Source organism: Martelella radicis (assembly GCF_014196625.1).
Lineage (GTDB): Bacteria > Pseudomonadota > Alphaproteobacteria > Rhizobiales > Rhizobiaceae > Martelella > Martelella radicis.
Genome location: NZ_JACIDZ010000015.1, coordinates 52989 through 108368, shown reverse-complemented (window position 1 = coordinate 108368; position 55380 = coordinate 52989). Strand labels below are relative to the sequence as shown.

Annotated in this window: 61 protein-coding genes, 1 tRNA gene and 2 pseudogenes (2 of these 64 running past the window's edge); 29 read left to right on the top strand and 35 right to left on the bottom strand. The window is 59.8% G+C overall.

Annotated elements, in window-relative coordinates:
- A protein-coding gene (locus GGR30_RS19390) for an endonuclease/exonuclease/phosphatase family protein (RefSeq protein WP_183489953.1) crosses the window boundary here: on the bottom strand, window positions 1-687 show its 5' portion. Its footprint begins 603 nt before the window's first position; only the first 687 of its 1290 coding nucleotides appear in the window; the start codon lies at window positions 685-687; its stop codon lies off the left edge, out of view.
- A 319-nt stretch (window positions 688-1006) separates the two neighbouring features.
- On the opposite strand from GGR30_RS19390, the gene GGR30_RS19385 reads away from it, so the two are divergent.
- Both GGR30_RS19385 and GGR30_RS19380 read left to right on the top strand, forming a co-directional pair.
- On the top strand, window positions 1007-1528 hold the full coding sequence (locus tag GGR30_RS19385) for a peptidoglycan-binding domain-containing protein (protein ID WP_183489950.1): 522 nt from the start codon (window positions 1007-1009) through the stop codon (window positions 1526-1528).
- Window positions 1529-1546: 18 nt separating this feature from the next.
- Window positions 1547-2707: a DUF2235 domain-containing protein gene (locus GGR30_RS19380; RefSeq protein WP_183489946.1), complete on the top strand. Its 1161-nt coding sequence runs from the start codon at window positions 1547-1549 to the stop codon at window positions 2705-2707.
- A gap of 673 nt (window positions 2708-3380) precedes the next feature.
- Here the strand turns inward: GGR30_RS19380 and GGR30_RS19375 are convergent.
- The 3 genes from GGR30_RS19375 to GGR30_RS19365 form a co-directional block, all read right to left on the bottom strand.
- The gene (locus GGR30_RS19375) at window positions 3381-3899 is read right to left on the bottom strand and encodes a hypothetical protein (RefSeq protein ID WP_183489944.1); all 519 of its coding nucleotides are present in this window, start codon (window positions 3897-3899) and stop codon (window positions 3381-3383) included.
- Window positions 3900-4044: 145 nt separating this feature from the next.
- Window positions 4045-4191 carry a hypothetical protein gene (locus GGR30_RS19370; protein WP_183489941.1) on the bottom strand — a complete coding sequence of 49 codons (147 nt, stop codon included), beginning with the start codon at window positions 4189-4191 and terminating at the stop codon, window positions 4045-4047.
- Window positions 4188-4787, bottom strand: coding sequence for a recombinase family protein (locus GGR30_RS19365; RefSeq protein ID WP_183489939.1), 600 nt, complete (start codon window positions 4785-4787; stop codon window positions 4188-4190). The genes GGR30_RS19370 and GGR30_RS19365 overlap by 4 nt, the downstream gene beginning before the upstream one ends.
- Before the next feature lie 162 nt (window positions 4788-4949).
- Here GGR30_RS19365 and GGR30_RS19360 point away from each other — a divergent pair, with 162 nt between their 5' ends.
- Window positions 4950-5297 carry a hypothetical protein gene (locus tag GGR30_RS19360; protein ID WP_183489936.1) on the top strand — a complete coding sequence of 116 codons (348 nt, stop codon included), beginning with the start codon at window positions 4950-4952 and terminating at the stop codon, window positions 5295-5297.
- On the opposite strand, the gene GGR30_RS19355 is transcribed toward GGR30_RS19360, so the two are convergent.
- Complete coding sequence (locus GGR30_RS19355) at window positions 5298-6068, bottom strand: hypothetical protein (protein WP_183489932.1); 771 nt, start codon at window positions 6066-6068, stop codon at window positions 5298-5300.
- 168 nt (window positions 6069-6236) lie between these two features.
- Here GGR30_RS19355 and GGR30_RS19350 point away from each other — a divergent pair, with 168 nt between their 5' ends.
- Window positions 6237-6536, top strand: a complete 300-nt coding sequence (locus GGR30_RS19350) for a hypothetical protein (RefSeq protein ID WP_183489929.1) — start codon at window positions 6237-6239, stop codon at window positions 6534-6536.
- On the opposite strand, the gene GGR30_RS19345 is transcribed toward GGR30_RS19350, so the two are convergent.
- Window positions 6533-7492, bottom strand: coding sequence for a hypothetical protein (locus GGR30_RS19345; RefSeq protein ID WP_183489926.1), 960 nt, complete (start codon window positions 7490-7492; stop codon window positions 6533-6535). The genes GGR30_RS19350 and GGR30_RS19345 overlap by 4 nt on opposite strands.
- Before the next feature lie 191 nt (window positions 7493-7683).
- Between GGR30_RS19345 and GGR30_RS19340 the strand changes: the two genes are divergently transcribed.
- The 9 genes and pseudogenes from GGR30_RS19340 to GGR30_RS23455 all read left to right on the top strand — a co-directional run.
- Complete coding sequence (locus GGR30_RS19340; protein ID WP_183489923.1) at window positions 7684-7989, top strand: hypothetical protein; 306 nt, start codon at window positions 7684-7686, stop codon at window positions 7987-7989.
- Window positions 7990-8003: 14 nt separating this feature from the next.
- Window positions 8004-8168 carry a hypothetical protein gene (locus GGR30_RS19335; RefSeq protein WP_183489920.1) on the top strand — a complete coding sequence of 55 codons (165 nt, stop codon included), beginning with the start codon at window positions 8004-8006 and terminating at the stop codon, window positions 8166-8168.
- 24 nt (window positions 8169-8192) lie between these two features.
- Window positions 8193-8453 carry a hypothetical protein gene (locus GGR30_RS19330; RefSeq protein WP_183489917.1) on the top strand — a complete coding sequence of 87 codons (261 nt, stop codon included), beginning with the start codon at window positions 8193-8195 and terminating at the stop codon, window positions 8451-8453.
- Between the two features lie 67 nt (window positions 8454-8520).
- Window positions 8521-10149, top strand: coding sequence for a type IV secretory system conjugative DNA transfer family protein (locus GGR30_RS19325; protein ID WP_183489914.1), 1629 nt, complete (start codon window positions 8521-8523; stop codon window positions 10147-10149).
- A 31-nt stretch (window positions 10150-10180) separates the two neighbouring features.
- Complete coding sequence (locus GGR30_RS19320) at window positions 10181-10501, top strand: hypothetical protein (RefSeq protein ID WP_183489911.1); 321 nt, start codon at window positions 10181-10183, stop codon at window positions 10499-10501.
- Window positions 10498-10866, top strand: coding sequence for a hypothetical protein (locus GGR30_RS19315; RefSeq protein WP_183489908.1), 369 nt, complete (start codon window positions 10498-10500; stop codon window positions 10864-10866). Before GGR30_RS19320 ends, GGR30_RS19315 begins: the two co-directional genes overlap by 4 nt.
- A 187-nt stretch (window positions 10867-11053) precedes the next feature.
- On the top strand, window positions 11054-11395 hold the full coding sequence (locus tag GGR30_RS19310; protein ID WP_183489905.1) for a hypothetical protein: 342 nt from the start codon (window positions 11054-11056) through the stop codon (window positions 11393-11395).
- Between the two features lie 128 nt (window positions 11396-11523).
- A complete protein-coding gene (locus GGR30_RS19305; protein WP_183489902.1) occupies window positions 11524-11832 on the top strand; it encodes a hypothetical protein in 309 nt (102 codons plus the stop codon).
- Between the two features lie 18 nt (window positions 11833-11850).
- A pseudogene (locus tag GGR30_RS23455) lies at window positions 11851-12843 on the top strand (recombinase family protein); the annotation flags it as partial.
- Window positions 12844-13381: 538 nt separating this feature from the next.
- On the opposite strand, the gene GGR30_RS19295 reads toward GGR30_RS23455, so the two are convergent.
- Window positions 13382-13458 (bottom strand) — tRNA-Arg (locus GGR30_RS19295).
- A 255-nt stretch (window positions 13459-13713) separates the two neighbouring features.
- Complete coding sequence (locus GGR30_RS19290; RefSeq protein ID WP_183489900.1) at window positions 13714-15204, bottom strand: sensor histidine kinase; 1491 nt, start codon at window positions 15202-15204, stop codon at window positions 13714-13716.
- 255 nt (window positions 15205-15459) lie between these two features.
- Here GGR30_RS19290 and rpmH point away from each other — a divergent pair, with 255 nt between their 5' ends.
- The 4 genes from rpmH (at window position 15460) to yihA (ending at window position 18755) form a co-directional block, all read left to right on the top strand.
- Window positions 15460-15600 carry a 50S ribosomal protein L34 gene (gene rpmH, locus GGR30_RS19285; RefSeq protein ID WP_106311648.1) on the top strand — a complete coding sequence of 47 codons (141 nt, stop codon included), beginning with the start codon at window positions 15460-15462 and terminating at the stop codon, window positions 15598-15600.
- Window positions 15601-15616: 16 nt separating this feature from the next.
- Window positions 15617-16012, top strand: coding sequence for a ribonuclease P protein component (rnpA, locus tag GGR30_RS19280; RefSeq protein ID WP_183489897.1), 396 nt, complete (start codon window positions 15617-15619; stop codon window positions 16010-16012).
- A gap of 1 nt (window position 16013) precedes the next feature.
- On the top strand, window positions 16014-17825 hold the full coding sequence (gene yidC, locus GGR30_RS19275; RefSeq protein ID WP_183489894.1) for a membrane protein insertase YidC: 1812 nt from the start codon (window positions 16014-16016) through the stop codon (window positions 17823-17825).
- Between the two features lie 279 nt (window positions 17826-18104).
- Window positions 18105-18755 (top strand): ribosome biogenesis GTP-binding protein YihA/YsxC, encoded by a 651-nt coding sequence (yihA, locus tag GGR30_RS19270; RefSeq protein ID WP_183489891.1) that lies wholly within the window; start codon window positions 18105-18107, stop codon window positions 18753-18755.
- Between the two features lie 214 nt (window positions 18756-18969).
- On the opposite strand, the gene GGR30_RS19265 is transcribed toward yihA, so the two are convergent.
- From GGR30_RS19265 to GGR30_RS19255, 3 genes are all read right to left on the bottom strand, one after another.
- Window positions 18970-19527, bottom strand: coding sequence for a fasciclin domain-containing protein (locus tag GGR30_RS19265; RefSeq protein ID WP_183489888.1), 558 nt, complete (start codon window positions 19525-19527; stop codon window positions 18970-18972).
- Window positions 19528-19659: 132 nt separating this feature from the next.
- Window positions 19660-20373 carry an anti-sigma factor gene (locus tag GGR30_RS19260; protein WP_183489885.1) on the bottom strand — a complete coding sequence of 238 codons (714 nt, stop codon included), beginning with the start codon at window positions 20371-20373 and terminating at the stop codon, window positions 19660-19662.
- Entirely contained in the window at window positions 20370-20909 is a 540-nt protein-coding gene (locus tag GGR30_RS19255) for a sigma-70 family RNA polymerase sigma factor (RefSeq protein ID WP_183489882.1), read from the bottom strand. The genes GGR30_RS19260 and GGR30_RS19255 overlap by 4 nt, the downstream gene beginning before the upstream one ends.
- A gap of 152 nt (window positions 20910-21061) precedes the next feature.
- Between GGR30_RS19255 and argB the strand changes: the two genes are divergently transcribed.
- Window positions 21062-21949 carry an acetylglutamate kinase gene (gene argB, locus GGR30_RS19250; protein ID WP_138750203.1) on the top strand — a complete coding sequence of 296 codons (888 nt, stop codon included), beginning with the start codon at window positions 21062-21064 and terminating at the stop codon, window positions 21947-21949.
- Window positions 21950-21995: 46 nt separating this feature from the next.
- Here argB and GGR30_RS19245 read toward each other — a convergent pair whose 3' ends face one another.
- Both GGR30_RS19245 and GGR30_RS19240 read right to left on the bottom strand, forming a co-directional pair.
- Window positions 21996-23495 carry an MFS transporter gene (locus GGR30_RS19245; RefSeq protein ID WP_246414035.1) on the bottom strand — a complete coding sequence of 500 codons (1500 nt, stop codon included), beginning with the start codon at window positions 23493-23495 and terminating at the stop codon, window positions 21996-21998.
- An 81-nt stretch (window positions 23496-23576) separates the two neighbouring features.
- On the bottom strand, window positions 23577-25055 hold the full coding sequence (locus GGR30_RS19240) for an MFS transporter (RefSeq protein WP_183489880.1): 1479 nt from the start codon (window positions 25053-25055) through the stop codon (window positions 23577-23579).
- 289 nt (window positions 25056-25344) lie between these two features.
- On the opposite strand from GGR30_RS19240, the gene GGR30_RS19235 reads away from it, so the two are divergent.
- Window positions 25345-26520, top strand: coding sequence for a hypothetical protein (locus GGR30_RS19235; protein WP_183489877.1), 1176 nt, complete (start codon window positions 25345-25347; stop codon window positions 26518-26520).
- Here the strand turns inward: GGR30_RS19235 and GGR30_RS19230 are convergent.
- Window positions 26517-27431 (bottom strand): EamA family transporter, encoded by a 915-nt coding sequence (locus tag GGR30_RS19230; protein ID WP_183489874.1) that lies wholly within the window; start codon window positions 27429-27431, stop codon window positions 26517-26519. The two genes, GGR30_RS19235 and GGR30_RS19230, sit on opposite strands and share 4 nt — an antisense overlap.
- A gap of 275 nt (window positions 27432-27706) precedes the next feature.
- Between GGR30_RS19230 and GGR30_RS19225 the strand changes: the two genes are divergently transcribed.
- The 6 genes from GGR30_RS19225 (at window position 27707) to GGR30_RS19200 (ending at window position 32624) form a co-directional block, all read left to right on the top strand.
- Window positions 27707-28438: a pyrimidine 5'-nucleotidase gene (locus tag GGR30_RS19225; RefSeq protein WP_183489871.1), complete on the top strand. Its 732-nt coding sequence runs from the start codon at window positions 27707-27709 to the stop codon at window positions 28436-28438.
- An 89-nt stretch (window positions 28439-28527) separates the two neighbouring features.
- Window positions 28528-29154, top strand: a complete 627-nt coding sequence (locus tag GGR30_RS19220; protein WP_183489868.1) for an EF-hand domain-containing protein — start codon at window positions 28528-28530, stop codon at window positions 29152-29154.
- A gap of 223 nt (window positions 29155-29377) precedes the next feature.
- Entirely contained in the window at window positions 29378-30229 is an 852-nt protein-coding gene (gene dapD / locus GGR30_RS19215) for a 2,3,4,5-tetrahydropyridine-2,6-dicarboxylate N-succinyltransferase (protein WP_183489864.1), read from the top strand.
- A gap of 92 nt (window positions 30230-30321) precedes the next feature.
- Complete coding sequence (dapE, locus tag GGR30_RS19210; RefSeq protein ID WP_183489862.1) at window positions 30322-31518, top strand: succinyl-diaminopimelate desuccinylase; 1197 nt, start codon at window positions 30322-30324, stop codon at window positions 31516-31518.
- On the top strand, window positions 31502-32086 hold the full coding sequence (locus GGR30_RS19205; protein ID WP_183489847.1) for a hypothetical protein: 585 nt from the start codon (window positions 31502-31504) through the stop codon (window positions 32084-32086). Before dapE ends, GGR30_RS19205 begins: the two co-directional genes overlap by 17 nt.
- A gap of 70 nt (window positions 32087-32156) precedes the next feature.
- Window positions 32157-32624 (top strand): hypothetical protein, encoded by a 468-nt coding sequence (locus tag GGR30_RS19200; protein ID WP_183489844.1) that lies wholly within the window; start codon window positions 32157-32159, stop codon window positions 32622-32624.
- An 85-nt stretch (window positions 32625-32709) separates the two neighbouring features.
- On the opposite strand, the gene arsH is transcribed toward GGR30_RS19200, so the two are convergent.
- The 5 genes from arsH to def form a co-directional block, all read right to left on the bottom strand.
- Entirely contained in the window at window positions 32710-33435 is a 726-nt protein-coding gene (arsH, locus tag GGR30_RS19195) for an arsenical resistance protein ArsH (protein ID WP_246414034.1), read from the bottom strand.
- Window positions 33432-33851, bottom strand: a complete 420-nt coding sequence (gene arsC / locus GGR30_RS19190) for an arsenate reductase (glutaredoxin) (RefSeq protein ID WP_183489841.1) — start codon at window positions 33849-33851, stop codon at window positions 33432-33434. Before arsC ends, arsH begins: the two co-directional genes overlap by 4 nt.
- Before the next feature lie 75 nt (window positions 33852-33926).
- A complete protein-coding gene (truA, locus tag GGR30_RS19185; protein WP_183489838.1) occupies window positions 33927-34673 on the bottom strand; it encodes a tRNA pseudouridine(38-40) synthase TruA in 747 nt (248 codons plus the stop codon).
- Window positions 34673-35611, bottom strand: a complete 939-nt coding sequence (fmt, locus tag GGR30_RS19180) for a methionyl-tRNA formyltransferase (protein WP_183489835.1) — start codon at window positions 35609-35611, stop codon at window positions 34673-34675. The genes truA and fmt overlap by 1 nt, the downstream gene beginning before the upstream one ends.
- A 35-nt stretch (window positions 35612-35646) precedes the next feature.
- Window positions 35647-36189: a peptide deformylase gene (gene def, locus GGR30_RS19175; RefSeq protein ID WP_210288114.1), complete on the bottom strand. Its 543-nt coding sequence runs from the start codon at window positions 36187-36189 to the stop codon at window positions 35647-35649.
- Window positions 36190-36345: 156 nt separating this feature from the next.
- On the opposite strand from def, the gene GGR30_RS19170 reads away from it, so the two are divergent.
- On the top strand, window positions 36346-37542 hold the full coding sequence (locus tag GGR30_RS19170) for a DNA recombination protein RmuC (protein WP_183489832.1): 1197 nt from the start codon (window positions 36346-36348) through the stop codon (window positions 37540-37542).
- Window positions 37543-37634: 92 nt separating this feature from the next.
- A complete protein-coding gene (locus GGR30_RS19165; protein WP_183489828.1) occupies window positions 37635-38534 on the top strand; it encodes a ribokinase in 900 nt (299 codons plus the stop codon).
- Between the two features lie 280 nt (window positions 38535-38814).
- Here the strand turns inward: GGR30_RS19165 and GGR30_RS19160 are convergent, their stop codons facing one another.
- Window positions 38815-39756, bottom strand: a complete 942-nt coding sequence (locus GGR30_RS19160) for a nucleoside hydrolase (RefSeq protein ID WP_183489825.1) — start codon at window positions 39754-39756, stop codon at window positions 38815-38817.
- Here GGR30_RS19160 and GGR30_RS23450 point away from each other — a divergent pair.
- Both GGR30_RS23450 and GGR30_RS19150 read left to right on the top strand, forming a co-directional pair.
- A complete protein-coding gene (locus GGR30_RS23450) occupies window positions 39734-40393 on the top strand; it encodes an Hsp20 family protein (protein WP_246414033.1) in 660 nt (219 codons plus the stop codon). The two genes, GGR30_RS19160 and GGR30_RS23450, sit on opposite strands and share 23 nt — an antisense overlap.
- An 88-nt stretch (window positions 40394-40481) precedes the next feature.
- A complete protein-coding gene (locus GGR30_RS19150; protein WP_183489822.1) occupies window positions 40482-40739 on the top strand; it encodes a BQ00720 family protein in 258 nt (85 codons plus the stop codon).
- Window positions 40740-40750: 11 nt separating this feature from the next.
- Here GGR30_RS19150 and trmB read toward each other — a convergent pair whose 3' ends face one another.
- The 15 genes and pseudogenes from trmB to murJ all read right to left on the bottom strand — a co-directional run.
- Window positions 40751-41449, bottom strand: a complete 699-nt coding sequence (trmB, locus tag GGR30_RS19145; RefSeq protein ID WP_183489819.1) for a class I SAM-dependent methyltransferase — start codon at window positions 41447-41449, stop codon at window positions 40751-40753.
- Window positions 41450-41458: 9 nt separating this feature from the next.
- Window positions 41459-42697: a methionine adenosyltransferase gene (gene metK, locus GGR30_RS19140; RefSeq protein ID WP_183489816.1), complete on the bottom strand. Its 1239-nt coding sequence runs from the start codon at window positions 42695-42697 to the stop codon at window positions 41459-41461.
- Between the two features lie 176 nt (window positions 42698-42873).
- Window positions 42874-43287, bottom strand: coding sequence for a helix-turn-helix domain-containing protein (locus tag GGR30_RS19135; RefSeq protein WP_183489813.1), 414 nt, complete (start codon window positions 43285-43287; stop codon window positions 42874-42876).
- Window positions 43288-43536: 249 nt separating this feature from the next.
- Window positions 43537-45006, bottom strand: a complete 1470-nt coding sequence (gene lnt, locus GGR30_RS19130) for an apolipoprotein N-acyltransferase (RefSeq protein ID WP_183489810.1) — start codon at window positions 45004-45006, stop codon at window positions 43537-43539.
- 131 nt (window positions 45007-45137) lie between these two features.
- A complete protein-coding gene (locus GGR30_RS19125; protein WP_425488368.1) occupies window positions 45138-46223 on the bottom strand; it encodes a hemolysin family protein in 1086 nt (361 codons plus the stop codon).
- Window positions 46224-46371: 148 nt separating this feature from the next.
- Window positions 46372-46878, bottom strand: coding sequence for an rRNA maturation RNase YbeY (gene ybeY / locus GGR30_RS19120; protein ID WP_183489805.1), 507 nt, complete (start codon window positions 46876-46878; stop codon window positions 46372-46374).
- A gap of 2 nt (window positions 46879-46880) precedes the next feature.
- On the bottom strand, window positions 46881-47912 hold the full coding sequence (locus tag GGR30_RS19115) for a PhoH family protein (protein ID WP_183490028.1): 1032 nt from the start codon (window positions 47910-47912) through the stop codon (window positions 46881-46883).
- A gap of 263 nt (window positions 47913-48175) precedes the next feature.
- The gene (gene miaB, locus GGR30_RS19110) at window positions 48176-49558 is read right to left on the bottom strand and encodes a tRNA (N6-isopentenyl adenosine(37)-C2)-methylthiotransferase MiaB (protein WP_183489786.1); all 1383 of its coding nucleotides are present in this window, start codon (window positions 49556-49558) and stop codon (window positions 48176-48178) included.
- Between the two features lie 77 nt (window positions 49559-49635).
- Entirely contained in the window at window positions 49636-50421 is a 786-nt protein-coding gene (gene olsA, locus GGR30_RS19105) for a lyso-ornithine lipid O-acyltransferase (protein ID WP_183489783.1), read from the bottom strand.
- A gap of 38 nt (window positions 50422-50459) precedes the next feature.
- Window positions 50460-50951, bottom strand: coding sequence for a GNAT family N-acetyltransferase (locus tag GGR30_RS19100; RefSeq protein ID WP_183489780.1), 492 nt, complete (start codon window positions 50949-50951; stop codon window positions 50460-50462).
- A 124-nt stretch (window positions 50952-51075) separates the two neighbouring features.
- Window positions 51076-51624: pseudogene (gene tsaB / locus GGR30_RS19095) on the bottom strand (tRNA (adenosine(37)-N6)-threonylcarbamoyltransferase complex dimerization subunit type 1 TsaB); the annotation flags it as partial.
- 33 nt (window positions 51625-51657) lie between these two features.
- Complete coding sequence (locus tag GGR30_RS19090; protein WP_183489775.1) at window positions 51658-52221, bottom strand: NifU family protein; 564 nt, start codon at window positions 52219-52221, stop codon at window positions 51658-51660.
- 74 nt (window positions 52222-52295) lie between these two features.
- On the bottom strand, window positions 52296-52787 hold the full coding sequence (locus GGR30_RS19085; protein WP_183489772.1) for a universal stress protein: 492 nt from the start codon (window positions 52785-52787) through the stop codon (window positions 52296-52298).
- Window positions 52788-52933: 146 nt separating this feature from the next.
- Window positions 52934-53995: a tryptophan--tRNA ligase gene (trpS, locus tag GGR30_RS19080; protein ID WP_183489769.1), complete on the bottom strand. Its 1062-nt coding sequence runs from the start codon at window positions 53993-53995 to the stop codon at window positions 52934-52936.
- 96 nt (window positions 53996-54091) lie between these two features.
- Window positions 54092-55380: the 3' portion of a murein biosynthesis integral membrane protein MurJ gene (gene murJ / locus GGR30_RS19075; RefSeq protein WP_183489766.1), read on the bottom strand. The gene runs 280 nt beyond the window's last position; the window shows 1289 of its 1569 coding nt (coding positions 281-1569); its start codon lies beyond the right edge, outside the window; it ends in the stop codon at window positions 54092-54094.

Sequence of the window (55380 nt, the reverse complement as noted above, 5' to 3'; positions counted from 1 at the left end):
CTCAGCATTATAGAGAAACCCGACATGCTGGACGTGTTCTCCCCCACATTCTTGGAGATCAATCCGCCAGTCGCCACCGAGAAAGGCTTCGAGGCCATCTGTGACTGCCGCCCATGCGACATCGGCTTCGCGTGTTGCGGTTATTTCTTGGAGGGCAAGGATATCGGGTTGGATGTAAGCGAGCGCGCAAGATAGCCAAGCGAGATCGGTTTCCTTACCGGGACGCCTAGGGTCCCCAACTGGAAACCAACGAATGTTCCATGTAGCAATACGCAGATTTTGGTCCAGGTTTCCATTCAATCGCTCTCCACTCCATACGGCCTCTTCGCATTTTCCCGGACTTTCAAAGACGTCAGTGATAGCTTCAACCTCGCCCGGCATTGCTTTCGGCTTGCCCATGCTCGACCGGGCGGGTTCTATATATTTCTTAATAATCCAGGCGAGCGGCCCGTCATCAATCTGGACTCTGAGCCATCGACCACCGTGAGCTGTTTCCTTTATCTCCCCTTCTGCTCCATCTATGCCGCGCCCAAACATGCTAGAGCGGGACTCGCTGTGAAGTGGCACGCCGAGAGGACTGGTCGGGTGCAAAACGACTCGGTTGCCCACCGTGAGTTCTTGCGCTGAAGCAAGTAGTGGGAAGAGAATAATGACCGCCCAGAGTGCCGCTACGAGGTACCGTCTCATGAAACTTCTCCGCTTGAAAATGTGAGTGGCAAGCGCCCCACAGTTTTGTGAGAGTCTAAGAAAATCCGAATTGTTCATCGGTTCTGGATACTATAATTTTTCGACACAAAACAAATTACCGTTGGATGAGCATAGAGTCGATATCATTTTTATGAAAATTATCCTCTTGAAAGAAGGCTAATTTTCCTACAGCATGATTTTACAACGGATTTTAATAATATGGCAGCTCTGCTGAGGAACTAGAATTTTTCATTTTGTTTTTGTGACGGCTACGTTGCGAAAGCATTGACAGGATGTTTTCTGGCCAAGGAGAGTAGCGATGCAATACCGAGAAAACAGCATTGGTAAGTTTACCGGGCGAAACGGCTACTTTCTTCACGTAGTTCCAGTTGCGTTCGTCGCATTTTTCGTGGCTTTTCCGGTATGTGCACAGACGAATTCGGAAGTCCGTGATCGCATGATACAGCAATCCATTGCGTCATATTCTGGAAGTTGTCCCTGTCCGTTCAATCGTGCAAGCAATGGCAGTCGTTGCGGTGGCCGCAGTGCATATTCGAGGCCGGGCGGCAGTGCCCCTTATTGCTTTCACGGCGATATTTCTGACGAGGCAGTCGAACGCTACCGGCAAACATACGGCTTGAATAATGGCAGTATTGCGATTGCTCCGGATGAAATCCGCAAGTTGCAGCAAGCGCTGAACGCCGCTGGGTATAAAGCGGGAGCGGAGGACGGGCTTATGGGGCCGCAAACGCGTCGAGCGCTGATGCAATGGCAAAGAGATGGGCAACCGCCGCTCGGGCATACTGGGCTTGACGACACCATTGAGCGTTTGCTGAACTAGACGAATTGGGGGGTATGAATGAAGCGTATCGTCATATGTTGCGATGGAACATGGAACCGCCTTTCGGCGCCACAGCTGACAAATGTGGTCAAGTTCTCGGAACTGGTCGCCCCGCGTGATGCGGAAGGCACGCTGCAAATTGTCTACTATGATGAGGGTGTGGGCACCGGCCACGCGACAGCGCGATGGCTCGACACTATCTTGGGGGGCATGTTTGGCATTGGTCTTATGGCTAATGTAATGGAGGCGTATCGCTTCCTAGTTTTCAACTATGAACTCGGTGATGAGATATACATTCTGGGCTTTTCCCGTGGAGCCTATACGGCCCGTTCGCTTGGCGGTATGATCCGCAACTGCGGCATTATCAGACGCCAGAGTGCCCACAAGATCGCCGATGCGGAGAAGCTCTATCGCAGCCGTGATCCCGATGCCCATCCTGATCGGTGGCAAAGTCTAGAATTCCGAGAAAAGTATGCACCACAAATGTATCTTAATGACGAGGAATTCGTTTGGCGCAAGAAGCGCAGCCCGCAGATCACGCGCGAAACCTGCCAAAAATTGAAGATACGTTTCATTGGCGTTTGGGATACGGTCGGGGCGCTTGGCGTTCCCAATCATTTGTGGATCGCGAAATGGTTCAATGGGGATAAACAGTTTCACGACCCGCGTCTCAGTAGCACTGTTGAGCGGGCAGCCCACGCCGTCGCAATCGACGAACGGCGCAAAACTTTTCCGCCTCGCCTGTGGTCAAATATCGATGACCTCAACGGCACCGAAGGGGAAAGTTTCTATCAGCAAGTCTGGTTTCCGGGTGATCATGGCAGCGTAGGGGGGGGAGGAGAACGAACCGGTCTTTCCGACAATGCGCTTGCCTGGATGGCGGACCAATCGAAACGCGCCGGCTTGGCTTTCCTCGAAGCACCGTTGTCGGCTATCCGGTCCGGGGCCGACTATCGTACGGCGCTCAAGAATACTGACAGGGTGGGCTTTTTCGGCCGCATCTTTCAAATTCTGCCAAAGGCGGATCGCACAGGGCCAGACCGGATCGTCTGGCTTTCCAATTTTGCAAAGCAGCGTGTATTGGAAAGCCCAGAAAACCTGCCCGAGAAACGAGACTACAGACCCGGCGCGCTCAGACCATTAATCGAATTCATCATGCGCGAGAACAGTGATGTATGATGCAGCGAGCTATATCGAGCGGAGCAGGAACGTCCTGCGGATCGGTGATCGGAAGACCATACGTGGGCTTCAAGGATACGAAAGCTTTTGATTCTCCTGAGGGGATCGACAGGCGCAGGGATAGCGAAGTATCATTGCGAATGATTGGTCGACGATATGTTTTTTCTGTTCTGGAATGAGTTCGATATACTGCAAGAGAAATACCTTGAAAGTGAATGGGGAGCACGCAGCATCTCAATTCTGCGGTAACGCACTCAGTTCATAATAGGAATTGACGCGACTGGACTCGAAGGGCAGGCAGGCCCCGGACAATCCCATGCTTGCAACCAGACAGAGCTATCTGCATTACCATATACCGAGCCTACATTGCCTCCGTTCGAGCTAACGCATGAAGCCAAGACCAAACAAAGCAATGTTAGGAATACGTGCCGCATAGTCTCCCTCTCCTTTTTGCGCCTGGTGAAGCCCTGCTCACGTTGGAAAAAACAACCTCACAGAGAGGGACAGGCAAAATCGCCGATTAGTGCCACCAGAAGTGTAAAGCAAGTCGATGCATAAAACTGGTTGCGGACAATCAACAGGCAGTCTCACCACTCCCTCGCAGCCTTTCCAATCTCTAGCCTAGGTCCTCTTAAATGCCGACAAAGAGCAACAAACACGGTCAAACTTCGTGTCAACTTCGTCTCCTTAGCTCCGTTGTCAGGACATGTATCATCCTCCCGAATTCGAGATCGAGAGCATCGTTGTCAGGAAGCTCGTCTAGGCGTTTATGGGATATACCATCATCCCACCTGCGGAATTTTCTTATATAGTCGGACGCATGATCGGAAACGTAGATCTCGGCTATGCAGAGCGCATCCGAAAGATCCATGCGGCATTTATTTCTATCCTCTATGAATCCTTTTTTCCTGTCCAAGGGGTCGCCTTCCAAGGGTTCGCCACTTTCCAGTTCGAATTTTGAAATAATAATCAAGCGCTTCCAGCTTACAATGTAACGGTTCGCACAACGGCTTACTTCTTCCAGTATTTCTAGACGGCGCAGCTCCCTTGCTCTGTTCCGCGAGAAATTCTCCTGCCATCGCGGGAAAAGCACCGAGGCGAACAAACCGCCAACGACTATGGCGATGAGTGGAGGAATCCACTCCTTCAAAATAATATACGAAACAGAGTGTTCTGTCAGATTATCAAACACAATTTGATCAGAAATCTCCTGAAAAACTCACAGAATTGAATATACATAAATAAAAATAGAGATACAACTCATTGATTTTTGAAATTTTGGCTGGTCTCGACGGATCTGAACGGGCTAGAAACTGTGTTTAGACCTTTTCTGAGCTTCAGCTTTCTTTCCAGGAAAAAAACAACGTATCCGCGATGGGTTCCAACGTTTCTCGCACGGCCTTGACACGTTGCTCGATCTCGCCCAGTTCCGCCATGATATCGATGAGGCAATCGATCATGATTTCGTGCTCTCTGTCTCTCATAACGTCAACTCCAACCTTCTGAAGCTGCGCCGCATGGTTTGGACGGAGACATTAGCGTGGCGGGCAACGTCTGCCAGCGTAACGCCGTCATCATTGATGGCGCGGTGGGCGACGCGAATGTCGCTGTCGGCAAGGATCGGCTTTCGCCCCAGATGCACACCGCGCTTCTTGGCGGCGGCCATTTTCTCACGGGTGCGGCGGGAAATGATGGCACGCTCGTATTCGGCATTGTTCACGCTGTCGATAAACCACTTGCGGCCCTCCGGCGTGCGCGTGTCGATGCGCTGATAGATGGATTCGAAGGCGATGCCTTCCCGGTGCAGTGCATCGAGAAACTGAATGCCTTCCAGCGTCGAGCGGAAGGCCCGATCAATTGATGGGACTACGAATGTATCGCCGGGCTTCAGATCGGCGCGAGCGCGTTGAAGGCCGGGACGATGGGCGGCAACGGCGGAGATGGCTTCGTCCATGAAGACAGGATCACAGCCTGCCGCTTCGAGCATATCCTGATACTGGAACAGTGTTTGTTTATCGGTGGAAACGCGGGCATAGCCAATCCGCCGCCCGCCTGAAACGTCATTGGAATTCAAAATCATAAGGGAGCCTCCCGTCTGCCATAAGGGATCGGTTGTGATCCTGCGGCATTGGCCAGCTCCCTGATTTTCCGTGTTCTTAAAATAGCCCGGAAACGCGCTGTTCTCAAGTTATACATATTATTTACCTCCTCAAAATATCGTATAGTTCAGAAACGATCCCTTATGATCGCCATAAAGGGTGCCGTATTGACAGTAATATTTAGTGTTTCTTCCGTTTTATCCACACCGGCATTGGCAGGTCAGAACGTGCGCACCAAAGAATTTCTGTCCTTTGGTGACGAGGCAAAGGCGCAATTCATCGGCTCGACGATCTGGACTGCGAGTGTCATCGCAACCCAGATCGAGCAAAGCATGGCTGATTGTATTGCCGACTGGTACACCGACGATCCCGCAACCGTGAAACAGCGCAATGCGGAAATCCTGAACATCATGGCCGATTATCCCGACAGCTATCCCACAGGGATCGTCGTCGCGGTCATTCAGAAACAGTGCGGTAAGTTCGGCGGTTGATCAGAGCGATGGAACGAGATTGGCGGTTTTCACAACCGCCAGTTCGTGATCCGCCTGTATCCCGGGGCTGTTATCGGAAACCAGTGAATCCAGCCTCCTGTCCATCGTCTCGATGTCATCGGTGATGGACTTCATCTCAGCGCGGAGATTGTCGATTTCGTCTTTCTTGAGCGGATGATCACGGTCGTCCAGATCATTCCCGATCTCGCCAAGTCGCAGGCTCATGGCGCGACCTTCATGGGATAGAGCTTCCAGCCGTTCGAGACGTTGCTTTTGATCCTGATAGGTCTCAAGGCTTGGCCGTCCGGTCCAGTCGAACCCTTCGGCAATGGCGTCGTCAACGCGGTCTCCATCTGCTGACCACGCTTCGCCATGGCGGTTCATAAAGGCCTTTTCACCATTGGGGAGCGTGATCGCTTTATCAAGGGTACCGTCAATTTCGCGCTGCATATGGATGATGGCATCATCGATGCGGGCCTGGAAGGCTTGTGCCCGGTTCTGCGCCTCGCGGTTTTCCTTCACGGCGGCGTTGTAGACAAAGGCATAGGCTGGATCGAGCAAGGCCAGTTCAAGTGCTGAAAGACGTTTTCCGTTTTTGCCGTCAGACGCCTCGCCGCGCGCCAGGGCCCTTGCTTTAGGGCTTAGGAACCGCGCAATCCTGCCGACATCATCGCCATTGCGCTCATTGTTGAGATCGTTCAGATCGGCAAGGCGGCGCTTTTCCGCTGCCGCATCTTCAATCTCCCGAAACCCGCTATCTGCCTCGTCCATCTCCCCTCATTGCTTTGGTTTTATTGACATTCCAATTGTACCAGAAGTTGATTTCGTGAGTCAAAATACTTATGATTTTAATAATATTATATCTTTGATATATTTATTCATTGTAAAAAAAATATTATATTGATTACATTGCGATTGCAAAAGTAAAAATGAAGAAAGATGGATAAAAAATTTAAAAAAATAGAAAGTGAATATTGTACCTTTTTAAAAATACAGAAAACTACCTTGAAATCAGGATTAATGGCGGTATTCCGTAACAATACGGCCCTACAAGAATCCAAAGGGTATATAGATTTAAAAGGAAAATTTCACGACCTGACCGCGACGGACTGGATTGGAGTGGAGAAGCTGGAGAAACGTAGAGATATGCTCATTTCTCAAAAAATAAATCCTGTCGAGACAGACAAAGCAATTGCTGAGTATCATAGTAATGACGATGGTTATTACCATTACATCTAGCTTTCCGGGACGCGCAAGGCTAGATATTTTCTGATTTGTGGATCGATGGCTTCCAAAGAAACCAATCCAAAAGATGGTGATAAGCCACATCGCCATTTCTTGAGGTCGTATCTATCCAGTTTTGCGAGTGATTTCGCTCTATAAATGACAATACCACTAGAAAATATTCCAGACGCGGCATGTGGCGAAAATCCATTATATGATCCCGCTAACGCATCAACTGAATTAAATGAACTTCTTTGCTTAACATTTAGATAACTTACTTGAATGTGTTTTGTATTGTCATCTTTTGTTATAATTGTATATTTTCCGTTTCTGTGAAGAGCGTACCCTTGGAAGTATTGTCGAACCCAACTTGCGCCCCAGAATCTATAGTGCATTATCTCTTCATAGTGCATAACACCAAGGGCACCAATTCTAATCTTTGCGCAAGACACGATTGCTTTCCCAGGAGCCCGGAGAGATGGGCGAAGAACAGCAAAAGTACCGACAAGAGATTCGTCATTTCCGACATCTGAAACTGTGACATCTAGAAAAGATGACAACGAAAAGAAAAGCGGATCGTTAACACCCTCTATCGACCGAATTCCTGCGTCGATATGAATAAAACCGTTACTCTCTAAGTAGTTATAAAGCGATAAAAAAATAAGATCATTAAATTTGTTCATATACTTTTGAGATAAGTCAATATAATTAATAGATATTCTATTAGCTAAATCGATAGTATCTTCTATATTGTAATTACCTGATATTTCGTCAATTTCACTAAAATAATTATAGAATATAGATCTAGATATTTTTCCTTTTGCATCTCCAGTATTTTTAAATTTATTATGCTTGTCAACAATATCATTGCAATAGTTGACAAGGCCGGAAACAAAACCACTTCTTCCTTTGTATAAATTTGCGCAAAGCAATAAATATAGCAAATTTTTCTTATTGTAGTTCAGAGCCATTTTTCCAAAGCGGTCTAATTGGATTCCGTCGGTGTTTCTTAGGCAAAATCTGGACTGAAGTCCCCGATTTTGGATGCGTTTTGTCAAGCGGTGACAATAGGCTTCGCTATTCTAATCTTGTGATGAAGAAAACAGGTCCTGTGAAATCTGATCAAAGGTTTCACCTTCGGCACGAGATAGAGGATAGTATCATGAACAGGACGGCAAACAACAGGCCCGACACAGCCCAGAGCCTTTCGAACAAGGTGATATCGAACGGTATCGCGGCTTATCTCACCGCAGGCGTTGCGCCGGGGATCATCGATCTGACCGGCCCCTGGGCGGTTCGGTATTTTACCGGAATTTACGGACAGGATGTGGAGGGCCTTGTCTGGGTCTGCCATTCGATCCTGACGGCGGGCCTCGTCTTTCTGGGGCTCTCCCGTTCGATCTCGATCATGCTCTCCCTGATCGGCATTTCGTTCGCCCGCTACGGCTGGCGCTTCATGGCGGTGTAGGCGGGAGGCGTCCAATGACAGGCGAACAATTCACCGCATGGCTCTGGGGTAGCGGCATGGCGTTTATCGCAAGCGGCATTGCCTTCTCCCTCGACCATCCCGAATCCGGCGGAGCGGCAGGCACCGCCATCGTCCTCGGCGTGATCCTCTGCGCCCGGGCCTATCTCAGCAAATCCTGAACCGAAACTCGAGAGGAGTTCGACATGACGCATGCAAGCAAGAATGTCCCGTTCCGCAAGCAGGTCAAGGACATGCTCAACGGGATCGGCGGCATCGCCACCGCTATCTGCGGGATTTCGATCCTGATCGCGTTTTTCTTTCAATCCGTACCGAGCGGCATTCTCGGCGGCTTCATCTTCTACAGCGGCGTAATCGCGATCATCTGCCTCTCGTGGGCCGCCAGGATCAAGCCTCGGATTATCACGACCAGCGGCGGTTTCGTTAATCGCCGCTCCGAATGGTAGCCGCTTTGCCCTTTGCAGGAGGCCGTCATGGCCTCCTGCCACCTTCCAAGCGCAGGGAGCCATTCCGATGATCGACTATCAGGCCTTTCCGCATGGCACGGCATCCTTTGCCGATCCGCATATGATTGCCCGCGCCGGTCTCTACCGGGCAAAGAACGGGCTCTATCTCGGCCATGACGAAACAGGCAGGGCGCTTTATTCCGACCAACAGGCAGCCGTGCTTCTGGTCGGCGGAGCACGTTCGGGCAAGGGCGATCATATCATCCCCTGGCTGGTCGATGGCCATTACGGCGATCACATCATTTCCATGGACTGGAAGAGCCAGAACGGCGCAATTGCACAGTTGCAGGTGTTGCAGGGGCGCCGGGTGATAAACTGGAATCCGCGCGGCAATGGCGGCGTGCCTTCCCACCGGATCAACCCGACCTCCTATCTGCGGGGCAATTCCCCCACGCTCATTCCCGATGCCAAGCTGTTTGCCGCAAGCTTCCTGACGCTCACCGGCGGCGCCAATGCCAAATTCTTCGAGGAAACCGGCCAGCGCTGGATCGAAGCGGTTGCCGTCACCCTTGGCCGTCTTGCAGGCGTGGTGACGCTGCCGGTACTTGCCGATCTGATGAACCAGATCGGCCTGCTGTCCGATGACTGGCTTTCCTTCGAACGCCATATGGCCGCCATGCCGGAAGTCTCGATCCGCAGCGTGGTCGAAGAGCTCAAACAGGCACGTGAATCCGACAATCCCAATGCAGGCGGCGTTTCCGGTGTGAAGGCCGAAACCAAGCGAGCCTTTTCCGGCCTTTCCGATCCGCAATTGCGCGATGCCGTCTCGGCCCCGTTCGACTTCGATTTTGAAGAGCTGACCAAACCGGGCTGTAATCCGTATCTGGTCAATATCATGGAAGCCCAGGAATATGCCGAAACCTCCGGCCCGGTGATCAGGTCCGTCTATTCCGGCGCACTGGTCGCCAAACGGCGGGCAATCGGCGCGCGGCGTCAGCTCTGGCTCTGCGACGAGATCGGCAATATCGGTGCATGGCCGATGGCCATCGGGCTCGCCACCTTCGGCGCGGGCTATGGCATCAGGCCGGTCTTCGTCGTTCAATCAGCCGCCCAGCTTGCCGGTCTCGGCAAGAATGCGGAAAAGATCATTCCCAATTCCTGCGGCACGCAGATCTTCAAGGGCATTCGCGATATCCGCGAGGCGAAGGCGGTTTCCGAGGCTCTGGGCACCCAGACGATCACGCTTGAAGATTTCCAGACCAATGAGCGCGCAAAGCTCGAAAACGAACAGGCGCTGCTGGAAGTCGTCTCCGGCAGGCTCGATCCGATGGAAGCCGGTTTTGCCATGGCCCAGCGGGATGCGAGCCTCGCACATCGGATCAAAACCCCGCGTCCGCTCGCAACAGGCGACGAGATCGTCAACCGCCCGAACGGCAGAGCCTTCGTATTCATGCCGGGCGTGTTGGAACGGCCTGCCGATCTCACGATCGAGAACTACTGGAAGCGCCGCGATCTGGCGGGCCGCTATCTCGGCGATCCCTATCACTCGCCGGACGGCAAGGTCGAGGTTGGCACCGCCTTCGGCCAGCGCTTCAAACCCGTAATTACCGAGCCCGTCCCCGATCCGTTCGCCGACTGGCCGCAATACCGCGCCAGCGGCACATGGTCTTACCTCAAGGGCTATCGCCCGCTTTGAACAGGCACCAAACCGGAAAGGAGAATGCGACATGACCGAAGATAACACCAGAAAACCTGTAAGAACGCTCCGCGATGGCCAGGTCAAGGCCGCCATCTGGGAGAATGACGGCGAGAAAGGGTCGTTCGATTCCGTGACCTTTGCCCGCAGTTACCGCGATCAGGACGGCAACTATGCCGACACCAACCGGTTCTCCGGCACGGATTTGCTCAAACTCTCCCGTCTTGCCGAACAGTCCTACGATGCCGTGCAGGAGCGCCAGAACGAGCGCAACCGGCAAAACTATGCCGAACGCCAGCGTCAGGACGCAGACAGGAGCAAGCGCAGGCCGGATCGGGAGTATGACCGATGAGCAGCATCAAGCCCAACAACTTTCCGCGTGCGGGTGAGCATAACACCGTCACCCGCGCGCATCTGGAAACGCTGGAAGCGCACCGCGCGAAACCGCAGGCGCAGTTGGCCTACACCATCGGCGGCATACAGGAGACGCAGGCGCATTCGGTCATCGAGACCGAGCGCAATCATGCGATCCGCACCGGCCATGCACGGCTGAATGCCGTTTCCGAACAGATGCGCTCCGACCTCACCTTCGCCTCGCAGGAGGGTCGCGCGAAGGCCGATTTCAATGCCCGCTCGTCCGCTGAGCAAAGCTATGCCGATGCACAGCGCAAAGCCGCCGAACGGGCCAGAACCAGATCACGCGAGCCGGAACGATAGACGCAGGCGCATACGCCCGCATGTTTGGAATAAAATTCCAAACCCGGCGCAAAGCCGCAGCCGAAGCGGAAAAGGACATAGATTATAGATAGAAGTGCATAAATTATTTCTATTTATAATTGCACAATTCCGCGCCGCAGCAATAGGATTGCGCCTTTCGTTCACCCGTCAATGAAAGGAACAGACAATGCAGCAGCAAAACAAAGAACGACAAGAACAACAAAGCCAAACCCGCCAACCGGTCCACAAAGCGCCGGTCGCCAGTTTCCGCGATGGCGCGGTTTCCGCAAAAGTCTGGCGCAATGATGCCGGGGACGGCAAGGCGTTTTACGCCGTGACCTTCCAGCGGGTCTATACCGATCCCACCACAGGAGCAGTGGCGGAGGCCCGCAGCTTTCAGGGCACCGAGCTCTTGAAACTCCAGCGCCTTGCCAGTGAGGCCTATCGCGCCATCGGCAGGTTCAGGGCCCAGGACCGCGAACAGCAGGCAAAGGCCGAAGCTTCAACCAGCCCAACGCTGGGATTTTGATGCGGATAAATTGCAGAAATTTCTTTGATCCGGAATCGTGAACCTCTAAAATGTTCGTATTCCGTTCCGGGTCAATCGCGAAACCGCCCAAGGGGCGCGTTTCAGACAGTCAAATTGAGGACCGGACTATGACCCACACGGAAAAACTAACGGGCACCGCCCGACAAACGGCACCACCAGGCCTCCAGTTGGATGTCGCCTTATACCAGCAGTTTCTGGATGAGGTGGATATCTCGGAAGCGGAAAAGCAGGCTTTTATCGAAACGCTGTGGAACATCGTTTTGATATTCGTCGATATAGGTTTCGGGATCGAGGCCACGCAACAGGCCATGAACGCCATCACGGAGGCCGCGCTAGCGCCCGACGAAGGCAACAAGGTCAAAGGCGCTCGAACCGATATTCGAGGTAGCAAGGATCAAACAGAAATAGAGGAGTAAGCCGGAAGGAGGCAAATCATGCGTTTCGATCATCAACCCCACCACAATTGCAACAAGGCGGTCATTTACTGTCGCGTGTCATCCAAGGCACAGGTTCGCCGCGGCGACGGTCTCGGCTCACAGGAGACGCGATGCAGGCAGTATGCCGAGTATCGCGGCTATGATGTCGTTGGTGTCTTTACCGACGACCTGACCGGTCAACGGCGTGACCGACCGGGTGTTAACGCGCTGATCTCCTTCTTGCAGGGTAATAGTGGCGATCCGCATGTCGTGATCATTGATGAGGTGTCGCGCTTCGCCCGCCGTGTTCCGATCCATTTTGAATTGCGCGAGACAATCAAACAGGCAGGCGGGATTCTGGAATCTCCCTCCATGGAGTTCAAGGACGATGCCGACAGCGAATTCAACGAATATATTCAGGCCTCGGCCGCACAATATCAGGCACGCAAGAACCGGGAACAGACGCTGAATCGGATGAAAGCCCGCTGCTATAACGGCTATTGGGTATTCCAGCCACCGATAGGCTTCAAATACGGACGAGCGGACGGACACGGCAAAATCCTTGTCCGTAACGAGCCTATCGCCTCGCTGGTGCAGGAAGCTCTCGAAGGTTATGCCTCGGGTCGCTTCGACACGCAAGCGGAAGTCAAACGCTTCCTTGAAACGCAGCCCGCCTTTCCAAAAGACCTGCCGAAGGGCCAAATCCGCAATCAGCGTATCCGGGATATGCTGGACCGCGTTGTCTATGCTGGCTATGTCGAGGCTCCGAAATGGGACATTTCCTTGCGTGAGGGCAAGCATGAAGGTCTCATCACGCTTGAGACCTTCGACAAAATCCAGACCCGTCTCAAGGGTGGCGCCCGTGCTCCGGCGCGCAAGGATATCAATCAGGATTTCCCCCTGCGCGGCTTTGTCACTTGCGGCGATTGCGGCAAGCCATTGACGGCCTGTTGGTCGAAGAGCAGCACGGGCAAGCGTCACCCCTACTACTTCTGCCACAACCGTGCATGCGAGAGCCATCGCAAGTCGATCCCGCGCGACCGGATCGAAGACGCCTTCGCAGAGCTTCTGCATGGGATGCAGCCAACCAGAGGGCTCTACGACCTCACGCGAGCTATGTTCAAGAAAGCGTGGTCTGCTCGTCTGTCTCAGGCCGAGGCGGCGAAGATTATCGCACAGAAACAGGAAACCGAAATCGAGAAGCAGATCGAACTTCTGGTGGATCGGATTGTCGAATCCGACAGCACCACGGCGATTAGTGCTTATGAGAAACGTATTGCCAAGCTTGAGAAGGAAAAGCTGATTCTGGCAGAAAAACGCACGAACGGCATGGTTCCCAAACACAGCTTTGAGGAAATGTTCGAACGCGCCATGCTGTTTCTGTCAAACCCTTGCAAACTCTGGACTTCCGAGCGTTTGGAGGACAAGCGGGCGGTTCTGAAACTTACCTTTGCATCGCGTTTGCCCTACAGCCGTGAAAACGGGTTTCGAACGCCACAAACGTCTGTTCCGTTTAGGTTTTTGGAGAATTTTGCGTCAAAATGTGAAATGGCGCGCTCGGGAAGATTCGAACTCCCGACCCCCAGATTCGTAGTCTGGTGCTCTATCCAGCTGAGCTACGAGCGCTTGGCCTTGCGAAGCGCCGCTGTTGTCTGCGGCGTGCGAGAGGGCTTCTACGGCCTTCAGATTTGGAATGCAAGCGCATTTCGAAAAAAACCTGTCATTTTTCTGATATAGACCGTCAAATCGCTGCGCAAGGTGGCGCGACAGAGACTGACAACCACAGCCGGACAGGAAAAAAACTTCATTTTCATATAGATGGAATACCATCTTCATCTGGCCGCGCATTGGCGGAACACGCGCGGACCAGGCCCCGGCGGCTCAGGCACCGGTTTCGCTGCGCCAGTTTTCAAGCGCGACCGGGCGGTCCGGGATCTCGATGCGGAACAGCGTGCCCTGCCCTGCCTTTTCCACAAGCGCGATCGTGCCGCCGTGGGCGAGCACCAGTTCGCGGGCGATTGCAAGGCCGAGCCCGGTGCCGCCGCTGCGCACGCCGCCCCTGAAGGCGGCGAACAGGTTCTCGCGCGCCTTCTGCGGCATGCCCGGCCCGGTATCGTCGACCGAGAGCGAGACGACGCTGCCGTGACGCTGGGCCGAGACGATCAGGCAATTGAGCGAATCGCGCCTCTCGCCGGCCTGTTGTGACAGCGCCTGGACGCTGTTGCGGCAGAGGTTGAAGACCACCCGGAACAACTGCTCGGGATCGGCATCGACCTTGAGATCCTCCGGCACGCGGTTGATCCAGTCGATCGGCTGGTCGGCCGAAAGGTCCAGATAGTCATGAACATCGTTGATCAGTTCGAAGAGACAGACCATTTCACGTTTGGGCTCGGCCTCCGAGACCTGGCCATAGCTCAGCACCGAGCGCGAATAGGCCGCCGCGCGGTCGATGGCGCGCAGAAGCTTCGGCGCAACGCGGCGGACCACCGGATCGTCCGTTCCCGCAATGCGGTCGGACATGAGCTGGGCCGAGGCCAGGATGTTGCGCATGTCATGATTGATCTTGGAGACGGCAAGGCCGAGTTCGGCCAGTCGCTTCTGCTGGCGCAATGTCTTCTGCAACTGCGTCTGCATGGAGGCAAGGTGACGGCCGGCAATGCCGAGTTCATCCGTCCGCTCGGCCGGCCGGAACACGCTTTCCGGCAGGTCGGGATGGTCGGAAAAGGCCTGCATGTTGGCGATCTGGCGTCTGAGCGGCCGCACCAGTATGGAATTCAGCCGGAAGAAGATCAGCATTGCCGTGAAGGTCGACAGCAGAATGCTCAGAAGGAAGATGTTGCGGGCATAGACCAGAAGGGCGTGGCGCAACTCGTCGTCGGAAATCACCAGTTCGATGATCGCGTCACTGTCGCCGATATGGCCGAACACGCGGATAGCCCGGTCACCGCCGAACAGGAGCTCATCGAAGGCATCGACAACGGCCTCGACCGGACCGACTTGGGTCAGGTCATAGGTCTTGGCGATTTCCGGCGGCATGTCGGTGATGGCGAGAAGCTGCGACGCCCCGTCCTTGCGCAGAACGATCGCCTTGGTGCCGGTCGCCATCAGCGTGTCGTCCTGCAGGGCGCGCGGCAGGACCTGCGGCTGCAACCCGTCAATCACGGTCGCGGCGGCGGCAGCCGTGCTCAGCCGGTCGTCGAGCCACCGCAATCGCATGCTGGCAAGCGAGGGCACGAAGAACACCACCTCGGCGAACATGATGATCGCGACGGTGAGCGCAAGGATACGGCCGGAAAGCCCCGACAGAAAACCGGGCACGGCCATCTTGCCGTGAGGCGCATCCTCAGTCGTCCCGGGCTTCGCCCACCGCATTGCCTGTCTCCGGTTAGGTCAGTTAAGTGATCATAGACCAATCCCCAACAAGACAAAACCGCCATATTTGAGGCACTTGTGAAGTCACGCGCCCGGCATGATTGACAATTTGCGGCCCTTTCCCTTATAAGCCGCGCAGTTTCCGCGCCCCTTTTCCTGCCCGCAAGGCGGGATAAAGGCCGGTGACATCACCCACACGCTTACGCTGCTTCGGCAGTCCATCAAGAAGGGCCGCACACCGCGGTATTTAAACAAATGTCTACCAAGCGTACCTATCAGCCTTCCAAGCTTGTTCGCAAACGCCGCCATGGCTTCCGCTCGCGCATGGCCACGAAGGGCGGCCGCAAGGTTCTCGCAGCCCGCCGCGCCCGCGGTCGCAAGCGTCTTTCGGCTTAAGGGCTTTTTAGCCCTTATGGCCCGGCCTGATACAAAAACCGAAACGGTTGTCGGGCGGCTCAAGACCCGCCCGCAATTTCTGGCCGTCCAGAAAGGCGAACGGCGGAAAGGCCCGCTGTTTCTGCTGGAAGTACTTGACCGGCGCGATCCCTCCTCAGGGCCCCGCGTCGGTTTTACTGTGACCAAACGGCAGGGAAACGCCGTCGAGCGCAACAGGATGCGCCGCCGGCTGAAAGAGGCTGTGCGTCTCAAAGGCGCATTTGCAATGCAACCCGGTTGCGATTATGTCGTTGTGGGCCGTCGGGAGGTGCTCGACGCTCCTTTCGCGATGCTCGCAGATGAGCTGGAATCACGGATTTCAAAATCGCCTCGAACCGGACGGAGCCGGAAGGCGTCCGCACCAGGAAGATAAGATGGAAAATAACCGCAATTCTATCATTGCGATCGCGCTCACCGTCCTGGTCGTTCTGGCCTGGCAATTCCTGTATATGGGCCCGCGCCTTGAAGAGCAGCGCGCCGCGCAGGAGCAGGCAGCGCAGCAGCAGGCGGCACAGGAACAGACCGTTTCGACGAATAATGCAGCCGGCTCCGCGAGCGGCTCCGGAGCGGCCGGCAGTACGGCTGGCGGCGGCAGCGATGCCGTGTTCTCGCAGGCCGGCGCCCAGCAGGAGACCGCGCCGCGCGTCAAGATCGAGACGCCCGCGCTTTCCGGCTCGATCAATCTGGCAGGCGCGCGCATCGACGACATCAAGCTCAAGGACTACCACGTCACCGTGGACCCGACGAGCCCGATCGTCACGCTGTTCAGCCCCGCCGATACCGAAAACGGTTATTTCGCCGAACTCGGCTTCGTCCAGGGCGAAAATTCAGGTTCGGTTCCTGGACCGCAGACGGTCTGGACGCTGGAAAAGGGCGATACGCTGACGCCGTCAACGCCCGTCGAGCTGTCCTACACCAATGATTCCGGCCTGACCTTCCACCGCACGATCTCCATCGATGACGACTACATGATCACGATGGACGACACGGTGACCAACGCTTCCGACAAGCAGGTGACCGTCAACCCCTACGGCCGCATCACCCGCTTCAACCTGCCCGACGAGCCGTCGGCCTGGGTGTTGCATGAAGGCTTTCTCGGCGTGATGACGCCCGACGGCGGCATTACCGAGGACACCTACAAGAACGTGGCCGACGAGAACGAGACCTACACCGGCTCGAACGGCGGCTGGTTCGGCGTCACCGACAAGTACTGGGGCACGGCCATCATTCCCCAGTCCGACATGAACTACGACGTCCGCTTCTCGCATTTCAACGACGGCCGGGCGCGCTACCAGGCGGACTATTCCGACAACCAGCCGCTGACGATTGCCGCGGGGCAGAGTGCAGACCTGAAGACCATGGTGTTTGCCGGCGCCAAGGTCACCAACATCCTGACCCAGTACCAGAAGCAGTACAATATTCCTCTGTTCGACCGCATGATCGACTGGGGCTGGCTGTGGTTCATCACCAAGCCGCTGTTCCAGCTGATGGACTTCATCTATCACCAGGTCGGCAATTTCGGCGTCGCGATCCTGATCACGACCGTCATCATCAAGCTTCTGTTCTTCCCGCTCGCCTCCAAGCAGTACGCCTCCATGGCCAACATGAAGCGCATGCAGCCGAAGATGACCGAGTTGAAGGAGCAGTATGGCGACGACCGCATGGGCCTGCAGAAGGCCATGATGGAGCTCTACAAGAAGGAGAAGATCAATCCGGTGGCCGGCTGCTGGCCGGTGCTGTTGCAGATCCCGATCTTCTTCGCGCTCTACAAGGTGCTCTACGTCACCATTGAAATGCGGCACGCGCCGTTCTTCGGCTGGATCCAGGACCTTTCCGCGCCCGATCCGACCAGCCTCTTCAACCTGTTCGGCCTTCTGCCCTGGGGCGTTCCGGCCTTCCTGGCGATCGGCGCCTGGCCGCTGATCATGGGCTTCACCATGTGGCTGCAGATGCGCATGAACCCGACGCCGCCGGACAAGACACAGGCGATGATCTTCAACTGGATGCCGGTGGTCTTCACCTACATGCTGGCGCAGTTCCCGGCCGGTCTGGTGATCTACTACGCCTGGAACAACTCGCTCTCGATCCTGCAGCAGTCGATCATCATGAAGCGCCACGGTGTCAAGATCGAACTGTTCGACAATCTGAAGGGCCTGTTCCGCCGCAAGAAGCCGGCTTCGGAGTAGGCCACTTCCGGGGGTTACCAGGCCTCTGCCGCTCGCTCTGCCAGCGATGAAGGACTGAAGGCTCACAGCAACAATCTCTCCCCTTGAGGGAGAGATGTCGCGAAAGCGACAGAGAGGGGTGAACCCTCTTAAAAGACACAGAATATGCGGCTTGCGTTTCACCCCCCTCTGCCCCTGCCGGGGCATCTCCCCCTCAAGGGGGGAGATTGGGGCCGGGAAATCCTGGAACACTGTTGACCGACATTTTGTCCCCCAGCCCTTCATGCTAGAGAAACGGACATGACCCAGCCGATCGACAAAGACGCCGCCCTGTTCGCCCGTCCGTGGATCTTCATCCGCGGCGTGCCGTCGATGAAGTTCCTGCCGCCGGAAGGCCCGCCCGAAGTCGCCTTCGCCGGGCGTTCCAATGTCGGCAAGTCGTCTCTGATCAACGCGCTTCTCGCCCAGAAGGGTCTGGCGCGGACCTCCAATACGCCGGGCCGCACCCAGGAACTCAACTATTTCGTTCCCGACGGCTATTCGGGCGAAGGCGAGGACCTGCCGCCAATGGCGCTCGTCGACATGCCCGGCTATGGCTATGCCCAGGCGCCCAAACAACAGGTTGACCAGTGGACCAAGCTCGTCTTCGACTATCTGCGCGGTCGCGCCACGCTGAAGCGCGTCTATGTGCTGATCGACGCCCGCCACGGCATCAAGAAGAATGACGAGGAAGTGCTCGACCTGCTCGACAAGGCCGCCGTTTCCTATCAGATCGTGCTGACCAAGGCTGACAAGATCAAGCCGCCGGCGGTCGAGAAGCTTCTTGCCGCCACGGCAGAGAAGATCCGCAAGCGCCCCGCCGCCTTCCCCGCCCTGATCGCCACGTCCTCGGAAAAGAATGCCGGCCTCGACGACCTCAGGCAGGCAATCCAGGAGACGGTGGCAGGCTAGCGCATCGGCCCGAAAACCGGAATCGATTTTCGGAAAGCACGATGCGTAGATTCAATAGGTTAGAGCGCCCTTTGTGCGTCCGAATGGACGCGCGGCGCTCCAGCCGCAAAAAAACGAACCGCCTGGGGGGAGGCGGTTCGAGTGAGCGACCCAGGGCGTCGCTTCCTGCCGGGTCTGGTTGTCATGCCCGGTCAGGCTATCTGAGAGACGGCGCTCAGCTTGCGGGCAGAAGCACCGTGTCGATGACGTGAATGACGCCGTTGGACTGCTCGACATCGGCGATCGTCACCTCGGCCGTGCGACCGTTCTCGTCGGTGAGCGTGATCGTTCCGTCCATCTCCTCGGCCTTCAGCGTGCAACCGCCGACCGTCGGCACGTCATGCACGCCGCCATCATCGGCGATCATCTTCTCGATCGCGGACGACATCGCATCGGCTGATACGACGTGGCAGGTCAGAACCTTCGCGAGCGCTTCCTTGTTTTCCGGCATCAGCAGTTCATCGACCGTGCCTTCCGGCAGTTCGGCGAAAGCCGCGTTGGTCGGGGCAAAGACGGTGAAGGGCCCCTCGCCCTGAAGCGTTTCGACCAGGCCGGCCGCCTTGACCGCGGCCACCAGCGTTGTGTGATCATTGGAGTTCATGGCATTTTCGACAATGTTCTTGTCGGGATACATCGCGGCCCCGCCGACCATCGGATTGGCGGCAAGCGCCGCAACGGCGGAACCGCCGATCAGTGTGGCGGCAATGGCGGTGCGCTTGAAGGTCTTCAGCATGATAGTCTCCTCTTGATGTTTCGCTTCACCCGGCACCCTCCTGGCGCCGGGGATGAAACAACAGACGAAGCCATTGCCCAAAGAGTTTCAGATTGCTTCGATTTTCTTCGCAAGCAATTGATTTCGCGAATTTTAAAGTGACTGAAGCTCACCGACGGCAATCACCGGTCCGGTCGGCCCGCCGGTCTGCGAACCGCCATAGGGCTCGATGCTGACGGCGAAGAAGGTCCCCGCCCCGATCCGGTCACTGATATCGCTCGGAACCGTAAGCTCCCCTTCCCCGGTCTGGGGCAGGACGCCGAGCGAGACCGGAGGATCTTCCCCTTCGATCAGCCAGAGCTCCAGAGACTTCTCATCCGGCGCGCCGGCCGCCACGGGGGTGAGCGATACGCGCCCGGTACGTGCATTGTAGCGGGCCACTAGATTGACGGCATTGTCCGGACCGCTGAGTTCAGCAAGCAATGTCGTCTGAGGCGTCGTCAGGCGTTCATTGTAGACAGTGAATGCCACCGCAGCGATGACGGCAGCGGCAGCAACGCCGCGCCAGAGGCCCGCAGAGCCCCAGAGGCGCGCGGCAAGCGAAGGTCTGCTATCCTGTTCCTGCGCAAAGAGCCGCTGTTCGATGGCCGAAAAGACCTCCGCCGACGGCGTCTCGGTTCCGTAGGCCTGATCGAGCGGCTCGAGCTTGTTTTGCCAGTCGCGCACCAGCGCCGCAAAGGCGGGATCGCGCGCGATCCGCGCCTCCGCCGCGCGCCGCTCGGCATCCGAAAGCGCGCCGATCACATACTCGCCGGCGAGCATCTCGTCTTCGGGTTCGCCGCCTTGCTGTTGCGTCGGCCTTTTCATGCTTCCAGACACTCTTTCAGTTTCAGCAGGCTGCGCCGCAGCCATGTCCGCATCGTATTGAGCGGCACGCCGTAGCGTTCCGCAAGTTCATTATAGCTCAGACCGCTCACATAGGCTTCCTTCACGGCAGACGCCCATTCGGGCTTCAGCCGCTCCATGCAGGTGTCGATCCTGCGGCCTTCGCCGACAAGATGCGCGCGCTCTTCCGGGCTCTCCTTCCCATCGGCCAGGTCGTGCACGGCATCGATATCGCGCGCGGCGGGCTTTTTCTGCCGCAGGCGGTCGATCGCGTGGTTGCGGGCAACCGTCGCCAGCCAGCCGGACGGCGACCGGCCGTCGGACGCAAATGTACCGGCCCGCTGCCAGATCCGCACGAAAATGTCCTGGAGGGCGTCTTCGGCTTCACCGCGATCGCCCAGAATACGCAGACAGATCGCAAAAAGTTTCGGACTCGCTTTCTGATAAAGCAGGTTGAAGGACTGCCGGTCCTTCAGGGATACGCGTGCGATCAATGCACCAAGATCGTCATCCGCCATATATGCCTTGATCCCCTTCCCGTTGTACCAACCGTTATAGGGCGCGAACCTCTTCCGACAAGGCAGCGGCCGCAATAGTTCGGCCGAACAATATTCACTAAGCCGCGCGGATGCGCTAAAAGGCCGCGAGGATCAAAGCACCGGGGTAATCCATGTCATTGTCGGAAAGCGAAGTTCAGGCACGTCTGCTGGTGCAGGCGCTGCCCTATATGCAGAAATACGAGAACAAGACCATAGTCGTGAAATATGGCGGACACGCCATGGGCGATGCTGAACTCGGCCAGGCCTTCGCCAGCGACATCGCGCTTCTGAAACAGTCTGGCGTCAACCCGATCGTGGTGCATGGCGGCGGCCCGCAGATCGGCAACATGCTGAAGCGCATGGGGATCGAATCGAAGTTCGAGGGCGGGCTTCGCGTCACCGACCAGGCCACCGTCGAGATCGTCGAGATGGTGCTTGCCGGTTCGATCAACAAGGAAATCGTTGCGCTGATCAACCAGACCGGCGAATGGGCCATCGGCCTTTGCGGCAAGGACGGTAACATGGTCTTCGCCGAAAAGGCGAAGAAGACCGTCATCGACCCCGATTCCAATATCGAGCGCATTCTCGATCTGGGCTTCGTCGGTGAGGTCGACACCGTCGACACCACGCTGCTCGATCTTCTCGCCAAGTCCGAGATGATCCCGGTGATCGCCCCCGTCGCCCCCGGCAATGACGGCCATACCTACAACATCAACGCAGACACCTTCGCCGGCGCGATCGCGGGCGCGCTTCGCGCGACCCGCCTTCTGTTCCTGACGGATGTGCCCGGCGTGCTCGACAAGAGCGGCGAGCTGATCAAGGAGCTTTCGGTCGCCGAGGCACGCAAGCTGATCCTCGACGGCACGATTTCCGGCGGCATGATCCCCAAGGTCGAGACCTGCATCGAGGCGATCGAGGCCGGCGTCGAGGGCGTCGTCATCCTCAACGGCAAGGTCAAGCATTCGGTTCTGCTCGAAATCCTGACCAAGGGCGGCGCCGGCACGCTGATCGTGCCGTAAGCAATTATCCCCGCCCTGTTTCTTTCAGCGCCCCGCTCAGCCCTCTTCAGGCAATGTGCGGGGCGTTTTCCTTTGCGGCGGGCGCGTCCGGCTTGCGGTCGGCCGGCAGAAGCAGGGCAAGGGCGATCACGCCGACATAGGCGACGAGATTGTAGATCAGCGCCAGGGCAAAGGCGCTGACATAGGCGGGATGATTGTCGGCGCCGACCTGCAGAGACATGCCGAGACGGGCAAAGAAGATGCCGCTGATGATGGCGATGCCGAAGGCCCCGCCAAGCTGCTGAACGGCCTGCAGTGCGCCGGACGCCGAGCCCGCCTCCTCATGCGGTACGCCCGACAGCACAAGCTGGAAGATGGAGGCGATGGCGACGCCGAGGCCGAGACCGGAGACGATCAGCGGCGCGAACAGCGCCCAGCGCGACACCTCGTCGCCGACGCCGAGCACGTAGAGCCTGAGCCAGAACATGCCGACGCCGAGGAGCGCTATGCCGAAGATCACGCGCGGTTTCAGATAGGTGTGGCCGATGCGCCCGCTGATCAGCGAGGCGGTGAACACGCCAAGCGAGAACGGCACGGTGGTCATGCCCGACTTCAGCGCCGAGAAGCCGAAGCCGACCTGCAGGAAGATCGCGAGGCAAAGGAAGAAACCCGGCAGCGTCGAGAAGAAGAACAGTGCCATCGAGCCGCCGACCATGAAGTTGCGGTTCTTCATCAGCTGAAAGGAGAGAAGCTGCGGCTTCTTGCGGGCGTTCTGCCGCCGCTCCCACATGACGAAGGCGACGAGCACCGGAAGGGCGGCGACCATCATGGCGAAACACCAGAGCGGCCAGCCGAAGGTGCGGCCCTCGACCAGCGGGAAGATCAGCATGAACATGGCGACCGCGATCAACAAGATGCCGAGATAGTCGTTGCGGGTATCGGTCCGGCGCGGCGTTGACGGCACGAGCTTTGCCCCGGCGATGATGGCGAACAGGCCGATCGGCAAATTGATCAGGAAGATCGCCCGCCAGCCGAGGCCGAACAGGCTGTGCTCGACCAGAAAGCCGCCGATGATCGGGCCGCTGACGGTCGCGATTCCCGCCATCATGCCGAAGAAGCTGAAGGCGCGGGCGCGCTCGTTTGCCGAAAACATCACCGTCGTCAGCGCCAGCACCTGCGGCGTCATCATCGCCGCGGAAAAGCCCTGGAACAGGCGGGCGAGCACCAGCATCAGCGTCGTGTGCGAAAGGCCGCAAAGGGCGGAGCCGAGCGTGAAGGAGGCCACGCCTGCGATGAACATGGTCTTCTTGCCGACAATGTCGCCGAGCCGCCCGAAGGGCAAAAGCGCCAGCGCGAACATCAGCACATAGCCGGCGACGATCCATTCTATTGCCGAGTTGGAGGCATCCAGCCCCTCCTGGATCGACGGCAGCGCCACATTGACGATGGTGACGTCCAGCATGTTCATGAACACCGCCGACAGCAGCACGGCAAGCGCCGTCCAGCGGCCCGGGTTCTGCTCCGCCGTCGCGCCGGTCGGCGCGGTTTCCGTCTGACTGGAAGCCAATGGGATCTCCGCATCTTGGTTGAGGGCCGTCACCAATTGGGCGAGGACGGCGGAAATGTCAATTCACAGCTTTTCGCCCGGTCAGCCGAGCATCATGCCTTCGGTTTCGGGCTTTTCTCCGGACGGCTTGACGGCGGGCATGAACAGCGCGGCGACAAAGACGATCGCCATGGCAAGGATCATGTAGCCGATGCTGGCGGAAAAGCCGGCGACATAGGCATCCGCCGTTGCCGCCCCCGTCTGCTGGCGCGCCGCGATGATGGAGAAGAACAGGGCGCTGGCAATGGCGATGCCGAGCGCGCTGCCCGCCTGCTGGATGGCCTGCAGCGCGCCGGAGGCAGAGCCCGCATCGCGGCCCGGCACATCGGCAAGGATCGTCTGGAACAGCGGCGACGCCGTCATGCCGAGCGAAAAGCCGCAGATGAACAGAGGCGGGGCGAAATCGAGAATGGCGAGATGCTGGTCGGCCCCGAGGACGACGAAGAACAGCATGACATACCCGGCCGCCATCGTCGCCGATGCCGCAAGGATACGCCCCTTGAGGAAGCGGTCGGAGAGACGGCTGTTGGTGAAGGCTGAGAGGAAGGCGCCGAGCGGAAAGGGGACGGTGGAAAGCCCCGCCTCGAGCGGGGTGAAGCCAAAACCCTGCTGCAGGAAGAGCGCGAAGGTCATGAACAGGCCCGCCGGCGTCGAGTAGAACACCAGCGCGACGAAGCCGCCGAGGCGATAGCCGTGATTGCGCATCAGCGAGACCGGCAGAAGCTGCGACAATCCCTGCCGCTCCCGCCGCCGCTCGAAGAAATAGAAGGCGGCGAAGGCCGGAAAGGCGGCGATGATCATCGCAAAGCACCAGAGCGGCCAGCCGAACCGCCGCGCCTCGACCAGCGGGAAGATCAGCAGCACGAAGGCGGCGGCGACGATCAGCACCCCGATCACATCGAGCGAGGACCGTTCACTCGCCGCAATGTCGGGAATGAGAATGCGGCCGGCAATGACGGCGGCGATGCCGACCGGCACGTTGATGTAGAAGATCGAGCGCCATTCGAGCCCGAAAAGGTCGATGGCGATCAGCCAGCCGCCGATCAGCGGGCCGGAGACGATGGCGATGCCGCTGGCGATCCCGAACAGCGAGAAGGCGCTGGAGCGCTCCTTCGAGGCAAACATGTCCTGCGCCAGCGCCAGAACCTGCGGCGCCATGATCGCCGCGCCCAGCCCCTGGCATAGCCGGGCGACCACCAGCGTCGTGATATTGGGCGCGGCGCCGGAACAGGCCGAGGCCAGGGTGAAGAAGCCCACGCCGAACAGGAACATCCGCTTCTTGCCGATGATGTCGCCAAGCCGCCCGCAAGGCATGAGAGCGAGCGCGAAGACCATCACATAGCCGGCGATGACCCATTCCAGCGACGAACTGTGGGCATTCAGATCTTTGCCGATGACCGGCAGCGCCACATTGACGATGGTGGCATCGAGAAGGTTCATGAAGGCCGCGGCGATCAGCACCGACATCGCCAGCCATCGCCCCGGATAGGCAACATCCCCCACCTCAGCAGCCTTCACCATTCAATATCTCTTCCGGCCCGACAATCCATTTTCTATTCCTTTGCCGCTCGTGGCGATCAAGTCAGTCATAGCTGAAGCAGCCTGAACAGAATTGCCTAGGTCGGCTGCTGTCCAGGCAGCGCTCGGTAGCGGCAAGATAGTGGTCTGCACGTTCAACGAAGCATGCTTTGATGCCGTTTGCCCATTTGAAGCTAAAGTAGGCTGCCGCTACCAGATTTCGATGGCGGCACAGAAGCTTCAATGTATTATTCTGGCATCACTAATCTAGCGTGCCAAGGAGGTTAATGAAATGTCAAAGATAATTCCTGCCACAAGAGCATTTCTAAGAAAAACGTGGAAATCACATGAAAAAGTTGATGCAACCGCATCTGGTCCGAGATTTTCCATTCCATTGAGGATCGGTGACGAACCTCAAGAGACGCGGCGCGGGTTGAATGAAGAAAGCCGCGAGCCATTTTACGAGATGAAAGCGGATAAACTCTTCGGATACTACCACGGATATGCCGGAAGCTATGAGCGGCGCACTGAACTTCTGTATGCAGATTTATTTTCATTTTATTCAGATGAAATTCTACCTATTTCTCGAAGATCTATAAACATAAATTCAGTTCGAATAAGTTTTTCATCCATACCTTATCGTCTCCCTCCAAGTCTAAAATATCATTCTGAAACTTCTATAGATTTTTTTATAAAATTAAAAAAAATAAAATGGGACTTTGAAAATAACGAATGGGAAAATAACACATCTATCCGCCTCGAAGAATTTTCAGAAGATGGCACTTTTTATTGTGAGCCCGTCAGGTATTTTGATCAGGTAGCCACAAACCTAACCGTCGATTGGGCGAGTGGTAAACTTCCGAACAGAGCAACAACAATACGCTCCGAGATAGAACGGCCGCAGAATGGGTTGTTGCCTCCTTTGAGCCAATCGTTGTTGGCAAATAATTTGGGTACCGCTATAATGTTTTACAATCGTGACCTTACTCGCACCCTCGTGAGGTTGCGTTCGGATAACCTTGCATCAATTGCACAAAAAGCACTGCACTGCACTGTGTCAGGCGTCCTTGAAATGCCTCCTGGCTGCAAGGCAGGCGAGCACAAATTTGACTTCTTTTTGTATGGGACAAGGCAGGAAATAAAAATGGAAACAAACCTTGATCCCGATCAGTATCTTCTCTTCCCTATATGTATTGCTCGAGAGTTGCCTAGGGCGGGAAAGCCTCAACTTTTTTTTGTGGCGATCAACCTCATCGACGACGATGAATTTGAGCGTGAATGTAGGAACGCCAAAGAGAAAAATGAGTATCTACCTTCCGAGAAGGTTACGTTAATTGAAGACTTGTCACAGTCTAAATTCTCGCCCCCTGACATGTACACGTATGAGGGTTGGGCAAGCCAAATACTGGCAGAAAACTTCTTGATTGCTAACGAATCTATAATTAGAGAGCGGCTCTCGCACCGCTAAGCCAGAAGCAGCGTCAGCACGCCGAGGACGACGAGCGCGCAGCCGACCGCCTCGGCCCCGGTCATCCTCTCCTTGAAGATGATGACCGAGGTGGCGAAGGAAAACAGCATTTCCACCTGCGCCACCGCCTTGACGATCGCCGCCTGCTGCAGCGTCATGGCGATGAACCAGCCGAAGGAGGCGGTCGCGCCGACGAAACCGACGGCGAGCGCCGGCCGCCAGGCCCTCGCGACCTTCACCAGTTCGGCGCGGTCGAAGGCCAGCATGTAGACAAGCATGGCGACCGTCTGCACGGCGATGACGATGACCAGGGTGAAGGCGGCCTGCATGATCGCATCGGGTTGAGGCAGGCTCGGCGCGAGCGCCAGAGAGGCCGCGCGATAGGAGACCGCCGAAAGCCCGAACAGCGTGCCCGATGCGATGCCGACCAGCGCCGTGCGGGTCAGAAGCCCGCGAACGAGCCCGCCAAAACCCATGTCGTTGCGCGACAGCGAGATCAGCATGACGCCGGCAATCGAGATGAGAATGGCGGCAATCGCGGCGAAGGATATGGTCGCGCCGAAGAAGAGGAAGGCGAGGATGGCCGCCTGCGCCGGCTCGGTGCGCGAATAGGCGGTTCCGACCACGAAATTGCGGAAGGAAAACAGATAGACCAGCAGGAAGGTGGCGCCGATCTGGCTGACGGCGCCGATCAGCGCCCAGAAGGCGAAGTCAACATTGGCCGCCGGCACAGGACGGTCGAGACCGTATGCCAGGAAAGCGAAATAGAGCGCGGCAAAAGGCAGGCCGAAGCCGAAACGGGTGAAGGTGGAGCCGAGCGTCGCCATGCGTCCCTTCAGGTATTTCTGAAGCGTGGAGCGCATGTTCTGCAGAAAGGCGGCGGCGAAGGTTATGCCGATCCAGAGTTCCATGGGGATAAGACCTTGCGAGGCGGGAAACCGAAGGGGTGGAGGTCAGTTCACGCTCGCTCAAAGCCTGCCGCAGGCGGTCTTGCAGAAATTCGCGAAAAACCGGGCCGGCAGGCGCTTTCTGTCCTGCAGGATGATCGCGCCGCAAGGCGAAAAGCTGATCGATCCGGTTTTCATGGCTTCTGCTTAGCACAGTCTCGCCAGACCCGGAAGCAGGCCACCCTGTCCTTGACGGAAATCAGTTCCCTTCCAGCGCCGGCTCTGCCATAAGCAGACCCATGACCAGAACACATCCCGAAGCCGCCGATTTCGAGACGATCCGTGACTGGGTCTTCGATCTCGACAACACGCTCTACCCGCATCATGTCGACCTCTTCGCCCAGGTCGACCGCAACATGACGGCCTATGTGTCGAAACTCCTGTCGCTGCCGGAAGACGAAGCCCGCGTGCTGCAGAAGAACTATTACCGCGACCACGGCACGACGCTTCAGGGGCTGATGATCAATCACGACATCGACCCCAACGACTTTCTCGAAAAGGCGCACGAGATCGACTATTCCGTGCTCGAGCCGAACCCGGTTCTGGGCGCGGCGATCAAGGCGCTGCCGGGACGCAAGTTCATCTTCACCAACGGCTCCGTGCCGCATGCGGAAAAGACCGCCGAGGCGCTCGGCATTCTCCATCATTTCGACGATATCTTCGATATCGTGGCGGCCGGCTTCACGCCGAAGCCCGAGGCCGATGCCTATGCGAAATTCCTCCGTCGCTCCGGCGTGGATACGGACCATGCCGCCATGTTCGAGGACCTGCCGCGCAATCTGCGGGAGCCGAAGACGCTCGGCATGAAGACCGTGCTGATCGTGCCGCCCAACCTCGAATACGGTTTCGCCGAGGCCTTCGAGCGCCTTGGCGACGAGACCGCCCATATCGACTACGTCACCGAGGACCTCGCGGGTTTTGTCGGCTCCGTGCTGGATGTCTTTGGTGAACGGAATATGAATTACCGATAATTCAGCTACCTTGCGGATAATTAAGTCGTCCCGGCGACGGCGCTCGCTTACCTTCGTCTTGTCATCACGGCAAAACGAGGATTTGAGCCATGACCGTCAAGCATCTGACCCTGACCGCACTCGCAACGACACTGGCGTTCGGCGCGACCGCCATGCCGGGAGCGGCGCGCGACATGCGCGGCCCCGCCCCCGTCGAACGCGGCTATATCTTTCTCCTGAAGAATGCCGACGCCGACAAGAACGGAAAGATCACCAAGGAAGAGGTCGCGGCCTTCCAGGACGGTCGCTTCGCGGCGATCGATGTCAATGGCGACGGCGTGATCACGCCCGGCGAACTTGCCGATTACCGCAAGGCGAAGATCGCCGAATTTCGCAAGAACAATCCCCGCCCCGAGGCGCGCGACGAAGAGCGCGCGGCGATGGCCAAGGATCAAGATGACGACAACCGGCAGGGCTTCAAGCCGCACATGGCGATGCGCGACGGCGGATACCACCGGATGGGCCCCGATGGCGAGCGCCGCCGGGGCGAATGGAACGGCCATCATCGCGGCGACATGCAGCGCGTCTTCTTCATCCGCGCCGACAGCGACCGCAGCGGGCAGATCTCGCAGGAGGAGTTTGGCGCCGTGGCCGCGAAGATGTTCTCCCGCATGGACCGCAACGGCGACATGGTGATCACCGTGGACGACCTGCCGGACCGTCCGATGCGCTGGTAGACATCCGGCTCGCTTTCCAGACCGTCTCCATCGGTCGCGCCCGATGCGCTTCATCGGCATGCCCTCGCCTCACGGCGGGGGCATTTGCGTTTCCCGCCCGCGAACCTTCAAAGCCGTCGGCAAAGATTGACGCACTGGCGCGCCTCGCCTAGAGCATTGGGACAGCTAGACGCTTGACGGATTCTTCCGCGCCGATGAGGCGCGTCATTCAAAGGACGACCACATGACCGACCACGCATCGCTTGAAAAAACCATCGAGACCGCATTTGAAAATCGTGCCGAAATCTCCGTTTCGACCACAGGCGAAGTGCGCGAAGCGGTCGAGGATGCGCTCAACCTGCTGGACAGCGGCGAGGCACGCGTTGCCGAGCGCCAGGAACACGGCGCCTGGAAGGTCAATCAGTGGCTGAAGAAGGCTGTGCTCCTCTCCTTCCGCCTCAACGACATGGAAGTGATCAAGGGCGGCCCGGCCAACGCCACCTGGTGGGACAAGGTGCCGTCCAAATTCGAAGGCTGGGGCGACAACCAGTTCCGCGCAGCCGGTTTCCGCGCCGTGCCCAACGCCGTTGTGCGCCGCTCTGCCTATATCGCGCCCGGCGTGGTGCTGATGCCCTCCTTCGTCAATCTCGGCGCCTATGTCGATGAAGGCACCATGGTTGATACCTGGGCCACCGTCGGCTCCTGCGCCCAGATCGGCAAGAATGTCCACCTTTCCGGCGGCGTCGGCATTGGCGGCGTGCTGGAACCGATGCAGGCCGGCCCGACCATCATCGAGGACAATTGCTTCATCGGCGCGCGTTCGGAAGTGGTCGAAGGCTGCATCGTGCGCGAAGGTTCTGTTCTCGGCATGGGCGTCTATATCGGCAAGTCGACCAAGATCGTCGACCGCGCCACGGGCGAGATCACCTATGGCGAAATTCCGCCCTATTCGGTCGTCGTCGCCGGCACGCTGCCCGCCGCCAAGCCCATGGGCAACGGCGCGCCGGGACCGGGCCTCTACTGCGCCGTGATCGTCAAGCGCGTCGATGAGCGCACCCGTTCCAAGACCGGCATCAACGAGCTTCTGCGCGACTGATATCGGCAGAAAAGGACAAAGCGCTGCCGGAAATTGCCCGGCGGCACTCCCACAGCTCTCGCAACGGCCGAAAAAACATCTAGATATTTCCTATGACCGTCACCGATCCCGTTTCCGTGCTGCAAACGCTTGTCCGCTGCCCATCCGTGACGCCGGAGGAAGGTGGGGCGTTGTCCGCTCTGGAGACGATGCTCGCGCCGCTCGGCTTTGCGGTCGAGCGGATGACCGGCCATACGGACGGCACGCCGGATGTCGAGAACCTCTATGCCCGGCTTGGGACAACCGGTCCTCATCTGATGTTCGCCGGCCATACCGACGTGGTGCCGCCCGGAAACGAGGCGTCCTGGCGCCATCCCCCCTTTGCGGCGGAAATCGCCGATGGGCTTCTGTTCGGGCGCGGAACGGTGGACATGAAGGGCGGCATCGCCTGCTTCATCGCGGCGCTTGCCCGGCTTCTGGACAAAGGTTTTACGCTGCCCGGCTCCGTCTCGCTGCTGATTACCGGTGACGAGGAAGGCCCCGGCGTCAACGGCACGGACAAGCTGCTGCAATGGGCGAAGGCGCGCGGCGAACACTGGGATGCGGCGCTCGTCGGCGAGCCGACCAATCCCGATGCGCTCGGCGACATGATCAAGGTCGGTCGCCGGGGATCGTTGACGGGCAGGCTGACGGTGACCGGAACGCAGGGCCATGTCGCCTATCCGCACCTTGCCGACAACCCGCTTCGCGCCATGACGGGAATGCTCGACGCGCTGATGGGCGCGCCGCTGGACCAAGGCACGGACCTGTTTCCGCCGTCCAACCTGGAAGTGACCTCGGTCGATACCGGCAACGCGGCCACCAATGTCATCCCCGAAAGCGTCTCGGCCACCTTCAACATCCGCTTCAACGACCTGTGGAGCGAGGAGACGCTGAAGGACGAGCTTGCAACCCGGCTGGACCGTGCGGCCACCGACGATAGGCTGAGGCCCGGACGCGGACCGGCGCGGTATTCGCTCGAATGGCTCGGGCGCGTCAGCCCTGTGTTTCTCACCCGCAACGAGCGCCTTTCCGGTAGCCTGGCCGCCGCCGTCGAGACGGTCACCGGTAAGCGGCCGGCGCTTTCGACCACCGGCGGCACATCGGATGCGCGCTTCATCAAGGATTACTGCCCGGTGGTCGAGTTCGGCCTGGTCGGCCAGACCATGCACAAGGTCGACGAGCATGTGCCGGTCGCCGATCTGGAAAAGCTGACCGAGATCTACAGCCATTTCATCGAAAGGTGGTTCGCCCTTGCCGACGCCCGGTGAAATCCTGTTCTACATGCGCGGCCTGTGGCTGCTGATCAAGGGCGATCCCGCCCATACGCGCTATCTGGATTTCACCGAACGCGGCCTTGCGCGCTCATTCTGGGCGCTTGCCTATTCCTTCCCCTTCATGGTCGGCAGCGAACTCATCAGCCTTTCGATGCTCGTTTCCCAGACCATTCCTGTCGATGCACGGGCAATCTTCAGAAGCGCGCTCATCCAGGGTCTCGGCTGGATGGGGCCGATCGTCGTTCTCGGTCTCGTCTGCATGGTTTCCGGCATGCCGCGTTCCTTCCTGAAGATCGTGGTGGCGACCAATTGGATGAGCCTGCCGATCAATATATTCGCCGCCTTTGCGATCCTTCTGATTGCGACTGGCCTGCAACCGCTCTCAAGCGTCCTTCTGCTTCTGTTCCAGGCCGTGGTGCTTGCAGCCTTCCTGATCGAGATTCGCATCGTCTACCTGCTGATGAACGAAAAGGCGCTGCCAACGGCGGCGGCCATCATCGCCTCGGCCATCACCGCGCTTTTGATCACCGATATCGGCACGCGCTATATCATGGGGGGCTGAGGCGCTTCCGGCTTGACAGGGTGCCCGCCTCCCGCAATCGTAAGCGCCGTGCATTTCTGGGGGCAAAGGCATGAAAACAAAGACCATCTTATCTTTCGCCATGCTGGCTGCGCTGTCCGCCTGCCAGTCCGGACCGATCGACGTGCTATACAAGGAGGGCAGCACCCGCGGCGAGCGCCAGCAGGCCTATGACCAGTGCTTCATCCAAAGCCTCAGGGAAGTGCCGCAAAACATGGTGACGGAGGTTACCGGCGGCTATAGCGTGCCGGGCATCATCGACTGCAACACCGACGGCAACACCACCGTCTGCGGCGAGGTCGGCGGCTATACGACCCCGGTCTCCAGCTACAGCTACGACACCAATGAGAGGCTTCGAAACCGGATCGTAAACCGTTGCCTCGTCGACAAGGGCTTCTCCACGATCGAACGCCCCATCTGCGAGACCCGCGAAGAGCGCACCGCCTATGCGCTGCTCCCCGCCCAGCCGAACGCCGCCCAGATCGCCTGCGTTTCCGGCCAGAGTTTCGATCCGAACTGAGGCGGGACTTGTCCGGATGGCTGCCCCATGGCTCAATCTCCCCCCTTGAGGGGGAGATTGATGGCCGCAAGCATTTCAAAGTACATTACAGAGCCCGCTGGTTGACCCGCTTTGACAGTTCCGCCGCAGTCTCCACCCGTTCCGAATAACGCTCGGTCAGGTAGTCGCTGCGTCCGCGCAGAAGCAGCGTGAACTTCATCAGCTCTTCCATCACATCGACCACGCGCCGGTAATAGGCGGAGGGTTTCATCCGGCCGGCCTCGTCGAATTCGGTGAAGGCCTTCGGGACCGAGGACTGGTTGGGAATGGTGACCATCCGCATCCACCGGCCGAGAATCCTAAGCTGGTTGACGGTATTAAAACTCTGGGAGCCGCCGCAGACCTGCATCAGCGCCAGCACCCTGCCCTGGGTCGGCCGGACCGCGCCGGATGACAACGGCAACCAGTCAATCTGCGTCTTCATCACCGAGCTCATCGCCCCGTGGCGCTCCGGCGAGCACCAGACCTGCGCCTCCGACCAGATCGACAGGTTCCTCAGTTCCTGCACCTTGGGATGGTCATCCGCTTCACTGCCGACGAGCGGCAGGCCGTGCGGGTCGAAGATGCGGACATCGGCGCCATAGGCTTTCAGGAGCCGTGCCGCCTCTGCCGTCAGAAGCCGCGAATAGGAACGCTGCCGCAACGAGCCGTAGAGCATCAGGATGCGGGGCGCATGCGAAAAATCGTCCTCGGCAAAGAGGCGCGCGCGGTCTATCGGCCGAAACGCCTCCTGATCCAGCACCGGCATGTCATCGTCAGCAGCCAGTTTCATTCGGACCTGCCCTTGCCCGGAATGACGACCTCGCCGTCTTCCTTCGAGAAACCGCCGATATCCGGATTGTCCAGCAGTTCGAGGACGGTCTCCGACGGGCGGCAAAGCTTCGTCCCCTTCGCCGTCACCACGATCGGCCGGTTGATCAGGATCGGGTGCTCCATCATCTTGTCGATGAGCGCCTCATCGGAAAGCCCCGGATCATCGAGGCCGAGTTCGTCATAGGGCGTGCCCTTGCGGCGGAGAAGATCACGCACCGGAATGCCCATGTCGCCGATCAGCGCGACAAGGCGCTCGCGCGTCGGCGGGGACTTCAGATATTCGATGATCTCCGGCTCCTCGCCCGACTGGCGGATCATCGCCAGGACATTGCGCGAAGTGCCGCAATTGGGGTTGTGATAGATGGTCACCGGCATCAGCGCCTCCAATATATCCATAAATCTGGAAATATTGATACATTCATTCCATGCCGGATGCAAGCCGCCTGAGGGTTACGGATAATCGACCTGCATGAAGAAAAGCCCTTCGGGCGGCGCGACGGTTCCGCAGGCCCGCCGGTCGCGCGCTTCTAGCGCTGCCTGGACATCTTCGACGCTCATCTTGCCCTCGCCGACGAGCTTCAGCGTGCCGGCAAAGGAGCGGATCTGATTATGCAGAAAACTCTGCGCCGAGGCGCGGATCTCGATGACATCGCCATCGCGAGTGACATCGAGCCGGTCGAGCGTGCGCACCGGGGACTTCGCCTGGCACTGGACCGAACGGAAGGTGGTGAAATCATGCCGGCCGACGAGACGCTGCGCTGCCTCGTGCATCAGAGCATGGTCAAGCGGGCGCGGCACCCACCAGGCCCGTTTGTAGTCCACAGCCAGATGAGCGCGGCGATTGATGATGCGATAAAGATAGTGACGCTTGACGGCGGAAAAGCGCGCGTCGAAATCATCGCCAACCTCGCTGACCTCGGTCACGGCAATACCGTCGCGCGCCAGGCGAAGGTGCGCGTTGACCGCATTCAGCAGAGTGAATTCGCTCCATGTCCGTTCAAGGTCGAAATGGGTGACCTGGCCGAGCGCATGCACGCCGGAATCCGTGCGCCCCGCTCCGCGGATCGAGACATCCTCGCCGGAAAAGCCCTTGACGGCCTCTTCCAGCGCGCCCTGAACGGAGCGGCCGGTCGCCTGGCGCTGCCAGCCGACATAGGCCGTGCCGTCATATTCGACCGTGCAGCGATAGCGCGGCATCAGGAAAGAACCGTGCCGGGCGGCAGCGCATTGCCGCGCAGAAAATCCTCCGCGTCCAGCACCTTGCCGCCGGCCTTCTGCAGCCTCGTGAGACGCACCGCGCCCTCGCCGCAGGCAATGGTCAGCGGGTCGCCGTCGAGCACGGTTCCTGCCGGCCCCTCGCCCGCGCCGATCCGGCTTTCATGCACCTTCACCCGCTCGGCGCGCTTCTCCGTCGGCATTTCCGTCCAGGCGCCGGGAAAGGGCGCAAGCCCGCGAATGTGATTGTGAACCTCTTTCGCCGGTCTGGAAAAATCCATCCGGGTCTCGGTCTTCTCGATCTTCCTCGCATAGGTCACGCCGTCCTCGGCCTGCGGGACAAGCGGCAGTTCGCCGCCTTCCAGCTTCGCCATGGCTATCGCCATCAGCTTCGCGCCCTTCAGCATCAAGGCATCATGCAGTTCGCCGGCTGTCATGTTCTCGCCGATCGAAACCTTGTCGGTGAGCGCCACCGGCCCGGTATCGAGCCCCTTGTCCATCTTCATCACCATCATGCCGGTCTCCGCGTCGCCGGCCATGATGGCGCGCTGGATGGGCGCGGCCCCGCGCCAGCGCGGCAGAAGCGAGGCGTGGCCGTTATAGGCGCCAAGCCGCGTCCCGCTCAAAATGGCCTCCGGCAGGATCAGCCCGTAGGCGACCACCACGGCGACATCCGCATCAAGCGCACGAAACGCCGCCCGGTCCTCTTCCGCTCTGAAACTGACGGGCGTTCGCACCGCAAGGCCCAGGAGTTCGGCCGCCTGGTGCACCGGCGACTTGACTTCCGACAGCCCACGGCGCCCGGCCGCGCGCGGCGGCTGGGTATAGACGGAGACGATCTCGTGCCCGGCCTCGACGAGCGCCCGCAAGGTCGGCACGGAGAAGTCGGGCGTTCCCATGAAGATGATCTTGAGCGCCATGATCCGTCCTTTCGCATTCATGCGCCGGCAGAGGATTACATCTTCTGCTGGCGCGATGCCTTGGTGAAGCGCTTGATCACGCGGTCGCGCTTCAGCCGCGAGAGATAGTCGATGAACAGTGCACCGTCGAGATGGTCGATCTCGTGCTGCAGGCAGGTGGAAAGCAGCCCATCGGCATCGATCTCCTGCTCCTTGCCGTCGAGATCGGTATAGCGCACCTTCACGCGCGCCGGACGCTCGACCTCGGCGAAGAATTCCGGGATCGACAGGCAGCCTTCCTCATAGACGGAACGTTCGTCGGAGGATGTCAGGATGGTCGGGTTGATGACCACGAGCGGGTTCTTCTTCCGCTCGCTTTCCTCCTCGCCCTCTTCCTCATCCCGGCTGGCGACATCGACCACCAGCATGCGCCGCGGTACGCCGACCTGTATCGCGGCAAGCCCGATGCCGGGCGCCTCATACATGGTTTCCAGCATGTCGCCGGCGAGTTTCTTCAGGTCGTCGTCAATCCGCTCGACCGGTTCGGAGACCTTGCGCAGCAGAGGGTCCGGCAGAATTATCAAAGGCATCGTTGTCATGGGGCTCTGATAGCGCATGTTGGCGAAAGAGGAAACGGTTTCGTTTTGCTGAAAAGCCGACCGATCGGGCTTTCCGGACAAAACGATGAATGTTCCCGTTTTGATCTTTTCTTCAGATGGTTTTATGCTAGCCTCGTTTCAAGAGAGGGCCGCCTGATGGACAGACTGATAAATGCGATCGCGATGGCCGACCCGGTCATTGTCCTGGCCGGGGCGGTGGCTCTGCTGCTTGCCGGGACGATCCTCGTACTGGCGTTCAGATCCGGCTCGAGCCGGCGCTCGGCAGGGCTCGAACGGGAACTGCACAATCTTGTCCGCGCCCAGACGGAGATGCAAGGACGGATGGCGACGATGGCGGAGCTTTTCGGCAGCCGCCAGTCGGAGCTCAATGCCGCGCTCGGCTCGCGCATGGACGGGCTGTCGCAGCGCATCGGTTCCACGCTCCACCAGCAGCACCAGACGACGCATGAGAACCTGCGGCGGCTGCAGGAACGGCTCGCCGTCATCGACGCCGCGCAGAACAATATCCAGTCGCTCGCCAAGGACGTGGTCGGCCTCCAGGCGATCCTCTCCAACAAGCAGACGCGCGGCGCGTTCGGCCAGGGGCGGATGGAGGCGATCATCGCCGACGCGCTGCCCTCCGGCACCTTCCGGTTTCAGGCAACGCTTTCCAACGGCACGCGGCCGGACTGCGTGATCGACATGCCGAACGGTGCGCCGCCGCTGATCATCGATGCGAAATTTCCGCTGGAATCGTGGAACACGATGCGCGACGCGCAGGAGGACGACGCACGCCGCGCCGCCGGACAGCGCTTCCGCCGCGATCTGGAAACCCATATCCGCGACATTGCCGGCAAGTATCTTCTGCCGGGCGAAACCCAGGACACGGCCTTCCTGTTCGTGCCGTCCGAATCGATCTTCGCCGATATCCACGAACATTTCGAGGCCAGCGTCCAGCGCGCCCATGCCGCCCGTGTGGTCATCGTCTCGCCGACGCTTCTTCTCCTCTCCATCCAGGTGGTGCAGGCGGTGATGAAGGACCAGCGCATGCGCGAACAGGCGCATCTGATCCAGGGCGAAGTCGCCCATCTGATAGGCGATCTGGGCAGATTGAACGAGCGCGTGGAGAAGCTCAACAGCCATTTCTCGCAGGCGCGGCAGGATGTCGAGCAGATCAGGGTCTCAACCGGCAAGATCGCCCGGCGCGGAGAACGGATCGGGGCGCTGGAATTCGAGACCCGCGGCGAAAAGCATGCCGAAAGCGGCGAGCGACCGCTTGCCCCGCACGGCGATGACGACCCGGCCTTGTCCGGCGTCGGCCGCATGAAACTGCGCGTCGTCGACGAGGACTGATTGTCATGGCCTGATCTTCGCCATAAAACCCTCGTTGAAAGCAAGTCCGGAGCGCCCCGTTCGCGACGGCCCAAGGCAGAGGAGATAGCGTCATGATCACGGTTTTCGGGTCCATCAACATGGATCTCATCGCCACCACCGAACGCCTGCCGGAACCCGGCGAAACCGTGACCGGCACGTCCTTTACCACCGCACCGGGCGGCAAGGGGGCAAACCAGACGCTTGCCGCCCGGCGCGCCGGCTCTGAGGTCGCCATCGTCGGGGCCGTCGGCAGCGACGAATTCGCCACGCCGGCGACAGCGCTTCTGGCAGAGGCCGGCGTCGACCTGTCCTTTCTCAAGACCACGGACGGACCGACCGGCACGGCGATGATCCTCGTCGGCGGCGACGGCGAGAACGTGATCGTCATCAACGCCGCCGCCAATGGCACGCTGACGGAAGAGGACGCGCTGGCGGCAGTCGAGCGGATGTCGCCCGGCGATCTGCTGATGCTGCAACTCGAGGTCCCCGCCCCCGCCATCCGTGCGGCGCTCGAGGCGGCGCGCAAGAAGGGCGTGACCTCGGTCCTGAACACCGCGCCGCTGACGCCGGAAGCCGCCGAACTCGGCGCGCTCGCAGACATCGTCATTGCCAACGAGACCGAGTTCGAACGCCTGGTCGGCGCCGAGGAGCTGGGCAGCGAAGGCCGGATCGCGATGCTGAAGACCCACCACGACAAGACCGGCCAGACCATGGTGATCACCCTTGGCGGCGACGGCGTGATCGCGATGCATGAAGGCGCTTTTTTCAGGATCGACGCGCTGAAGATCGATCCCATCGACACGGTCGGCGCGGGCGACACCTTCTGCGGCTATTTCGCCAGCGGGCTGGAACAGGGCCTTTCCTTCGAGGCCGCAGCCCATCGGGCCTCGGTCGCGGGCGCCCTTGCCTGCCTCAAGCCCGGCGCTCAGCCCTCGATCCCGACAGCGGACGAGGTGAAGGCGCGGCTGTAGCCGCCGCAGAGCGGCGGCAAGCGAGAGACGCCGGCCCAATGGCCGGCATTCTGTTTGTTGACAAGCCTGTTGCAGTGGCAAAGAGCCCGCTCCCATTCTCCGTCACCCCGGCCTTGAGCCGGGGTCCAGGGCCAGAAAAACAGTATCCATCACAGTTATTGATCGCGACGGTTCTCGCTTTTGGCCCTAGATGCCGGCTCAAGGCCGGCATGACGGATGAGGGTGAAGCGAACTTTGTCAGCAGTCTGGATGCCGCCCCCAAAGGGCGGCACCTTGGCCATCACAGCCGCGCCAGGCGTTCCGTCAGCAGGTCGAAGAAACCCGCCGCATCGGCCTTGCCGATTACCAGCGCGTTCTTCTTGCGATCGGTCACATGCCACCAGTCGATCACCGTCTCGCCCAGCGTGAACTCGGAGCCGGTCTCGATCTCGACATTGCACTCGCGACCGGTAAAGAGCTCCGGCTTCAACAGATAGGCGGTCACCGACGGATCATGCAGCGGGCCGCCGTCCGAGCCGTATTTCTCGACGTCGAAACGCTCGTAGAACCGCAGCATCGCCGCCATCGCCTGTGCGGCCGGACGGCCGATCGCGTCGATCCGGTCAACACGCTCCTTCAGGCAGAGCAGCTGATGGGTAACGTCGAGCGGCATCATCACGATCGGAATGCCGGCGGCGAACACGGCCTTTGCCGCTTCCGGATCGACATAGATGTTGAACTCGGCCGACGGCGTGATGTTGCCGCCCTCGAAATAGCCGCCGCCCATCATCACGATTTCCTGGACGCGGCCAACGATATCAGGCGCCTTTTCAAAAGCCGTCGCGACATTGGTGAGCGGGCCGAGAGCGCAGAGCGTCACGGTCTTTTCCGGCTCGTTGCGCAGCGTCTCTATGAGAAAATCGACCGCGTGCATCTCCTGCAGCGCCATGGTCGGCTCATCGAGTTCCGGGCCGTCAAGACCGGTCTTGCCGTGGACATGTTCGGCCGTCACCAGCGGGCGATGCATCGGCCGGTCGCAGCCGGCAAACACCTTCATGTCCGGCCGGCCCGAAAGCTCGCAGATGATGCGCGCATTGCGCTCCGTCAGCGCCAGCGGCACATTGCCGGCAACGGCGGTGATGCCGAGAACATCGATCTCCTCGGGGCTCGCCAGCGCCAGCATGATAGCGGCCGCGTCATCCTGTCCGGGATCGGTATCGATGATGATTTTTCTTGCGCACATCTTCTTATGTCTCTGCCTTCGTGAAATCCAAAACGCTGGAATGGACACTGGCCCCGGGCTTGTCAAGCTAGCGCGAACTTGTCGCGCCCGCCGCCCGGCCCCATATGGCAAAAGACCGAAACATCGGGCGGTTGGCCCGAACCGCCCAATGCTCTATCTTCCCTTTGGCGCGGAGGGCTATCAGAAACCGTTTTCCGCCTCTTCGCCCGACGCCTGCGACCGGAGCCGCCCTATGCCGAGAATCGATCTGCGCATCAATCCGACGATGCTGCAAAATCGCGCGGATGATGCCGCCCTCAAGGGCGCGTCCGGTTATCCGCCCTTCGACGTCGAGTGGTTTCCCGAAGAACCGGGCGGCGTGTTTCTGCGCATCACGCTCGCAGTCGCGGGCTTCGATGAAAGCGAGCTCGACGCCGTTGCCGAGGACAATATCCTGATCGTCAGCGGCAACCGGGAAGAGCGCGAGAGCGGTGAATACCTGTTTCGCGGTATTGCCGGCCGGCAGTTCCGCCGTCAGTTCGCCCTTGCCGAAGGGATGGAGGTGGTGGGCGCGACGCTTGATCGCGGCCTTCTTGCCATCGACATCGCAAGACGCCCCCAGGAGGTACGAAAAATTAAGATTTCGGTTTCAGAATAGCCTTTGAAAACACGAACTTCGGCGTCCGCGTGCAGATAGCGTCCGAAGCTGGTGCCTCACACGCTCAACACAAAGGCAGCCTGATCCCATGAAATTCCCGTCCGCGGCAACCTTCCTTGAAACCGATCAGCTCGCCGCTTTCGGCGCCGGCCGCCTCGGTTACTTCCGCGCCTTTGAACGGGAAGAAGCGCTCAGGCAGTTTCCCGATGCCAAAGGGGTGAAGACGGCCGAGAAACTGTGGGGCCTGTTTGGCGCCGACGGCACGCTGCTGCTCTTGACCGAGAACCGCACCAGCATCTTCTTCAAGGCCATGGAAGAAGATCTCAAGACCGTCACGCTCCACTGAGCAACGGGCTTTCAGACCTTCAGAAACGTCAGATAGGCGCTTGAGCGGCCCTCGCGGCGCGCCTTGGCCTCATATCGCGTGCCCGGCCAATTGTCATAGGGCGTCAGCCAGTCGGCGGCGGTGTGCGCCTGCCAGGCAAAACCGCCATGGTCACGGCAATGCAGCAGCGTCCAGTTGATATAGGAATCGATGTCGGAGGCGAAGCAGAACCGGCCGCCGGGCTTCAGCACGCGATGAAACCGGTCAAGATTGACCTTCGACACAAAACGGCGCTTCCAGTGCCGGCGTTTAGGCCAGGGATCCGGGTAAAGCAGATCGATCTGGTCGAGGCAAGCCGCCGGCAGCCAGTCGAGCACGGTGACCGCATCGTCATCATAAAGCCTCAGATTGTCTGGCTCCGAGCCCTCCACCTGGCCCAGAAGCTTCGCCATCGAATTGACGAACGGCTCGATGCCGATGAAGCCGGTTCGCGGATTCTCGCGCACCCGATGCAGCAGATGCTCGCCGCCGCCGAAGCCGATTTCAAGGCGAAGCCTGTCGACGTTTGCGGAAAACAGCGATTTCAGATCGTCGGGCGCCGGGCTTTCCGGATCGATCGCCAGCGCGGGCAGGACCTCGGCAAGGTTGCGTGATTGCCGGTCGCGCAAGGGCTTGCCCTTGCGCCGGCCAAAGAAGGCCTTGCCGGCCTGGTGTTGGGGATTATCGCTCACTTCGGCAGATCAGGACTTCAGAGCCTGTTTCAGCGGACGAACAAGATCGAGCCGCTCCCAGGAAAAGGAACCATCGCGACCGGCCTTGCGGCCGAAATGGCCATAGGCGGCGGTCTTGGCGTAGATCGGCTTGTTGAGATCAAGGTGGCGACGGATGCCCGACGGCGACAGGTCCATGGTCGCACGGATCGCCTTCTCGACTTCATCCTCCTTGATCTTGCCGGTTCCGTGCAGATCGACATAGATGGACAGCGGCTGCGACACGCCGATGGCGTAGGCAAGCTGGATCGTGCACTTCTCGGCGAGATTGGCGGCCACCACATTCTTGGCCAGGTAACGCGCGGCATAGGCAGCCGAACGGTCCACCTTGGTCGTATCCTTGCCGGAAAAGGCACCGCCGCCATGGGGCGCAGCGCCGCCATAGGTGTCGACGATGATCTTGCGGCCGGTCAGTCCCGCATCGCCGTCCGGGCCGCCGATGACGAACTTGCCGGTGGGATTGATGTACCAGGCGCAGTCATCGGAAATCGGCAGCTCGCCGAGCGCTTCGCGGATATAGGGCTCGACCACGCTGCGGACCTTTTCAGAATCCCAGCTTTCATCCAGATGCTGCGTGGACAGAACGATCGACGTCACCTCCGCGGCCTTGCCGTGGTGATAGCGCACGGTCACCTGGCTCTTGGCATCCGGGCCGAGAAGCGCGACCTCGCCCTCGCCCGCCTTGCGCGCCTCGGAAAGCGTCTGGAGAATGCGGTGGGCGTAATAGATCGGCGCCGGCATCAGCTCGGGCGTCTCGCGGCAGGCAAAGCCGAACATGATGCCCTGGTCGCCCGCGCCTTCATCGCCCTGCCTGTCGGAGGCATTGTCGACGCCCTGCGCAATGTGGGCCGATTGCGCATGCAGCAGCACGTCGATGCGCACGGTCTTCCAGTGGAAGCCATCCTGCTCGTAGCCGATATTGCGGATCGCGCGACGCGCGGCCGACTTGAAGCGCGAGGGATTGACGATCTCGTTGCCGTTCTTGTCCATCTTCATCAGGCTCGGCGGCAATCGCACCTCACCCGCGATGACAACCCGGTTGGTGGTCGCAAGCGTTTCGCAGGCGATCCGGACGGACCACGGGTCCACACCGGTCTTGACGGCCTCGCGATAGATCAAATCAACAATTTCATCGGAAATCCGGTCACAGACCTTGTCGGGGTGTCCTTCGGAAACGGATTCGCTGGTGAAGAAATAATTGGTGCGCATCGGGATTCCCCACATAGAAGTTGACCCGATTTTGTTAGACGCTTCACCGCAAAATGACAAGCGCACAACGATATAAATATATCTTTATATCTCGGATATGCCTCAAAAATGCGCACAAAACGGCCCGGAAGGCGGCTTGGCAACCTTCCGGATCGTTTGCCTCAGCGTTGAAAGCCTCAGTCGGCTTCAGCGGCCAGCGACTTGACGAGGTCAACCAGTTTGCGACGTACTTTCGCGTCCCCAATCTTGACGAAAGCGCGATTGAGCTGCAGGCCTTCCGAAGACGACAGGAAGTCGACCACATAGCTGGAGCTCGACGCTTCGGCCATCCCCGGCGCATTCGCGCCCTGATCGCCGGGCGCATCCTCGAAGAAGAAAGACACCGGGACGTTCAGGATTGTCGAAATGTTCTGAAGACGGCTGGCACCGACGCGATTGGTGCCCTTTTCGTATTTCTGGATTTGCTGGAATGTAATTCCGAGGCTTTCACCAAGCTTTTCCTGGCTCATGCCCAACATGGTACGGCGCAACCTGATCCGACTCCCGACGTGAACGTCGATGGGGTTCGGCTTTTTTTTGTTTTCTGTCATTTTCCATCCTACTTTTACGAGCTTGACAACTGACCCCGAAACCCAAGCCCGACGGATCCATTACAACCATCAGAGTTGGGCAACAAAAAGCCCTAGTTGAAAACCAAGCCGTTTCACTATGCAATTTTGGGGTAATGCGGTCAATTCTGGACCAAATATAAAACCATGGGATGAATAAATGGCTCCTAATGAAGCAATTGTTGTCGCACGCTATGATTTAAAATTCGATCTTATCACACCCCTTGCAACCTAAGGAAGCGAAACCGGGACATCCAGTACCGCGGGTTTGTCAAATGGCAGCCGTTGCATCACGTTTCCGTGCGAATCAATGACAGCGGTAACACCGTTTTCACCGACTCGAATCAGCGTTTTCCCCGCCTCCACAGCTCGCGCCCTTGCCTGCGCGAAATGCTGAAAAGGCCCCGGCGTGCGACCGAACCACGCATCGTAGGTCAGGTTCAAGATTGCCGAAGCCCCGGTCGTCTCGTCGGCGATGAGGCGCGGAAAGATCGCCTCGTAGCAGACCAGCGGATAAAGCGTCAGACCGTCGGGCAACACGAGCATCTGGCGATTGTCAGCCGGTACGTAGCTGCCGGGAAGCGTTGTCAGCGCCTGTAGTCCGATTGCCCGGAAAACATCCTCGAAGGGCAGGTATTCGCCGAAAGGCACCAGATGCGTCTTTCCGGCCACGGAGACCGTCTGTCCGTTGTCGTCGAGCACATAGATGGCGTTGTAGAACTCCGGCCAGCCATCGGGCTTGCGCCCGGCAAACCGCGCTGCACCGAGGATCAGCGTCTGGCCGGGTTGCAGCATCTCGCCGATCGCGGTGCGCGCGTCCGGCCGTTCCTCGAGCAGGAAGGGAAGCGTGCTTTCGGGCCAGACGATCACGTCGGGGAGTGCCGCTCCCGGCTCTGCCGGCGCGCTCGAAAGTGCAATCAGCCGGGCGAATATCCCCGCCCGACCTTCCGGCGTGCGCCAGGCATGATCGCCGATTGAGGGTTGCACCAGACGGAAATTGACGACCTTTTCCGGGACCGGTTCGGCCTCGTTGAGCCGATGCACGCCATAGCCGAGATCGATCGCAATCAGAAGGAGCGCCGCGGAAAGACCTGAAAGCCGGCCGCGCCGCTCGGCCAAGAGCGCCGGACTGGCGAAAATGTAGACGGCGAACCCGCCCATCGCGTAGAGGCCCGCAAGCCGGATCGACTGCATGAAAAGCGGCGTCGGCATGGCCGTATAGGCGATCGCATTCCAGGGAAATCCGCTCGCCACATGACCGCGCAGCCACTCGGCGAGAACCATCGCGGCCGCAAGCGCGACAAGCCGCACGGGTCCCGCACGCCAAAAGGGAGCCGCGAGCGCCCCGGCAAGCCCGTAAAAAAGCGCAAGCATGGCTGGAAAGCCCAGGACCGCGAGAGGAAGCGCCCAGGCGTAAAGGGCGGCGTCCTTCAGAAGCGCCGCGCCAAGCCACCAGAGGCCGAAAACGAAGTAGCCGAAGCCGAACCACCAGGCCGCGGCGAACCCGGCAAGAATGCGTCTCCGCCCGCGGGCGGCTTCGAGGGCGCCATCCATCAACCAGATAAGGACCGGCATCGAAACGAACATGACAGGCATGACGCCGAATGGCGCCAGCGCGAATGTCGACAGCGCTCCGCAGGCGAAAAGCGCCGTACGCCTTTGCCAGCGGCCGAGGTTCCGAAAATATCGCGCCAGCCTCAAGAAAGCGTCCACCCTTTTTGCGCACCAAAGAGGCGCGAGAGCCGCGTTTCGTCTAGGCGCGGCTCCCCCCTGCCTCCAGGTAGTGACGTATCTTCACGGATGCCGGGCAACTGACCTGACCGCGAAAGGCTCTATTCCTCGCCTCTGGCCTCGACCGGTTCCCCTGCCCGAACGGAAGCCGCCTCCTCGCCCGCGCCCATCTCGCGCTGCTCTTCCTGCACCGGAAGGCCGGAGCGCGCGGCTGCGGCCGAGCGACGGCGCGCCGGACCGCGCTTGCGCAGGATCCGGACGCGACGGATACGGCGCGGATCGGCATCGAGGATATGCACCTCGAAACCGGGCAGAGCCTGAATCACCTCGCCGCGCGCGGGAATGCGACCAATCGCCGAGAAGATCAATCCGCCGAGCGTATCGACGTCCTCGGCATGTTCGCCGATCTCGAAATCCGGGCCGATGGCCTCGGCGATATCCTCGAGTTCGACGCGGGCGTCGGCCAGGAACACATCCTCGGAGACGCGCGTGAACATCGCCTCCTCGCTGTCATGCTCGTCATCGATCTCGCCGATCACCATCTCCACGATGTCCTCGTGGGAGACAAGGCCGTCGGTCCCGCCATATTCGTCTATCACCAGCGCCATCTGCGTGCGGCCGGCCTGCATGCGCTGCAACAGGTCGGAGGCGAGCATGGAGGGCGGCACGAACAGCACCGGCCGGATGATGCCGGCTTCGGCCACGGTCTTGTCGAGGTTAACCTTGCCGAGGTCGAGCGGGTTCTGCTGCGCTCTCGACTGGCGTTCGGCGGGCTTGACCTCGCCGCCCTTGGCCGCGCTCGACTTTGCCGCGTCACGCGCATTGGCGGGACGGGCCCGGCGTCTCCCGCGCGCCTGCTTGGAAAGATAGGCGAGAAGATCGCGGATATGCACCATGCCGCGCGGGTCATCCAGCGTCTCGCAGAACACCGGCATGCGCGAGTGGCCGCAGTTCTCGAAGATCAGCAAGAGGTCGCCAATCGTCGTGCCCTGCTCCACCGCGTCGATATCGGCGCGCGGCACCATCACGTCCTCGACCCGAACCTCGCGGAAGCTGAGAATATTGTTGAGCATCGCCCGCTCTTCGGGCGAGAAGTCGCTGTCGCCGGCGCTCTCGGTCGACAGCGCGTCCTCGAGGTCCTCGCGCAGGCGCGAGCCCGCATGTCCGTTGCGCCGGAAGCGCAGCAGAAGGCCTCTGAGCGGCGAGCCAGTGTGCTTGTTGGAATTCCTGTCCGAAACCGGACTGTTGGGTTCGTCGAGCGAGGATCCGTCTTCGGTATCCTGACCGCTTTCTGCAAGCGGTGCGATCTGTTGCTGGTTCATCGTTCCTTAGGCGTTAGAGAGGGTCGCTGCCCTGATAGGGATCAGATAGGTCAAGTGTGGCAAGAATGCGAGTCTCCAGCCCTTCCATGACCTCCGCCTCTTCGTTTTCGATATGATCATACCCCAAAAGATGCAGAAATCCATGCACCAGAAGATGGGTCAGATGATCGTCGAAGCTCTTTTCGAGCGTTTCGGCCTCGCGCGCGACCGTCTCATAGGCAATCACGATATCGCCGAGCATCGGTCCCGGCATCGCGCCGGGGGTCACCGGAAAGGCCGGGAAGGAGAGAACATTCGTCGCGCTGTCCTTGTTCCGCCACTCCGCGTTGATCTCCCGGATCATCGCATCATCGGCAAAGACCAGCGACAATTCGGGCGGATCTTCGGGAAACGGCTGACCTTCCGCCTCCGCCAGATAGGCGGACGCCGCACCGATCACGCGGGCTGCGAAGGCCTCAAGCGCCTCATCCTCGGGCCAGCCGTCGGCTTCGCGGCTGACCTGATAGTCGAAGTCCGGCATGGTCAGTCGTCTTTTTCGCCCGTGGAAGGCACGAGACGGCCCTCATAGGCCGCAACGATGCGGGCGACGAGTGGATGGCGAACGACATCCTTGTCGGTGAACCTGTTGGTCGACACGCCTTCAACGCCGTCAAGCACCGAGAGCGCCTCTACGAGGCCGGACTTGACGCCGCGCGGCAGGTCGACCTGGCTCGGATCGCCGGTGACCACCATGCGCGAATTTTCGCCGAGCCGCGTCAGGAACATCTTCATCTGCATCGACGTCGTGTTTTGCGCCTCGTCCAGAATGACCGCGGCATTGGTGAGCGTGCGCCCGCGCATGAAGGCAAGTGGCGCGATCTCGATCACGCCGGCCGTCATTGCCCGCTCCACCCGCTCACCGGGAATCATGTCGTAAAGCGCGTCATAGAGCGGCCGCAGATAGGGATCGACCTTTTCCTTCATGTCGCCCGGCAGAAAGCCGAGCCGCTCGCCCGCTTCCACGGCCGGGCGCGACAGGATGATCTTTTCGATCGCGCCACGCTCCAGAAGTTGGGCAGCGTGGGCGACCGCAAGATAGGTCTTGCCCGTACCGGCCGGGCCGACGCCAAAGACCAGTTCATTGCGCTCCATGGCGCGGATATAGGCGTCCTGCGCCGGCGTTCTGGCGGCAATCGATTTCTTGCGCGTCGAAATCTGCGACATCGACAGCCGGGCCTTGCGTTCCAGGGTCGGAAGCGTCAACTGGTCGTCGGCGGCCTGGGCCATTCGGATTGCCCCCTCGACATCGGACTTTTCCAACTGAACGCCTTTCTGCAACTGGTCATAAAGATAATCGAGCGCGCGCCTCGCCTGATGCGTGGCGAGCGTCGAGCCGGAAAGCGCGACCGAGTTTCCCCGTGCCACCGCCGTGACGGAAAGCTGGTTTTCCAGCAATTTCAGGTGCTCATCGAACTGGCCGAACAATTCGCTGGCGTGGCGGTTGTTCTCGAAGGTCAGGACAAAATGGCTGGCGTCCGCAGACGACCCCGCCTGGATTTCGTGCTTTGCAACCATTTCAGTAGCGTTCAAGCGGTCCGGCTCCCTGGAAAAAGAAAATGACATTGCCTGCCGGTTTCAGACCCGGCATGCGCAGCGTCCCTGGTGCGATACATAGGAAATCGTTCAGTCAACGACAGAGGTAAAGCGGCAGAAATGTGAGTCTTTGTTCGCCAATCTCTCTTCATGAAGAAAGGCTAAACGCGATTCTGCTGTTTGTGAAGCAAATTTCAGGCAAGCCCCAAGATTTCACGGACACGTCACAGATCGCCAACCGCGCCTCAATCGAGGCGAACCGCCGCCAGGCTGTTGGCGGAAGCATCCGTTATCCGGACCCGCGCCATGTCGCCGACCACCGCATCGCCGGCATCGATGACGACCGATTGCAGCCAGGGCGAACGGCCGACAAGCTGGCCGGGATTGCGGCCGGGCTTTTCCAGCAGAATGTCCATCTCCATACCGATCCGCGACTGGGCGAATTCGAGCTGGTGGCGCGACAGCAGCGCCTGCAGCCGCTGCAGCCGATCTGCCTTTTCGGCTTCCGGCACCTGATCGCCAAGCTCGGCGCCGGGCGTGCCCGGACGCGGCGAATATTTGAACGAGAAGGCCTGCGCGTAACGCACCTGTTCAACGAGATCGAGCGTCGCCTGGAAATCCTCTTCCGTCTCGCCGGGGAAACCAACGATGAAATCACCCGACATGGCGATGTCAGGACGCGCGGCACGGATGCGCTCGATCAGCGCCAGGTATTCGGCGGCCGTGTGACGGCGGTTCATCGCCTTCAGGATACGGTCGGATCCGGCCTGAACCGGAAGATGCAGATAGGGCATCAGCTCCGGCAGTTCCCGGTGAGCGGCCATCAGCCTCTCGTCCATGTCGCGCGGGTGGCTGGTCGTGTAGCGCAACCGGTCGATGCCATCGACGCTCGCGAGGTCGAACAGCAACTCGCCGAGCCCCCATTCGGCGCCGTCCGGCCCCTCGCCGTGCCAGGCATTGACGTTCTGGCCGAGAAGCGTGATCTCGCGCACGCCGTTTTCGGCAAGGCGCTTTGCCTCGTCCACGATCTGCCTGCGCGAGCGGGAAATCTCCGCGCCGCGCGTATAGGGCACGACGCAGAAGGTGCAGAACTTGTCGCAGCCCTCCTGCACCGTCAGAAACGCCGAGACGTTCTTCGGGCGGATGCCGCGTTCCTTCTTCGGCAGATAGTCGAACTTGTCCTCGACCGCATATTCGGTGTCGACCACCCGCTCGCCGGTCTTGGCGCGACGCAGCGCCTCCGGCAGGCGGTGATAGGTCTGCGGGCCGATGACGACGCTGACGTCGGGCGCGCGGCGCAGGATTTCCTCGCCCTCCGCCTGGGCAACGCAGCCGGCGACGCCGATAAGCGTTTCACGGCCCTCGCGGGCGCGGGAAGCCTTCAGGTCGCGGTAACGCCCGAGCGCGGAATAGACCTTCTCCGCCGCCTTTTCGCGGATGTGACAGGTATTGAGCAGGATCAGGTCGGCATCCTCGATGACCTCGGTCGGCTGATAGCCGTCGGCGGCCAGCGCCTCGCCCATGCGTTCGCTGTCGTAGACATTCATCTGACAGCCATAGGTCTTGATGAAGACCTTGCGCTGGTTGGTGGCGTCCTGCCGGATCACTGTCGTCGTTTCCTGTGTCATGGCGGGCCTTTTAACGCGGTTTGGCTTCCGAGAAAATGAAAAAATACGTGACCCTGCCGGGCTTTTGCCGCCGCGTTTCAGCGCCCGCTCAGGCGCTCGGCCAGAAGCGTTCGCATCCGGCTTTCGACCTCGGCCGCCGCTTCCTTGCGCTTCGTGCCCTCCTCGAAGGTCACGCTTTCGCCGAAACAGATATCGACATCCAGAGCCCGCGCCCTGATGACGCCGGCAAGCGAGGGCAGCATGGCGACATCGCCCGGCCAGGCGACGACGGGGCGCATGAACCGGCCCATCGGCATGCCCTGGATGCCGGTATAAGCGACGGCCACCGGCTGGACGTGAACCGTGCCGTCCGGCGAATAGGGCACCGCGCTCGAGGCCGCGCCGAAGAGCGAATATTTGAGCGGCAGCAGTCGGTTGCCGTCAGAGGTCGTTCCTTCGGGAAAGAGGATGATGATCTCGCCGGCCGCCATGCGCTCGGCGATCGAATTGACCTGCCGGCCGGTCCCGCGCTTGTCCGTCCGCTCGATGAAGACGGAGTTCTGCAGCCGGGCGAACAGGCCGAATATCGGCCACGAGCGTACTTCCGACTTGGCGATGAAGGCAACATCGGCAACGCGGCCGAGCACGATGATGTCGAGCCAGCTCGTATGATTGGCCGAGAGCATCAGCGGCCGGCGCGTCTCGATTGCGCCGTGGACATGAATGCGGATGCCGAGCACGAAGCAGGCGACCATGTGCCAGTAGCGCGGCATTCTCCGCGCAAGTTTCCAGCCGCGCCAGAGCGCGATGATCTGCAATGGCGAGAGGATGACGGTCGTAAGAAACAGGGCGAGCGCCACATAGGCATAGCGCAGCCAGATCATCGCCCTCACCTCCCCGAAAAACGTCGTGACGTTCGGGGTTAGCCGAGATCGCGGCGCATGACAAGCGCGGTCGAGCGGGTTCCGTCGTCGTATGCGTAATAGGCCTTGCGGCGGCCGACCTCATAAAAGCCGAGCTTGCGGTAAAGCCCGATGGCCGCCTGGTTCTGGGCATCCACCTCGAGCAGCATATAGGCGGCGCCGCGCATGCGCGCCTCCTGCATGGCAGCCACCATCAGTCGCCAGCCGACGCCGTTGCGAGCATAATCGGGGCCGACGCAAATCGTCAGGATCTCCGCCTCCTCCTCGACGCTGCGCGCCAGCACGAAGCCGGCCGCGGGCGGGCTGACGATGCGGTTCACATGCCGCGCGATATGACCGAAGACCGGCGCCTGGGCCAGGAGCCTGCGCAGTTCCCCCGCACTCCAGGCATGGGAGAAACGCTTGCGGTGAAGATCGGCGGCCAGCCCCAGATGCTCGTCACCCAGGGGAAACAGGTCTATTTCCGGCGATCGTCTGAAAAAGGGAAGCATGGCAAATCCGGAACAGTCAGCGGCGGGCGACGGCAAATCCCGCCTGTGGCCTGGCGTCTGGCGCGCGCAGATAAAGCGGGCTCACCGGCCCTTGCGGACGGGCAACGGCGCCAATCCGTGCGATGGTCTCGATCTCGATGTGGGTCACGTCGCCAGCGACCTCCAGCCCGGCAACGCTTGCCCCGGTGCCAAAGGCAAGGGCATCGTGGCGACGCATGAGGCCGTCCAGCGCCTCATAGGCATAGGCAGAGGGCTCGGTGAGCGCTTCCCCGTCAGCGCCGCCGAAGACCTGGGCATAGGCCTCGCCGCGCCGGGCATCGATGGTCGCCATCACGGCGCGGCCCTTCGCCAGTTCCCGCGCCTGAAAGCCGAGCGAGGAAAGCGATGAAACGCCGACGCATTCCGTCCTTGTCGCAAGCGCCAGCGCGCGGGCGGTCGAAACGCCGACCCTCACGCCCGTGAACGAACCGGGCCCGACATTGACCGCGATCCTGTCAAAACCCGAAGGCGCCCTTCCCGCCTGCCGCAGCGTCTCGTCGATCACTGCCATCAGCCGTTCGGCATGCCCCTTGCCGATCGTCTCGACCGTGCGGGCAAGCACGACATCGTTTGTCGTATCGAAAAGGCAGGCCGCGCAATCGGCCTGCGCCGTATCGAGCGCCAGTATCAGCATTGCGGACCTTTCAGAACCGTATGGCCACGGTTGTCAGACGGCCTCGACATGCTCCACTTCGGGAACGAAGTGATGCAGGAGGTTCTGGACGCCGTGCTTCAGCGTCGCCGTCGAGGAGGGGCAGCCCGAGCAGGCGCCGCGCATGTTGAGGAAGACCGTACCCTCGCGATAGCCGCGGAAGGTGATGTCGCCGCCATCCTGGGCAACGGCCGGGCGAACGCGGGTGTCGAGCAGTTCCTTGATGGTGGCGACGATCGTCTCGTCACCGGCGTCGAAGAATTCCTCGCCGCTGTCCTCTTCCACCTGCGGAGCCTCACCGGCCATGACCGGCGCGCCGGACATGAAATGCTCCATGATCGCGCCGAGGATTGCCGGCTTCAGGTGCTGCCATTCGGGCTCGCCCTTGGTCACGGCCACGAAATCATAGCCGAACATCACACCTTCCACGCCGGGAACGGCAAAGAGCCGGGTCGCCAGCGGCGAGACGATCGCGTCATCGGCCGAGCGGAAATCCGCATTGCCGCTTTCCATCACGATCTTGCCGGGCAGGAATTTCAGGGTCGCCGGGTTCGGCGTCGTTTCGGTCTGGATGAACATCTTCATCTCCAAATCTTGTCGTCGGGCAAGGCTTTGCCCCTATATCGGCGCTTTGGCCTTCAACCGCAAGGGCATCAGCAGAGCGCGTCGATATCCGCATCCTCCAGCCCGTCGGGCAGAACGGTGACGGGAATGGTGAAGGCCTTGCCGCGACCGGCCAGCAGCGAGACCAGCGGCCCCGGCCCGTCCTTGGCCGAACCTGCGGCCAGCACGAGGATGGCAATGTCGCGATCTTCCTCGACCACGGCGTTGATCTGCTCGGACCTGTCGCCCTCGCGGATGACGATCTCGGGTTCGATACCAATGCCTTCGCGCGCGGCCTCGGCCACCTTGTTGACGATTGCCTCAGCCTCTTCACGGGCTTCGGCGCGCATGAATTCCTGCACGCCGATCCACTGCTGCACATCGTGTTCGGGGATCACATAGCAGAGCACCAGCCCGCCATTGGAGTTCTTGGCGCGCCGCCCGGCATACCGCACGGCCCGGCTGCATTCCGGCGTATCATCGACAATGGCCATGAATTTACGGCGATGTCCGGCCTCGCCGGAAAGTCGTTTGGAAACCATGTTTGCGAAACTCCGTGTTTTCCGGCAGTAAACGGCTTGAAAGCCCGGCAGAAAAGGCCGGGCCGGCAGGAAGCATGCCTTTTCAGGCAACGTCCTGCCGGCGATCCGAACGCGGCATCATAGCATAGATGACGCAAAAGCAAGCGTCAGAGGAGGCCGACGATCTCGTGCACGTCCTTCATCGTCTTCTCGGCAATGGCCCCTGCCCGCTCCGAACCATCCTTCAGGACGGCGTCGATATGGGCCGGATCGTCGATCAGGCGGCGCATCTCGGCATTGACCGGAGACAGGACGTTGACCGCCAGTTCGGCGAGCGCCGGCTTGAACTGCGAGAACTGCTGGCCGCCATACTCGGACAAAACATCGGCCTTGGTGCGATCGGAAAGGGCGGCGAAGATGCCGACGAGATTGTCGGCCTCGGGACGACCCTTCAGCCCGTCGACCTCGCTCGGCAACGCGTCCGGGTCGGTCTTAGCCTTGCGGATCTTGCGGGCGACGGTGTCGGCATCATCAGTGAGGTTGATGCGCGAAAGGTCGGAGGGGTCCGACTTCGACATCTTCTTCGAACCGTCCTTCAGGCTCATGACGCGCGGTGCAGGCCCCTCGATCAGCGGCTCGACCATCGGGAAGAAGGCATGGACCGGCTGGTCGCCGACGGTGATGTCAACGCCCTTGCCGATCTCCTTGATCTTCTTGGCAAAATCAAGGTTGAACTTCATGGCGATATCGCGGGTCAGCTCAAGATGCTGCTTCTGGTCGTCGCCGACCGGAACATGGGTCGCGCGATAGACCAGGATGTCGGCCGCCATCAGGCTCGGATAGGCCAGAAGGCCGAGCGAGGCGTTCTCGCGGTCCTTGCCGGCCTTGTCCTTGAACTGGGTCATCCGGTTCATCCAGCCGATGCGGGCGACGCAGTTGAAAATCCAGGCAAGCTCGGCATGCTGCGGCACGGCGGACTGGTTGAAGACGATATGCTTCACCGGGTCGATGCCGGAGGCGAGGTAGGCCGCCGTGATCGAACGCGTCTGGCTCTTCAGGTCGTCATGGACGAGCTGCGCGGTGATCGAATGCAGGTCGACGACGCAGTAGATGCAGTCCATCTGATCCTGCAGGGCGACAAATTTGCGCAATGCGCCGAGATAATTGCCGAGATGAAGATTGCCGGTCGGCTGCACGCCGGAGAAGATTTGCGGCTTGAATTCGCTCATGTCTTGGTCTCTTTCGGACGGGTGGAAGGCCCGGTCGGTTGAATTTCGATAGCGCTTATGCACCGCAGGCGGCGGCAGGTCAAACGGCGAAACGCCCTACCCCTTGCGGCCACGCCTGACCAGACGCCCGAGCAGCGCGCGATTGACGCCGCCGGTTGCCAGTACGAGGCCGAAATAGACGCTCGCCGCAAGGCCGAGCAGAATGAGAAGCCCGCCGAGCTGCTGCAGGAAGGCTGCCTCCGGCGCGAACCAGTGGGACATGCGCCCGGCCGCCAGCCGCACGGATACCGCCATGGCAATGGCGCTTGCAATGATCAGCGGCCCGCGTTTCATCAGCAGCTTGTCGAAGCGCAGATGACCGGTGATGATCAGGGTCGCCGCCAGAAGCAGAACATTGGTCCAGCCCGAGACCACTTCGGCGAGCGCGATGCCGCGTTCGGCGAGGATCGGAAAAAGCGAGATTGCCAGGATCGAGTTGATCACAACAGCGACCAGCGTGAAGCGCATCGGCAGCTTGGTGTTCTCGCGCGCGTAGAAGGCCGGCTGCAGGGCCTTTGTCAGCGCAAAGGCCGGAAGTCCGAAGGCATAGACCGTCATGATCGCCGATACCAGCGCCGTCGTTTCCGGCCCGAAGGCGCCGCGCTCGTAAAGCACGCGGGTGATTTCCGGCGAGATCACCATCAGCCCGAAGGCGGCCGGGACGGTGAGGAACAGCACGAATTCGATGGTCCGGTTCTGGATATGCGAGGCTTCTGAACTGTTGCCCGCCTTCAGCGCCCGCGAAAGCTCCGGCAGCAGCACCACGCCGCCGGCAACGCCGACGACGCCGAGCGGCAGCTGGTAGAGCCGGTCGGCATATTGCAACGCCGAGATCGCGCCGTCCTTGCCGGAGGCGACCGCCTGGCCGATGATCTGGTTGATCTGGATGACGCCGCCGGTCACCGCAGCCGGCACGGCGAGCGCGACGAGACGGCGGATCTTCGGCGTGATCTTCGGCAAACGGAAGGTGAGCCGCATGCCCGCCCGGCGGACGTCGATATAGACGACGCCAAGCTGAATGATCCCCGCTCCGAGCACGCCCCAGGACAGATTGCGCGCCATATGTTCCGGATCGGCGCCCGCATAGACGCCATAGGCCAGCACCCCGATCAGCACGACATTGAGAAAGACCGGCGCGATCGCGGCGGCAAAATAGCGGTGCAGCGAATTCAGCATGCCGCTCATCATCGCCATCAGCGACATGCAGATCAGATAGGGAAACATGACCGAGGCGAGCCTCACGGTCATCTCGAACTTTTCCGCGTCATCGGCAAAGCCCGGCGCGATGATGAAGCGCACGAGAAGCGGCATCGCCAGTTCCATCGCCACGGTGATGACGAGGAGAA

Coding starts and splice junctions, on each gene's coding strand:
- rpmH (WP_106311648.1), top strand. CDS start 15,460: ATGTCTACCAAGCGTACCTATCAGCCTTCCAAGCTTGTTCGCAAACGC.
- GGR30_RS19135 (WP_183489813.1), bottom strand. CDS start 43,287: ATGACAGAAAACAAAAAAAAGCCGAACCCCATCGACGTTCACGTCGGG.
- GGR30_RS19310 (WP_183489905.1), top strand. CDS start 11,054: ATGCAGCAGCAAAACAAAGAACGACAAGAACAACAAAGCCAAACCCGC.
- def (WP_210288114.1), bottom strand. CDS start 36,189: ATGACAACGATGCCTTTGATAATTCTGCCGGACCCTCTGCTGCGCAAG.
- ybeY (WP_183489805.1), bottom strand. CDS start 46,878: ATGCCGGACTTCGACTATCAGGTCAGCCGCGAAGCCGACGGCTGGCCC.
- GGR30_RS19115 (WP_183490028.1), bottom strand. CDS start 47,912: ATGGTTGCAAAGCACGAAATCCAGGCGGGGTCGTCTGCGGACGCCAGC.
- GGR30_RS19360 (WP_183489936.1), top strand. CDS start 4,950: ATGATCGCCATAAAGGGTGCCGTATTGACAGTAATATTTAGTGTTTCT.
- GGR30_RS19260 (WP_183489885.1), bottom strand. CDS start 20,373: ATGAAAAGGCCGACGCAACAGCAAGGCGGCGAACCCGAAGACGAGATG.
- arsH (WP_246414034.1), bottom strand. CDS start 33,435: ATGAAACTGGCTGCTGACGATGACATGCCGGTGCTGGATCAGGAGGCG.
- trpS (WP_183489769.1), bottom strand. CDS start 53,995: ATGAGCGAATTCAAGCCGCAAATCTTCTCCGGCGTGCAGCCGACCGGC.
- GGR30_RS19150 (WP_183489822.1), top strand. CDS start 40,482: ATGAAATTCCCGTCCGCGGCAACCTTCCTTGAAACCGATCAGCTCGCC.
- GGR30_RS19085 (WP_183489772.1), bottom strand. CDS start 52,787: ATGGTTTCCAAACGACTTTCCGGCGAGGCCGGACATCGCCGTAAATTC.
- arsC (WP_183489841.1), bottom strand. CDS start 33,851: ATGCCGGTGACCATCTATCACAACCCCAATTGCGGCACTTCGCGCAAT.
- GGR30_RS19240 (WP_183489880.1), bottom strand. CDS start 25,055: ATGGTGAAGGCTGCTGAGGTGGGGGATGTTGCCTATCCGGGGCGATGG.
- GGR30_RS19255 (WP_183489882.1), bottom strand. CDS start 20,909: ATGGCGGATGACGATCTTGGTGCATTGATCGCACGCGTATCCCTGAAG.
- olsA (WP_183489783.1), bottom strand. CDS start 50,421: ATGATCTGGCTGCGCTATGCCTATGTGGCGCTCGCCCTGTTTCTTACG.
- dapD (WP_183489864.1), top strand. CDS start 29,378: ATGACCGACCACGCATCGCTTGAAAAAACCATCGAGACCGCATTTGAA.
- GGR30_RS19165 (WP_183489828.1), top strand. CDS start 37,635: ATGATCACGGTTTTCGGGTCCATCAACATGGATCTCATCGCCACCACC.
- GGR30_RS19200 (WP_183489844.1), top strand. CDS start 32,157: ATGAAAACAAAGACCATCTTATCTTTCGCCATGCTGGCTGCGCTGTCC.
- GGR30_RS19090 (WP_183489775.1), bottom strand. CDS start 52,221: ATGTTCATCCAGACCGAAACGACGCCGAACCCGGCGACCCTGAAATTC.
- yidC (WP_183489894.1), top strand. CDS start 16,014: ATGGAAAATAACCGCAATTCTATCATTGCGATCGCGCTCACCGTCCTG.
- fmt (WP_183489835.1), bottom strand. CDS start 35,611: ATGGCGCTCAAGATCATCTTCATGGGAACGCCCGACTTCTCCGTGCCG.
- GGR30_RS19385 (WP_183489950.1), top strand. CDS start 1,007: ATGCAATACCGAGAAAACAGCATTGGTAAGTTTACCGGGCGAAACGGC.
- GGR30_RS19235 (WP_183489877.1), top strand. CDS start 25,345: ATGTCAAAGATAATTCCTGCCACAAGAGCATTTCTAAGAAAAACGTGG.
- GGR30_RS19290 (WP_183489900.1), bottom strand. CDS start 15,204: ATGCGGTGGGCGAAGCCCGGGACGACTGAGGATGCGCCTCACGGCAAG.
- GGR30_RS19230 (WP_183489874.1), bottom strand. CDS start 27,431: ATGGAACTCTGGATCGGCATAACCTTCGCCGCCGCCTTTCTGCAGAAC.
- argB (WP_138750203.1), top strand. CDS start 21,062: ATGTCATTGTCGGAAAGCGAAGTTCAGGCACGTCTGCTGGTGCAGGCG.
- GGR30_RS19340 (WP_183489923.1), top strand. CDS start 7,684: ATGAACAGGACGGCAAACAACAGGCCCGACACAGCCCAGAGCCTTTCG.
- GGR30_RS19305 (WP_183489902.1), top strand. CDS start 11,524: ATGACCCACACGGAAAAACTAACGGGCACCGCCCGACAAACGGCACCA.
- dapE (WP_183489862.1), top strand. CDS start 30,322: ATGACCGTCACCGATCCCGTTTCCGTGCTGCAAACGCTTGTCCGCTGC.
- yihA (WP_183489891.1), top strand. CDS start 18,105: ATGACCCAGCCGATCGACAAAGACGCCGCCCTGTTCGCCCGTCCGTGG.
- miaB (WP_183489786.1), bottom strand. CDS start 49,558: ATGACACAGGAAACGACGACAGTGATCCGGCAGGACGCCACCAACCAG.
- GGR30_RS19160 (WP_183489825.1), bottom strand. CDS start 39,756: ATGTGCGCAAGAAAAATCATCATCGATACCGATCCCGGACAGGATGAC.
- GGR30_RS23450 (WP_246414033.1), top strand. CDS start 39,734: ATGATGATTTTTCTTGCGCACATCTTCTTATGTCTCTGCCTTCGTGAA.
- GGR30_RS19350 (WP_183489929.1), top strand. CDS start 6,237: ATGGATAAAAAATTTAAAAAAATAGAAAGTGAATATTGTACCTTTTTA.
- GGR30_RS19220 (WP_183489868.1), top strand. CDS start 28,528: ATGACCGTCAAGCATCTGACCCTGACCGCACTCGCAACGACACTGGCG.
- GGR30_RS19265 (WP_183489888.1), bottom strand. CDS start 19,527: ATGCTGAAGACCTTCAAGCGCACCGCCATTGCCGCCACACTGATCGGC.
- GGR30_RS19170 (WP_183489832.1), top strand. CDS start 36,346: ATGGACAGACTGATAAATGCGATCGCGATGGCCGACCCGGTCATTGTC.
- rnpA (WP_183489897.1), top strand. CDS start 15,617: ATGGCCCGGCCTGATACAAAAACCGAAACGGTTGTCGGGCGGCTCAAG.
- GGR30_RS19335 (WP_183489920.1), top strand. CDS start 8,004: ATGACAGGCGAACAATTCACCGCATGGCTCTGGGGTAGCGGCATGGCG.
- truA (WP_183489838.1), bottom strand. CDS start 34,673: ATGCCGCGCTATCGCTGCACGGTCGAATATGACGGCACGGCCTATGTC.
- GGR30_RS19325 (WP_183489914.1), top strand. CDS start 8,521: ATGATCGACTATCAGGCCTTTCCGCATGGCACGGCATCCTTTGCCGAT.
- GGR30_RS19345 (WP_183489926.1), bottom strand. CDS start 7,492: ATGGCTCTGAACTACAATAAGAAAAATTTGCTATATTTATTGCTTTGC.
- GGR30_RS19320 (WP_183489911.1), top strand. CDS start 10,181: ATGACCGAAGATAACACCAGAAAACCTGTAAGAACGCTCCGCGATGGC.
- GGR30_RS19380 (WP_183489946.1), top strand. CDS start 1,547: ATGAAGCGTATCGTCATATGTTGCGATGGAACATGGAACCGCCTTTCG.
- GGR30_RS19315 (WP_183489908.1), top strand. CDS start 10,498: ATGAGCAGCATCAAGCCCAACAACTTTCCGCGTGCGGGTGAGCATAAC.
- GGR30_RS19370 (WP_183489941.1), bottom strand. CDS start 4,191: ATGAGAGACAGAGAGCACGAAATCATGATCGATTGCCTCATCGATATC.
- metK (WP_183489816.1), bottom strand. CDS start 42,697: ATGCGCACCAATTATTTCTTCACCAGCGAATCCGTTTCCGAAGGACAC.
- GGR30_RS19355 (WP_183489932.1), bottom strand. CDS start 6,068: ATGGACGAGGCAGATAGCGGGTTTCGGGAGATTGAAGATGCGGCAGCG.
- GGR30_RS19225 (WP_183489871.1), top strand. CDS start 27,707: ATGACCAGAACACATCCCGAAGCCGCCGATTTCGAGACGATCCGTGAC.
- GGR30_RS19330 (WP_183489917.1), top strand. CDS start 8,193: ATGACGCATGCAAGCAAGAATGTCCCGTTCCGCAAGCAGGTCAAGGAC.
- GGR30_RS19365 (WP_183489939.1), bottom strand. CDS start 4,787: ATGATTTTGAATTCCAATGACGTTTCAGGCGGGCGGCGGATTGGCTAT.
- GGR30_RS19100 (WP_183489780.1), bottom strand. CDS start 50,951: ATGCTTCCCTTTTTCAGACGATCGCCGGAAATAGACCTGTTTCCCCTG.